59 protein-coding genes and 1 pseudogene (1 of these 60 cut by a window edge) are annotated in these 56,413 nt (G+C 62.2%); 27 read left to right on the plus strand and 33 right to left on the minus strand.

The features are described 5' to 3' along the window. The 3 genes from IPL79_14815 to IPL79_14825 all read left to right on the plus strand — a co-directional run. Positions 1-361 (plus strand): hypothetical protein (locus tag IPL79_14815; GenBank protein ID MBK9072250.1); only part of this gene is annotated, 361 nt, incomplete at its 5' end. A 127-nt stretch (positions 362-488) separates the two neighbouring features. Next, entirely contained in the window at positions 489-1,922 is a 1,434-nt protein-coding gene (locus IPL79_14820) for an MBOAT family protein (protein MBK9072251.1), read from the plus strand. A gap of 16 nt (positions 1,923-1,938) precedes the next feature. Then, entirely contained in the window at positions 1,939-3,816 is a 1,878-nt protein-coding gene (locus IPL79_14825) for a DUF459 domain-containing protein (GenBank protein ID MBK9072252.1), read from the plus strand. Positions 3,817-4,147: 331 nt separating this feature from the next. Here the strand turns inward: IPL79_14825 and IPL79_14830 are convergent, their stop codons facing one another. Together IPL79_14830 and IPL79_14835 are read right to left on the minus strand one after the other, a co-directional pair. Continuing rightward, on the minus strand, positions 4,148-4,804 hold the full coding sequence (locus IPL79_14830) for a hypothetical protein (GenBank protein ID MBK9072253.1): 657 nt from the start codon (positions 4,802-4,804) through the stop codon (positions 4,148-4,150). Between the two features lie 307 nt (positions 4,805-5,111). Further along, complete coding sequence (locus IPL79_14835; GenBank protein MBK9072254.1) at positions 5,112-6,401, minus strand: HD domain-containing protein; 1,290 nt, start codon at positions 6,399-6,401, stop codon at positions 5,112-5,114. A gap of 88 nt (positions 6,402-6,489) precedes the next feature. Between IPL79_14835 and fdhD the strand changes: the two genes are divergently transcribed. After that, on the plus strand, positions 6,490-7,269 hold the full coding sequence (gene fdhD / locus IPL79_14840) for a formate dehydrogenase accessory sulfurtransferase FdhD (protein ID MBK9072255.1): 780 nt from the start codon (positions 6,490-6,492) through the stop codon (positions 7,267-7,269). Next, positions 7,256-7,651: a hypothetical protein gene (locus tag IPL79_14845; GenBank protein MBK9072256.1), complete on the plus strand. Its 396-nt coding sequence runs from the start codon at positions 7,256-7,258 to the stop codon at positions 7,649-7,651. Before fdhD ends, IPL79_14845 begins: the two co-directional genes overlap by 14 nt. 253 nt (positions 7,652-7,904) lie before the next feature. Here IPL79_14845 and IPL79_14850 read toward each other — a convergent pair whose 3' ends face one another. After that, a complete protein-coding gene (locus IPL79_14850; GenBank protein MBK9072257.1) occupies positions 7,905-8,702 on the minus strand; it encodes a trypsin-like serine protease in 798 nt (265 codons plus the stop codon). A gap of 399 nt (positions 8,703-9,101) precedes the next feature. On the opposite strand from IPL79_14850, the gene IPL79_14855 reads away from it, so the two are divergent. Then, a complete protein-coding gene (locus IPL79_14855; protein MBK9072258.1) occupies positions 9,102-9,233 on the plus strand; it encodes an IS3 family transposase in 132 nt (43 codons plus the stop codon). Between the two features lie 54 nt (positions 9,234-9,287). On the opposite strand, the gene IPL79_14860 is transcribed toward IPL79_14855, so the two are convergent. The 3 genes from IPL79_14860 to IPL79_14870 form a co-directional block, all read right to left on the minus strand. Further along, positions 9,288-9,968, minus strand: a complete 681-nt coding sequence (locus IPL79_14860; protein ID MBK9072259.1) for a hypothetical protein — start codon at positions 9,966-9,968, stop codon at positions 9,288-9,290. A 445-nt stretch (positions 9,969-10,413) separates the two neighbouring features. Next, positions 10,414-10,965, minus strand: coding sequence for a hypothetical protein (locus IPL79_14865; protein ID MBK9072260.1), 552 nt, complete (start codon positions 10,963-10,965; stop codon positions 10,414-10,416). A gap of 171 nt (positions 10,966-11,136) precedes the next feature. Continuing rightward, the gene (locus IPL79_14870) at positions 11,137-12,618 is read right to left on the minus strand and encodes a hypothetical protein (GenBank protein MBK9072261.1); all 1,482 of its coding nucleotides are present in this window, start codon (positions 12,616-12,618) and stop codon (positions 11,137-11,139) included. A gap of 342 nt (positions 12,619-12,960) precedes the next feature. Between IPL79_14870 and IPL79_14875 the strand changes: the two genes are divergently transcribed. Continuing rightward, the gene (locus IPL79_14875) at positions 12,961-14,220 is read left to right on the plus strand and encodes a hypothetical protein (protein ID MBK9072262.1); all 1,260 of its coding nucleotides are present in this window, start codon (positions 12,961-12,963) and stop codon (positions 14,218-14,220) included. Between the two features lie 92 nt (positions 14,221-14,312). Next, positions 14,313-14,684, plus strand: coding sequence for a hypothetical protein (locus tag IPL79_14880; protein MBK9072263.1), 372 nt, complete (start codon positions 14,313-14,315; stop codon positions 14,682-14,684). Between the two features lie 39 nt (positions 14,685-14,723). Here IPL79_14880 and IPL79_14885 read toward each other — a convergent pair whose 3' ends face one another. The 3 genes from IPL79_14885 to IPL79_14895 all read right to left on the minus strand — a co-directional run bounded on the left by IPL79_14885 (position 14,724) and on the right by IPL79_14895 (position 15,975). Beyond that, entirely contained in the window at positions 14,724-15,278 is a 555-nt protein-coding gene (locus IPL79_14885) for a hypothetical protein (GenBank protein ID MBK9072264.1), read from the minus strand. Between the two features lie 178 nt (positions 15,279-15,456). Further along, positions 15,457-15,714, minus strand: a complete 258-nt coding sequence (locus IPL79_14890; protein MBK9072265.1) for a hypothetical protein — start codon at positions 15,712-15,714, stop codon at positions 15,457-15,459. A 108-nt stretch (positions 15,715-15,822) separates the two neighbouring features. Beyond that, positions 15,823-15,975 (minus strand): hypothetical protein, encoded by a 153-nt coding sequence (locus tag IPL79_14895; GenBank protein MBK9072266.1) that lies wholly within the window; start codon positions 15,973-15,975, stop codon positions 15,823-15,825. A gap of 623 nt (positions 15,976-16,598) precedes the next feature. Here IPL79_14895 and IPL79_14900 point away from each other — a divergent pair. Then, complete coding sequence (locus IPL79_14900; GenBank protein ID MBK9072267.1) at positions 16,599-18,266, plus strand: hypothetical protein; 1,668 nt, start codon at positions 16,599-16,601, stop codon at positions 18,264-18,266. A 20-nt stretch (positions 18,267-18,286) separates the two neighbouring features. On the opposite strand, the gene IPL79_14905 is transcribed toward IPL79_14900, so the two are convergent. After that, a complete protein-coding gene (locus IPL79_14905; GenBank protein MBK9072268.1) occupies positions 18,287-18,520 on the minus strand; it encodes a hypothetical protein in 234 nt (77 codons plus the stop codon). Positions 18,521-18,730: 210 nt separating this feature from the next. Between IPL79_14905 and IPL79_14910 the strand changes: the two genes are divergently transcribed. After that, positions 18,731-20,149 carry a sigma-70 family RNA polymerase sigma factor gene (locus IPL79_14910; protein MBK9072269.1) on the plus strand — a complete coding sequence of 473 codons (1,419 nt, stop codon included), beginning with the start codon at positions 18,731-18,733 and terminating at the stop codon, positions 20,147-20,149. On the opposite strand, the gene IPL79_14915 is transcribed toward IPL79_14910, so the two are convergent. Beyond that, positions 20,146-20,955 carry a PD-(D/E)XK nuclease family protein gene (locus tag IPL79_14915; GenBank protein ID MBK9072270.1) on the minus strand — a complete coding sequence of 270 codons (810 nt, stop codon included), beginning with the start codon at positions 20,953-20,955 and terminating at the stop codon, positions 20,146-20,148. The two genes, IPL79_14910 and IPL79_14915, sit on opposite strands and share 4 nt — an antisense overlap. 68 nt (positions 20,956-21,023) lie before the next feature. On the opposite strand from IPL79_14915, the gene IPL79_14920 reads away from it, so the two are divergent. From IPL79_14920 to IPL79_14940, 5 genes and pseudogenes are all read left to right on the plus strand, one after another. Then, positions 21,024-21,698 carry a hypothetical protein gene (locus tag IPL79_14920; protein MBK9072271.1) on the plus strand — a complete coding sequence of 225 codons (675 nt, stop codon included), beginning with the start codon at positions 21,024-21,026 and terminating at the stop codon, positions 21,696-21,698. Positions 21,699-21,791: 93 nt separating this feature from the next. Next, the gene (locus IPL79_14925) at positions 21,792-22,142 is read left to right on the plus strand and encodes a winged helix-turn-helix domain-containing protein (GenBank protein ID MBK9072272.1); all 351 of its coding nucleotides are present in this window, start codon (positions 21,792-21,794) and stop codon (positions 22,140-22,142) included. Between the two features lie 68 nt (positions 22,143-22,210). Beyond that, on the plus strand, positions 22,211-22,675 hold the full coding sequence (locus IPL79_14930) for a GNAT family N-acetyltransferase (protein MBK9072273.1): 465 nt from the start codon (positions 22,211-22,213) through the stop codon (positions 22,673-22,675). 231 nt (positions 22,676-22,906) lie between these two features. Continuing rightward, positions 22,907-23,179 (plus strand): transposase, encoded by a 273-nt coding sequence (locus IPL79_14935; GenBank protein ID MBK9072274.1) that lies wholly within the window; start codon positions 22,907-22,909, stop codon positions 23,177-23,179. A gap of 300 nt (positions 23,180-23,479) precedes the next feature. After that, a pseudogene (locus IPL79_14940) lies at positions 23,480-23,650 on the plus strand (transposase). A 311-nt stretch (positions 23,651-23,961) separates the two neighbouring features. Here IPL79_14940 and IPL79_14945 read toward each other — a convergent pair. Beyond that, positions 23,962-25,362, minus strand: coding sequence for an AarF/ABC1/UbiB kinase family protein (locus IPL79_14945; protein MBK9072275.1), 1,401 nt, complete (start codon positions 25,360-25,362; stop codon positions 23,962-23,964). 106 nt (positions 25,363-25,468) lie between these two features. On the opposite strand from IPL79_14945, the gene hemF reads away from it, so the two are divergent. Next, a complete protein-coding gene (hemF, locus tag IPL79_14950; protein MBK9072276.1) occupies positions 25,469-26,419 on the plus strand; it encodes an oxygen-dependent coproporphyrinogen oxidase in 951 nt (316 codons plus the stop codon). Positions 26,420-26,516: 97 nt separating this feature from the next. On the opposite strand, the gene IPL79_14955 is transcribed toward hemF, so the two are convergent. Then, positions 26,517-27,338, minus strand: coding sequence for a hypothetical protein (locus IPL79_14955; protein MBK9072277.1), 822 nt, complete (start codon positions 27,336-27,338; stop codon positions 26,517-26,519). Positions 27,339-27,465: 127 nt separating this feature from the next. On the opposite strand from IPL79_14955, the gene IPL79_14960 reads away from it, so the two are divergent. Then, positions 27,466-29,001 (plus strand): hypothetical protein, encoded by a 1,536-nt coding sequence (locus IPL79_14960; GenBank protein MBK9072278.1) that lies wholly within the window; start codon positions 27,466-27,468, stop codon positions 28,999-29,001. Here the strand turns inward: IPL79_14960 and IPL79_14965 are convergent. From IPL79_14965 to IPL79_14985, 5 genes are all read right to left on the minus strand, one after another. Then, on the minus strand, positions 28,998-30,935 hold the full coding sequence (locus IPL79_14965; protein ID MBK9072279.1) for a HAMP domain-containing histidine kinase: 1,938 nt from the start codon (positions 30,933-30,935) through the stop codon (positions 28,998-29,000). The genes IPL79_14960 and IPL79_14965 overlap by 4 nt on opposite strands. Further along, a complete protein-coding gene (locus IPL79_14970) occupies positions 30,932-31,603 on the minus strand; it encodes a response regulator transcription factor (protein MBK9072280.1) in 672 nt (223 codons plus the stop codon). The genes IPL79_14965 and IPL79_14970 overlap by 4 nt, the downstream gene beginning before the upstream one ends. Before the next feature lie 85 nt (positions 31,604-31,688). Continuing rightward, on the minus strand, positions 31,689-32,033 hold the full coding sequence (locus tag IPL79_14975) for a hypothetical protein (protein MBK9072281.1): 345 nt from the start codon (positions 32,031-32,033) through the stop codon (positions 31,689-31,691). A gap of 149 nt (positions 32,034-32,182) precedes the next feature. Continuing rightward, on the minus strand, positions 32,183-34,270 hold the full coding sequence (locus tag IPL79_14980) for an NAD(P)-binding domain-containing protein (protein MBK9072282.1): 2,088 nt from the start codon (positions 34,268-34,270) through the stop codon (positions 32,183-32,185). A gap of 51 nt (positions 34,271-34,321) precedes the next feature. After that, the gene (locus IPL79_14985) at positions 34,322-34,600 is read right to left on the minus strand and encodes a GlsB/YeaQ/YmgE family stress response membrane protein (GenBank protein MBK9072283.1); all 279 of its coding nucleotides are present in this window, start codon (positions 34,598-34,600) and stop codon (positions 34,322-34,324) included. 100 nt (positions 34,601-34,700) lie between these two features. Between IPL79_14985 and IPL79_14990 the strand changes: the two genes are divergently transcribed. Next, the gene (locus IPL79_14990; GenBank protein MBK9072284.1) at positions 34,701-36,173 is read left to right on the plus strand and encodes an oligosaccharide flippase family protein; all 1,473 of its coding nucleotides are present in this window, start codon (positions 34,701-34,703) and stop codon (positions 36,171-36,173) included. 13 nt (positions 36,174-36,186) lie between these two features. Here IPL79_14990 and IPL79_14995 read toward each other — a convergent pair whose 3' ends face one another. Next, positions 36,187-36,990, minus strand: a complete 804-nt coding sequence (locus IPL79_14995; GenBank protein MBK9072285.1) for a prohibitin family protein — start codon at positions 36,988-36,990, stop codon at positions 36,187-36,189. An 84-nt stretch (positions 36,991-37,074) separates the two neighbouring features. Between IPL79_14995 and IPL79_15000 the strand changes: the two genes are divergently transcribed. Together IPL79_15000 and IPL79_15005 are read left to right on the plus strand one after the other, a co-directional pair. Continuing rightward, entirely contained in the window at positions 37,075-37,335 is a 261-nt protein-coding gene (locus IPL79_15000; protein MBK9072286.1) for a DUF2191 domain-containing protein, read from the plus strand. After that, positions 37,332-37,766: a PIN domain-containing protein gene (locus IPL79_15005; protein ID MBK9072287.1), complete on the plus strand. Its 435-nt coding sequence runs from the start codon at positions 37,332-37,334 to the stop codon at positions 37,764-37,766. Before IPL79_15000 ends, IPL79_15005 begins: the two co-directional genes overlap by 4 nt. 52 nt (positions 37,767-37,818) lie before the next feature. Here IPL79_15005 and IPL79_15010 read toward each other — a convergent pair whose 3' ends face one another. The 6 genes from IPL79_15010 to IPL79_15035 form a co-directional block, all read right to left on the minus strand. Next, positions 37,819-38,427, minus strand: a complete 609-nt coding sequence (locus tag IPL79_15010) for a hypothetical protein (GenBank protein MBK9072288.1) — start codon at positions 38,425-38,427, stop codon at positions 37,819-37,821. Between the two features lie 200 nt (positions 38,428-38,627). Then, on the minus strand, positions 38,628-39,089 hold the full coding sequence (locus IPL79_15015) for a hypothetical protein (protein ID MBK9072289.1): 462 nt from the start codon (positions 39,087-39,089) through the stop codon (positions 38,628-38,630). 154 nt (positions 39,090-39,243) lie between these two features. After that, a complete protein-coding gene (locus IPL79_15020; protein ID MBK9072290.1) occupies positions 39,244-40,665 on the minus strand; it encodes a hypothetical protein in 1,422 nt (473 codons plus the stop codon). A 264-nt stretch (positions 40,666-40,929) separates the two neighbouring features. After that, entirely contained in the window at positions 40,930-41,967 is a 1,038-nt protein-coding gene (locus IPL79_15025; GenBank protein MBK9072291.1) for a methyltransferase domain-containing protein, read from the minus strand. A gap of 57 nt (positions 41,968-42,024) precedes the next feature. After that, a complete protein-coding gene (locus IPL79_15030) occupies positions 42,025-42,825 on the minus strand; it encodes an AraC family transcriptional regulator (protein MBK9072292.1) in 801 nt (266 codons plus the stop codon). Positions 42,826-43,002: 177 nt separating this feature from the next. After that, positions 43,003-43,707: a hypothetical protein gene (locus IPL79_15035; GenBank protein ID MBK9072293.1), complete on the minus strand. Its 705-nt coding sequence runs from the start codon at positions 43,705-43,707 to the stop codon at positions 43,003-43,005. Between the two features lie 358 nt (positions 43,708-44,065). On the opposite strand from IPL79_15035, the gene IPL79_15040 reads away from it, so the two are divergent. From IPL79_15040 to IPL79_15055, 4 genes are all read left to right on the plus strand, one after another. Continuing rightward, the gene (locus IPL79_15040) at positions 44,066-44,467 is read left to right on the plus strand and encodes a hypothetical protein (GenBank protein MBK9072294.1); all 402 of its coding nucleotides are present in this window, start codon (positions 44,066-44,068) and stop codon (positions 44,465-44,467) included. A gap of 75 nt (positions 44,468-44,542) precedes the next feature. Next, complete coding sequence (locus IPL79_15045; GenBank protein ID MBK9072295.1) at positions 44,543-45,469, plus strand: metallo-mystery pair system four-Cys motif protein; 927 nt, start codon at positions 44,543-44,545, stop codon at positions 45,467-45,469. 18 nt (positions 45,470-45,487) lie between these two features. After that, the gene (locus IPL79_15050) at positions 45,488-46,657 is read left to right on the plus strand and encodes a di-heme enzyme (protein ID MBK9072296.1); all 1,170 of its coding nucleotides are present in this window, start codon (positions 45,488-45,490) and stop codon (positions 46,655-46,657) included. Between the two features lie 6 nt (positions 46,658-46,663). After that, a complete protein-coding gene (locus tag IPL79_15055) occupies positions 46,664-47,509 on the plus strand; it encodes a hypothetical protein (protein ID MBK9072297.1) in 846 nt (281 codons plus the stop codon). Positions 47,510-47,536: 27 nt separating this feature from the next. Here the strand turns inward: IPL79_15055 and IPL79_15060 are convergent, their stop codons facing one another. The 8 genes from IPL79_15060 to IPL79_15095 form a co-directional block, all read right to left on the minus strand. After that, complete coding sequence (locus IPL79_15060; GenBank protein MBK9072298.1) at positions 47,537-47,989, minus strand: hypothetical protein; 453 nt, start codon at positions 47,987-47,989, stop codon at positions 47,537-47,539. A 107-nt stretch (positions 47,990-48,096) separates the two neighbouring features. Continuing rightward, positions 48,097-49,116 carry a metal ABC transporter permease gene (locus IPL79_15065; protein MBK9072299.1) on the minus strand — a complete coding sequence of 340 codons (1,020 nt, stop codon included), beginning with the start codon at positions 49,114-49,116 and terminating at the stop codon, positions 48,097-48,099. Then, positions 49,109-49,888, minus strand: coding sequence for an ATP-binding cassette domain-containing protein (locus IPL79_15070; protein MBK9072300.1), 780 nt, complete (start codon positions 49,886-49,888; stop codon positions 49,109-49,111). The genes IPL79_15065 and IPL79_15070 overlap by 8 nt, the downstream gene beginning before the upstream one ends. An 8-nt stretch (positions 49,889-49,896) precedes the next feature. After that, entirely contained in the window at positions 49,897-50,394 is a 498-nt protein-coding gene (locus IPL79_15075; GenBank protein ID MBK9072301.1) for a hypothetical protein, read from the minus strand. Between the two features lie 54 nt (positions 50,395-50,448). Further along, complete coding sequence (locus IPL79_15080) at positions 50,449-50,925, minus strand: hypothetical protein (protein ID MBK9072302.1); 477 nt, start codon at positions 50,923-50,925, stop codon at positions 50,449-50,451. Positions 50,926-50,948: 23 nt separating this feature from the next. Then, positions 50,949-51,776 (minus strand): hypothetical protein, encoded by an 828-nt coding sequence (locus IPL79_15085; protein MBK9072303.1) that lies wholly within the window; start codon positions 51,774-51,776, stop codon positions 50,949-50,951. Then, a complete protein-coding gene (locus IPL79_15090) occupies positions 51,773-52,675 on the minus strand; it encodes a zinc ABC transporter substrate-binding protein (GenBank protein MBK9072304.1) in 903 nt (300 codons plus the stop codon). The genes IPL79_15085 and IPL79_15090 overlap by 4 nt, the downstream gene beginning before the upstream one ends. A 67-nt stretch (positions 52,676-52,742) precedes the next feature. Then, a complete protein-coding gene (locus IPL79_15095; protein ID MBK9072305.1) occupies positions 52,743-54,062 on the minus strand; it encodes a zinc-regulated TonB-dependent outer membrane receptor in 1,320 nt (439 codons plus the stop codon). Positions 54,063-54,299: 237 nt separating this feature from the next. Here IPL79_15095 and IPL79_15100 point away from each other — a divergent pair, with 237 nt between their 5' ends. The 3 genes in view from IPL79_15100 to IPL79_15110 are tightly spaced (at most 45 nt apart) and all read left to right on the plus strand, a layout consistent with a single transcriptional unit that may run on beyond the window. Next, positions 54,300-54,755, plus strand: a complete 456-nt coding sequence (locus IPL79_15100; protein ID MBK9072306.1) for a beta-lactamase family protein — start codon at positions 54,300-54,302, stop codon at positions 54,753-54,755. Further along, positions 54,728-55,696 (plus strand): beta-lactamase family protein, encoded by a 969-nt coding sequence (locus IPL79_15105; GenBank protein ID MBK9072307.1) that lies wholly within the window; start codon positions 54,728-54,730, stop codon positions 55,694-55,696. The genes IPL79_15100 and IPL79_15105 overlap by 28 nt, the downstream gene beginning before the upstream one ends. Before the next feature lie 45 nt (positions 55,697-55,741). Then, a protein-coding gene (locus IPL79_15110) for a beta-lactamase family protein (protein MBK9072308.1) crosses the window boundary here: on the plus strand, positions 55,742-56,413 show its beginning. It continues 762 nt past the right edge of the window; only the first 672 of its 1,434 coding nucleotides appear in the window; it begins with the start codon at positions 55,742-55,744; its stop codon lies off the right edge, out of view.

Here is a 56,413-nt window from a genome sequence, read left to right on the forward strand (position 1 = left end):
CGCGCTGATTGCCCGCGACTCAAGCGGCCGCCTGCGCCCTGAGCCAATCAAGCGCCTGTTGACCAAGCTCGACAGCAATTCGTATTGGTTTAATTCGATGTACGGCATCCACGGCATCGACAACAACCCAACGGTCCATCCGTTCGCCAAGCTGAGCAAGATGTGCGATGCGTGCACCAAGAACTCGGACTGCGGCGACAATGGCAACCTTTGCGTCAAGGTTGGCGACAGCGGCAAGCGCTGCGTCGCGGCCTGCACCGACGACCGCGGCTGTGGCGAAGGTTATGAGTGCGCCGACCTCGCCACCGGCAACACCATCTTCGGTCAGGCCTGCGTGCCCGAGACGCTGAGCTGCGAATAGCGTAGCTGCCACGCCTCCTGGTGCGGGAATAGGCGGCGGGGCTGGTTGTTGACGCGAGGGGCGAGCATGTAGTGTTCGGGGCGGTGGGCCAGGCCACCCGCTTCGTCTGTTCGCCCTGGGGGTCGCTGTGCATTTTCCGACGCTTGAATTCGCGCTGTTCTTTTTGTTGGTGCTGATCGCATTTTGGGCGGTCCGTACCCACCGCGTCGCGCGCAATGCGCTGCTCTTGGCGGCCAGCTGCGCCTTCTACGCCGGGTGGAAGCCCGCGCTGCTGCTGTGGATCTTGTCGACCTCGACGGCGGCCTGGCTGCTCGGCCGCGTCGTCACCGGCAGTGGCTCAGAGCGCGTCAAGCGCGCGGCCATGATCGCCGGCGTCGGCATGTTCCTCGGGTCGCTGGGGTGGTTTAAATACTACGGGTTTTTCCGCGACAATCTCGAGGCCTTGGCGAAAGCGTTTGGCGTCAGCTCGGGGCTGCCGATCTTAGAGATCGCCATGCCGCTGGGGCTATCCTACGTCAGCTTTACGGGCCTCGCGTATCTCATCGATCTGCGCCGCGGCCGCGGCGTGTCGGCGGGGACGCTGCTCGACGCGCTGGTGTTCTTTACGTTTTTCCCCAAGGTCATTATTGGGCCAATCATTCGCAGCACCGATCTAATGGCGCAGCTGCACGCGCCGTCGCCCGCGGGCTTTCCCGATCTGTCGCGCGCGGTGGGCCTGGTCGCCTCTGGGTTATTTAAGAAGGTCGTGCTCGCGGGCTGGCTTTCGACCCACGTGGTCGAAGATATCTTCAATGCGCCCGAGGGCTTTAGCAGCGCCGAGCTATTTGTCGGCGCCTGGGCGTACACGATTGAGATTTGGGCCGATTTCTCCGGCTACACCGACATTGCGATGGGCGTCGCTCTGCTCCTCGGCTTCTATCTCCCCAACAACTTCGACCAACCGTATCGCGCGACCAATATCAGCGAATTTTGGCGGCGTTGGCACATGACGTTTAGCAACTGGCTGCGCGACTACGTCTTTTTGCCCCTGGGCGGCAGCCGGCGCGGTTATGTGCGGACCTACGTGAATTTGGCGGTGGTCATGCTCGTCACAGGGATATGGCACGGCGCCGGCTGGAAGTTCATCGTGTGGGGCGGGCTGCACGCGGTGGCCATCATTGCCTACAAGATGGTGCAGGACTGGCGCGCCGCTCACGGCCACGCCAAAGGCACGCTGGCGTTTTCCTGGCGCTACACCGCGCTGTGCTGGTTTGCGACCATGAACTACGTGGTGCTGGCGCGCATTTTCTTTCGCTCAACCGACGTCGAGGTGGCGTTGCTGTACTTCCGCAATTTGCTCGATTTCTCGTGGCAGGGCCAGGGCCTCGAGTGGTTGGTGCTGCCTTTAATAGCGATTGGCCTGCTGCTCAATTTCTACGGCCAACACCTCAGGCGCGGCTTTGAGCGCTTACACGACGCGACGCCGCCGCTGGCGCGGCCGCTTTTATGGACACTTATTGCGATCCTCGTTATTCTGCTTGCGCCGGCAGATATCTCGCCGGCAATCTACTTTGGCTTCTAAGATGGATGGTGTGTAAATGGCCGCCAAGCTGCCCGTTGTTGACAAATACAAGCCCGTCGTGACGGTGCCGCAAACCATCTCGCCGGTAGGCCCAACCGTGCTCGGCGCGGTGTTCCTCGCCATTGCGGTTGCGCTGTTTTCGCCGCAGACCTTTGTCGAGAAAGCGACGTTTCCTGAATCACCGGCGCGTTGGGCGACGCTGAGTGCGCCGATCGTCGAAGCTGGCGCTAAGGCGACCGGGCTCGGCGCGTTGCGCGTCTACCTCGATGATGCGTTAGCGCCGCTCGACCGAGTTGGAACGATTTTTGGTGCCGCCGCTGCGCCTGTGCCGAGTCCACTCGATGCCGCCGCGCTTGCCGACGCCAACGTGCCCAGCGATGGCCCCGTCGCCGCGCCCGCACTCGCACTTACCGCGGGCCAGCCGCCAGGCGCGAGCTGGACCAAGCTTGGCCACGCTACTAAGACCGTGCGCGTGCTCATCGTCGGCGCGTCGAGCATTCAGCATGCGGTTGGCACCGAGCTTGAGCGCGAGCTGGTAGCTCGTTACGCCAACGTCGTCGTCAAGCGCCGCGGCAAGGCGGCAACGGGCTTGTCGCGGCCAGACGTCTTTGATTGGCCCGCCGAGACGGCGCGCCTCATGCGCGAATTTAAGCCCGACGTAGTGATTGGCCAGTTTGGCGGCAATGACGCGCAGAATATTGTCGATGCCAACGGCAAGCCGCAGACGGTCGGCACCGACGCGTGGAAGGCCGAGTACACGCGGCGTCCGCTCTGGCTGGTCGGCGTGGTGAAAAAGGGCGGCGCCACCTTTTATCTGCTCGGGCTGCCGGCGATGAAGAGCGACAAGTTCAACCGCACCCAGCGCATGCTCGACGAGGTGAGCGAGGCGGCGATGAAAACCAGCGGCGCGCATTTTGTGCCGACCTACGACTTGTCGGTCGACGCCAGCGGCAAGTACCGCGTGTCGGTGAAATACAACGGCGAGTCCGGGCTGATGCGCATGAGCGATGGCATCCACTTTACGCGGCTGGGCGGCCAGTACGTCGCGCATCACCTCGCGACGCGACTCGAGGGCATGCTTGGCCTGATTCCAAAACCCGCGGCGAGTGGTGTCAAGCCGGCGCAGGCGCTGCAATATGTCGTGCCGTCAGCGGCGCGTGGCAACACGCCGTTGCTCGCGTTTGTGCCGGTCGACGTCCCAGCCGAGGGGCTGCCGGTTTGGTATTTGCTGCACGGCGCCGATGCGAGCTACCAGGCGTGGTCGGACAACGCGCATGAAGAGTTGCAACGGCTCGCGGCTGAGCACCAGATGATCATTGTGGCGCCCGATGGCGAGCGCTTTGGCTGGTGGCTCGACGCGACGCAGGTGCCAACGCATCGCCTGCAAACCTGGTTTTTAAGCGATCTGGTGCCGTGGGTTGATACGCATTTGCCGACCACCAAGCGGCGCGCCATCTCGGGTTATTCCATGGGCGGGCACGGCGCATTTACGCTGGCGTTTGCGGCGCCGGAGCGTTTTGTCGCGGTGACGTCGCTGTCGGGCGCGGTGGATTTGCCGCACGCCAAGAGCCGCGAGGCCTTGCAGAAGTTGCTTGGGCCGTATGAAACCAATACCGAGGCCTGGCACGCTCGCTCGACCTTGCATTTGGTGAAGGCCAAGCCGCAGGACTTGCGCCAACTCGCGGTGCTGTTTGGCTGCGGCGAGGGCGATTTGTGGTTCGCCCCCAATCAGGCGCTGCACGCCGCGCTGACCGCCGCGGGCGTAACGCATACGTGGACGCCAACGCCCGGTGGCCACACCTGGGACGTCTGGACTGCCGCCTTGCCAGCACACGCCGCCTTTGTCGCGCAGGCACTGCGCAACGACAAGCCGGCGCCGATCGCCGCGAACTAGCCCGCACTTCGATCATTTCGATCGGGCAGCCTACCGGCAGGTGGCGCACGTTTCTTCAGCGCGCCAACTTACCGGCAGGTGGGCGTACGTTTCTTCAGCGCGCAAACTTACCGGCAGGTGGGCGCACGTTTCTTCCGCGAGCATAAATTGCAGGGCGATGGTACTGGCACCGAGCGTGGTGGATACCACAGCCGTCTCGCCGTGCTCCGGAGGGTCGCTATCTGCGAGCAGGAAGACACGTGCGCCCACCTGCCGTCCCCACACCTATCTGCGAGCAGGAAGACACGTGCGCCCACCTGCCGGTACGCCCACACTATCTGCGAGCAGGAAGTTACGCGCCGCCCTGGGAACTCGCGCGCAGCGTTTTGGGCAAATCCAAGATCGATTGATTCGGCGAGCCGACAAGCATGGCTTGGCTGACGTCCGCGAGGCCCCAGTCTTCGACGCGGCCGACCGTGACGGCAAACGCGCCGCCGTCGATGCGCCCAACCACGCCAAAGCCGCTGCGCATCGGCACGCGCGCCGTTTCAAGCGCGCTCTCGGGCAGCGTGCTGACGTCGATCTCGATGAGGCCGCGCTCGCAGGTGAGCACGAGGCGATAGTTTTGCACCCGGCGCTCGAGCAACAAGATGTTGCCGTACTCGCTGGTGAAGCAGCGCTGCCAGCCGTCGAATTGCGAGCCGTCTTGGGCAAAGGCGCGAAATTCACGATAGTAGAGGTGCGGCTCGCCCATGCGCCGCGCGATGACGCCTGTGGTGGAGACAACGCAGTCGACAAAGCCCGCGGCGTGGAAATCATGCGTCGGCGAACGCTGGTCAATCGTCCACCACGCGCCAGGCTGATGCGGTGTGCAGCCGAGGAACACGTTCTTAGAGCTCGAGCCTTTGAGCCATTCGGAGATCGCGCACGCCACCTCGGATGCGCTGCCGGTGTCAGAAAGCCGGCGGTCACCCGTAAACAGCACCGAATCGCCTGGCAGGCGGTGCACGGCGTCGAAGTGAAAAAGCGTCCCTCCAGCGGACACTCAAGTCCGAGCTTGTCGCCGACTTTTAGATCGGCAACGAGGTCGAGGTTCTCGGGAATCACGATGTGCGTCTCGCCCCGTGGATCGAGGGCGACAAAGCAGAGGCCGCGCGGGGTCAGACCCTTGCGCCGCAGCTCGCGAAGGCCCAGCGCGACCGCGGCGGGGTCGCGGTACCTATAAACGATGCTCGCCATCGGGGTGCCATATCACGCGCTGGCGGCAGTGGAAGCGCCAGCGTGCCAAAATTGCGCAATCCCCACGGGTGCGCAGGCTAAGCGCGGATCATCGCCTGGACGTCGGCGAGTAGTTCCGGCGCGCAGACAATGCGAATCGCCGACAACGGCTGGCCCAGCGGCATGTCCTCGAGCAGCCGGCCTAGGGTGACGGTGCCGTGGCGCGGATGACCAATGACATGAAGTTCATCGACCCCGCCGCGGTAGCCAACTTGGATGGCGTCGTCGACCTCAAGATAGTAGTTGCCGTGCGGACCGAGCTTGGCGACCGCGAGTTCGCGCAGGCGCGGCGCGATCGCGGAAGCGGTTTCCGCGTCGTCGCCAAGGTCGATGGTCTTAAATAGGCGGCGGTCGACGAGGCGCGCCGCGAGGTCGGCAATAACTGGGTCGGCGGCTGCGGGTGCGGCGGTGCGCCCAGCCCAGGTGTCGATCGCATTCACAATTGAAACGTCGTGCAGCTGCATATAGGCGGCAATGTCGATGGGCTCGCCGCGCGCCAAGGCGCTGGCTTGCGGCAACCCAGGCGGCTCATGTCCACTCGTTGCTAACTCGACAAAGCGGCGAAACAACTTGATGAACATCCATTCGGCCGCGCGCACCGTCTTGTGGTGATAGACCTGCGAGTACATGTACGAGCGCGCGAACAAATATTGTTCGACCGCATACATGCCGCGTCGATAGTCGACGACGAGGTCCAGCCGCTCGTCGCCGCTGGCTTCGGGATGCACCTCGGCGACGCGAATCGCATGCAAGATCCATTCGAGGTCGAAGGTCGCGTACCCAGCGCCTGAGTAATGCCCATCGCGCAGGAGATAGTCTAGCCTGTCGACGTCGAGCTGCGACGATACCAGCTTGCGCACATAATGCGGGCGATACGTCTTGCCCCAAAACCGCGCCATGGTGTCGGGTAGCCCCGGCTCAATGGCCTGCAAGGCGGCGACGAGCTCGGCGTCTTCGCGCATGATGCGCATGCCCCACTGCTCGTGCGTTGTTGCCGGAAACACGTGCTCCCACGCGTGCGAGAACGGGCCATGGCCCACGTCGTGTAGCAGCGCGGCAATCATGACGTGCCCGGTGACGTCGGCGGGCAGGCGCAATTGCTTGGCGACGCGGCCGGCGATGTGCATGGCGCCCAAGGCGTGGCCGAAGCGCGAATGCTCGGCACCGGGGTAGACCAGCCACGCAAAGCCCATTTGCTTGATACGACGCAGGCGCTGCATGGCGCGGGTTTGCAGCAGGCCGGCGAATTTGGCGTGCTCGCCGCGCAGCTCGATGAGGCCGTGCACGGGGTCGCGAAATACCCAGTCCTTGGAAGCGGCGCCAGTCATCGCGTCAGTCTAGCATCGCTGGTTCTAGGCACCGCTTGGCGGCCCCCTAAACCCGCAAAAAACCGCCGTCATGGTATGACTAGGCTCGATGTCAAGCGAACGCCAGGTGACCCGGATCCGCTATGAGGCGACGTGTGTAGAGGCGGATATGGTGGCGCAAGAGGCGCCGCTGGTCCTGCGCGCGCGCGGCACGCAGGTGCTAACCATGCTGCGCACGCCTGGCGGCGACGCCGAATTAGTGGCGGGGCTGCTGCACGGCGAGGGCTTGCCGCTGGCCCCGTACGTGGCGCTTGGCGACGATGTCGTAGATCTAGATATCGATCCGTCGCGCTTCAGCGCTCGCCCGCTGGTGGCCACGGGCGCGTGCGGCGCCTGCAGCAAGGCGATGATCGCCGATTTGCAACTGCTCCGCGCGGGCCTGCCACCACGCGGCAATGCGGACGTGTTCGTGGTGGGGCGGGACGTCATAAATGGTTTGCCAGACAAGCTGGCGGCGGCGCAAGTTGGCTTCGCCGCAAGTGGCGGCCTTCATGCCGCGGCGCTGTTCGATGAAACGGGTGCGCTCTTGGTGCTGCGCGAAGACATCGGCCGCCACAACGCGGTCGATAAGGTGATTGGTTGGGCTGTGCTCGCGGACCGGCTGCCCCTGCGGCGCACCATCTTGATGCTATCGGGGCGGGTTGGCTTTGAGCTCGTGGCCAAGGCCGCGGCCGCCGGCATCGAAGTGGTTGCGGCCATCTCGGCACCGACGACGCTGGCCATTGATGCGGCGGAGCGCTGCGGCATCGCGCTGTGCGGCTTCGTCCGCGGCAGCCGTTTTAATGTCTATGCCCACGCCGGGCGCATCGCGGCCTATGAGCGCGCCTGAGCTACGCGATCCGGTGGTGCGCATCAGCGATGCCCTGATCTATGATTTGCGGCCGCAGGCCGGCGCGCGCTTTGTCTTGCTGCGCGGCGCTAGCGACGCGGACCGCGCCGACTACGCCGCCGCGATCATTTCGCCGGACGCCGCATGGCACTTCCGCGTCGAGTTGGCCGCCGGCACGGCGCAGCCGCCGGTGATCACCGCGGACACCGATGACGTCGAAACGGTGCGCGCGCATGCCTCGCCACCAGCCTCCTCCGACGTCGACATGCTCACCATGGTAGCTCGCCTCACCGCGCGCGCGGCACCCACGCGCGCCACCGATGGCCTCACGCCTTGGCCGCCGCGCATCGTGCGCTGGCGAGGCCCCGGCCGCGGCGGGTGAGGGCGCAACGGAGGAGTTAGCGCTCATTGTAATGACCTAGCCATACCGCGAGCGTCACTTCCGTCTCCCAGTGGCAAGTGGCGATGTGGAATCGTTGTAAATGGTGGGGGGGAGGAAATTTCAGGCGGAACTTTCGGTGGGTGACAAGAGCCGTAGAGGGCTGGCTAGGTTGCAACGTACCGGACCACGGGTGATGTAAAGCCTTCAGAACACTGAGATACGAAACTGTTGCATGATCACGGGACCTTCATCGCTAGCGGGCCAGCTGCGCATCGATCCATGCGCGATAGGGAAGAATATCGATCGCATGCACCGTGCGCCACAATGAGAAGGCGACGGAGCTAATCCGGATCGCGACGGCACCAACGACTTGAGGTCCGCCGCTCTGCGGATTCATGAGAATGGGGGCGCCCGAATCGCCGGCTCCAAAAATTACGCCGCCGTCATCGTCTTCAAAACAAAACGTCTCGTTGAGATGTAGTAAGCACCACTCGGTTTCCATGTCTCCGTAGCGGCGCTCTGGCGGTGTGTTGCCCCACGCGTTGGGAATGTCGAACCCGACGGTCGTCCAGTTGGATTTTGGAATCGAGGTTGCATCCGCCAGTCCAATCTTGTTGCTGGCAAAGAATGCCTTAATTTTGTCCGTCTGGTAGTCGGGAGCAAGAGTAACAATCGCGATATCGTTTGGTGTCCGAGCATTAGCGTCGTATTCGGGGTGCGGCTCGATGGTTCCGCGCAATAGAACCATGTGGCCATTGCCAACAACCTTTATGGTTACATCCATGTCGTTCATCGCGCAGTGTGCGGCGGTAAGGACATGTCGATCAGAGATGATCGTGCCGGTACAAATTTGCTGGTAGTCGTCGTCGCCGGTTTGGACAAGCACTACCCCAACATATTTGTCCTGCACGTCGCGATGAAAGATGCCACCAAGCTTATTCCCGCCGGCTCCTTGCTCGGCCTCGGCCGGGTCAGACACACCGTCGAGGCACGCAGAGACAATGGTGGCGAGACATAACGTCGTTGCGGCGAAAACTGTGGAAGTCCTCATTACTGTGAAAGTATGCAAAGGCTATGCCGCCGTGCGTGCCTTACGGGCGCGCTACGGCGTAGAGTTCCTCACGTACACGCCACAATCGAGTGGTGTCCAAAGACCCCAAAGAGACAATGACGCTGTCCGCCATTGCCATATCCCTATCTTAATCTGGACCCAGGTTGGATTTGATCCAGTGAAGAACGTGTCACGGGCGCGGGGATAGGAAATTTTAGGCGGAAATTGCGGAGGGTGGCAGGGGCCGAGGAGGGCTGGAGGGTTGCAACGTGCCGGATCACGGGTGATTTGAAGCCTTCAGATCACTGATATTGGCGGCACTGGCAACTGCTACGACAACGCCGCCATGGAGAGCTGGTTCTCAACTCTCAAGACCGAACACGGCGATACGTTTCGTCAATGCCAGCGGCGCATGCGGCACTATCCGACTACATCGAAGTGTACTACAATCAGCAACGTCTTCATTCCACGCTGGACTATGTTAGCCCAGTAACGTATGAGCGAGCCGCCGCGAGGCTTCTCGCTGCTTAACAACCTGGCTACGAAACTGGATCAAGCCTAGACATCTTGGCGTGGCAGGTTCGCTTATTCGGCGAGAGGCGGGGCATCGGTGATTTTTTCGTAGGCTTGGTGCACCGTCACGATGCAGTAGCCACTCGCGTGCTCGGCGGTGACGCTGGTGAGGAAGGTGCTGGGCGGCTCGGCGGCGTCAAATGCCGCCTGTGCTTCGCTCCAGCCATAGACAAACACCGCGGGGATTGGCAGGTTGGGCAGGGCCTTGCAGCCGTATGTCGTCCCATCCAATTGGAACCCCGTGTCAATGCGCATGCCTACGCCGTGCGAACCGCCGGTCCATGATGATTCGGGGTTGGCGAGTAGGCCGCGAAACGCCTCGGTCAGCACCACGGACGGAAATTTTGGTTCAAGCACGCCACCCGAGGAGGTCAAGCCACTCGTGACCACGGCGTCAAAGACGATGGTCTTGGCCTCGATACGCCGCAAGATCTCGGTGAGATAGGGCGCAAGCTGTGCCTCTAACTCAATTTCGCCAACCCGGCAGGAGGTCGTTTGTCCGACTCCCGGACAATCAAAGGAGACCCGCGAACGCAGCAAGTAAGCGTGCGCCGACGCATCAATCTCGAGCCATACGCGCGCGGCCCCGGATTTGTCGACGGTGCCTTCATGGATGGAGAGTCCGGGAGGTAGTTCGGACTCGTTGGTCCCACCGCCCGCGGCCAGACAACCCACGGTTGATGAAATGATCAAGGCGAGAGTCAGGATTGCTCGAGGGCGGATAAGGGAAAGCTGCATGACAGCCTGTCATGCAGAACTAATGCCAATGGCTTGGCTTTGGTAGTTGTGAGGCATTGCAGCCAGTTGCGGATTTGGTGGCCTTACATGTAAGGCGCCCTTGGTACGGTGTGGGGGTGCTACCCTGGGAGACGAGTCCCCAGTTAGCGAATGAATATGTTTACACCACCTTAGTCACTGCGTTAGGCCAATCTCTGTGATCTGAAGGCTCTAAATCACCCCGGATCCGCAACCTGGCACCCTGCCAGCCCTGCTCGGCCCCTCCCACCAGCCGCAATTTCGGCCAGAAATTTCCTCTCCTCATTTCCACCGTTGGCTCAACCAGGGTCCGGAATTTCAGGGGTCCACTTCTAGCCTCAGATCACTGAGATTGATGTTGCACATTAATTCTTACTACGACTTACCTAGACAAGATGGTTGGCGGCGAGAGCTTCAAATAGGGGACGCCCCACAGATTGTGACCCACACTGGCGGCGCCCAGATCATAGCCGAGCGCCTTAAGCGCCTTGGCCTCAGGCAGCATAGAGAACACTCGCTGACTATCAAGCGTCGGCGTGCGAACCGAGGCCAGCGGGGCGGGAAAGTCCGCCGACAACGCGTGCACCATCGCGGTCGTTAAGGAAATTACAATCACGGGTCGCCCAGACGAAACCGCCTTATATTTCGTCATTGAGATTTCCAGTGCCAATTCAGAATACGACTTGCCGTCATAGCTAGGCGTGATCCGTTGATCGTTCTCCGTCAGTAACTCGTCAACATGGTGAACGATTTCAACCGTGCGAGGCTCCGCGCCCGTGGGCGGCTCGACATCATAGCTCGCAATCGTAACCTCCTGCGTCGACACCTTAGCATTGAGGTAGCCCACCAGCGCTTCCCCTTCGTACATGGTCATTTGCCGCGGCTTGGTCACAAAGGGCTTCGCGGCGCCCGGCACCGCCATTCGCTGCCCCACGGGTTGATCCAGCCGAGGGGATAGGAAATTTTAGGCGGAAATTGCGGAGGGTGGCAGGGGCCGAGGAGGGCTGGAGGGTTGCAACGTGCCGGATCTGAGTTGATTTAAAGCTTCAGATCACAGAGATTGGCTTGAGATCACTGCTGTTGGTCTTCAGCTCGCTGAACTTGATTACGGCGCTAAGACAAGCGCGGCCGCCGCCTCGAGCTGGGTATCGACGCCGTTGGCAACGTCGTTGGCGTTCAACTCGACCGCGACGTCAACGCTTGACACGCCCTCGAGTGGCATACCTGCGCCATCCAAGCAGCGCGCGCCCGAGATGTAGTTGTAGATGCCAGGCGTGTTGGCATTCACCGGCGCAATGTCCTTGACCACGAACGAGCTGTTGACCCTATAGCCGTAGGAGCCCGACGCAGGACGCCCAATCACTGGGATGTCATGCATCTGAGCATAGTGCGCCATCCAGTCGGTCGCGCTCGCAGAAAATCCATCGGTAACGACGGCCTGGCGAATGTTGCCAAGCGCGGTAATAGGCGGCGGAGGCAATACGTCGCCGGCAAGAAAGTCATATGGGAATGGGTACTCCGCCTCATCGGAGAACGTCGGTGGCGACGACATCGGAACCCGCGCGTAGCAGTTGCCAATCGCCCCTTCCGTGGCGGGCAATTGCGCCAGCAGCGCCATGGCGTATTCCTGCGCACCGCCGCGATTGCCGCGCACGTCGTAGACCAACCCAGTGACATCCTCAAACGCAGTGATCGCCGCGGTCACCAACTCAATGCTCTCCGTGATCCATTGGGTATAGGCCGCCACATTGAGCGGGCTTGGGAAGGGATGATCTGGATGGCTGCCGAACGTTGACATCACGACGATGACAACTCCGTCGGGGCGTTGATACGCCTTAAACATCTCGTCGTTAAACTCAGGGCGCGATGCGCCATCATAACATCCGATCCAATCGCTGCGCGCCGGCACGGTGATATCGCGCGTATCGCCGGAAGGAGACACAACCGAAATTACTTCACCGGGCTCTAGCACCGCAAAGAGGTTGGCCGCCGCGGTATCAAGCCGCGCGCTGTCATTGGGCACCGACCATTGGCATAGCGGCGTTGCCGCGAGTCGGTCGAGCAACGCTTGGCCGGTCAAGTTCTCGCTGCCAAGGGTTTTCAAGGCGACGATGCGATCGCGCTTGCCGAGCGCCATCCTGTTCACCTCTGGGTCCGGGGCGACATACGTGACCACGATGTCGTCGCCGGCAATGCGGGTACACGCGCCAAAGTAGGAATCGAGCGAAAAAGCAAACGGGCTGCCAGCATTGCGGTTACAGTCGCCGTTCCCGGGGGTGTCAAAGCCAATCAACGTGTGGCCCTGATAGGACGCATTGAAGATGGCCATCACGGCGGTCGCGAACGCAAACGCCGAACCATCGGAGATATAGTATTGGTTCTGCGCGGCGAGCAAGGGTCCACTTATATCGAGCGTCATCTGCGCGGTGTAATCTTCGATCGCTTGCGCGTATTGCGCCAAGGCATTGCCGCTATCGAGCATCTCGGCGGAAATCGGTTCGCACGCCGTGCCGCGGCAGATATTGCCGGTTTCGCATGCGGTCGCTGGGGCAAGTTCGCCGGTTGCCTCGTCACATGAAAGCAGCATGCCGTTTTCGCACTGCGACTCGACGTCCTGGCAGCGCGGCCCAGCATCCGAATCACAACCAGCAAACGCCAATAAACTCGCTAGACAAAACCAAGCCATATGCTTCATAGGAATGCGGTTTCATCCCACCATCCGTGAACAACTTCAATACTGATTTTTCTTGCCGCCTAAGGCTCTATGTTTACTTTTGCTTACATCACACCAACTACCGTGTTTCGGACTCATCTGGTGGTAAATCGAGGTGCCGGCAAGCGCGGTGAACGCGTCGATGCTGGGGTGTTGCCCATGTACGTGTAAACCAATCTTGATTTACTGTAATAAGACAGCTTCACAAGCATTGGCATGTCGAAGGCGCTGGCACGCTTTCTGCTTGGCATGTCCGCCATGAACCCGCCCAAGCCCACCTGGCTCATTTCCCTCACGTTTAGCTGGCTACTGGTGTTGCTCACTAGCACCTTAGGCTGTGGCGACGAAGACGACGGCACGCCCACAACCCCGGTTCCCACGAACCCAGCGATCGCGCTCGCCGACGTTTCGGTGTTGCTGCCACTGCCCAGCAGTCGCGACGACGAGTCATGGTTGCGCCTCGATGCCACGGCCAAAGGTGGCGTGCTCTTGCCAACCGAACACCTTGCGACGGCTATCGCAGATTTCCAGATCGGTGCCAGCGATGAGCTCGCCTATGAGCATTGGCGCATCGTCGCGGCGCGCCTCGATCCCTGCTTTCCCGATGGGGCGCTGCTGCAAACAAATCCTGCGGCCTGTCGCCGGCAAATCCGCTTGGTCGCTCAGCCTGTGGCAAGCGATCCCAACGGCGTTGAGGATTTTGTTCTCACCGATAACGCCATCCACTTGCTCTACGACCTAGAAGAGGCGCAATTTGCGACCGCGTCGGCGCAGTGGAAGGCGTGGGCCGCAGAAACGCCGGTGGGCGCCGACGCGCCGCTGGGAATCCATCCTGATCTATCCCGCGACGGGCTCGGCTCGCCGCTTGGCGCCACCTTCATCGCCATGCTGACGGCCAATGTCGGTGAGGCAAACCTCTCGCAGGTTACCTTCATGTTCGTCATCGGGCGCAGCAGTGGCTGGCGCTTTGGTGGCTACAAGGTCGAGGAGGGCGCCCTGGTGCCGTTTAACGCCCACAACACCGGCAGCTACACGCAAGAACTCGTGGGCGTGTTTGGCACGCCACTCGAAATTTCGCCGAGCTCGCCGCTTGCGACGACCCTGTTGGCCTTGGCAGAGGCCCTACCAGGGGAGCTTGCCGGTACGCCCACTGAGGTCGACGCCGCGATTGCCCTCGCCCAGCAAATCGATAACCCAACAACGATGCACAATCCCGACACCGTCGACTGCGTGTCGTGCCACGTCGCGGGCCGGCTGCGGCGGCGTGGGCTGGCGCTCGGGGCCCCCGACGCCCCCCAACTTGCCTATGCCAATGACACCTTTGACCTAACCAACACCACCAACCCTAGCTTGGTGGGCGACGCCACCATGGTGCGCAGCTTTGGCTATCTCGGAACCACCATGTTGCTCAGCGACCGGGTGATCCATGAGAGCGCCGAGGTGGCGACGTGGCTCGCGGCGCCGCCGAGCGAATAAACGGTGCGGCGGTGCCGCGGCTCGCACAACGATAAGCCGCGCCTATGCGATTGGCACCTGACGTTGGGCGGCTTATGTGCCAGCGTGCGCGCATGACTGCCACGAGCCCCGATTCGGACAGCGCTGCCGGCGCGAGCCAAGGCCACGTCGAGCTGGCGCGCAACGCGCTCACCCGCCACGACCTGGGCGTCGATGGCGCGGCGTGGCGCACGTGGTGGGCGCAAAACGAGCGCCGCCATCGCATCGAATGGCTGATTGACATCATCGACAGCCCCAACCTGCCACTGTACAACGCCGCCGCCCTAGACCTCACCAAGCTCGCGACCGGCTATCCCGCGCTGGCGCCGCCTGAGGCCAGCTTTCTCTATTCGCCCCTGACGTGGAAGATGTGGTGGGCCACGGTCTGGGGCCAGGGCTCGCGCATTCGCATCGCCACCGCGCCGCCGGCAACCAAGGCTAGTTGAGCCGCGCTGCCGGTCGCCGCGCATCCGCGCTTGCCAACCTCAGCCGGGCAGCCAGCCGTAGGTCTCGATCCCTAGGTCGACTGTGACCGGCGCGGTGTCCTCGGAGAACCGCACGTCGACCAGCGAGACCTGTGCGCGGTATTGTGAAGAGACATTGGTCTGCTCGGTCACCTCAATCACGAGCGTGCCCGAGATGGGCAGAAATTCATCCTGGATGACGGGCTGTTGGGCTGGATCATCGGTGTCGTCGCATACATCAACGGTGAGGTTGCTGCCATATTGCACGCGCAACGCATCTGGCGTCTCACTCAGATCGATCTCAAAGGTCTCGCCGATCATCGGCGGCGTATCTTCAAGGGGGCCAAACAACGCCACGTTGATGAAGACGGCCTCGGTATCCGGCGCATTGGCCAGCGCGAGATTGATGTTGGCACAGGCAACGCGTTGAGCGCCTTCGTCGTCGGCCAGGGTGCCGAGCGAGTGCGCGGCGGTGTCGGCATTTGGCTCCTCGAGCGACGGCGGTTCGATGGGCGGCCCGGAGACTGGCTGCGGGCTGTTGGCGCCGCAGCCCATGGCCAGGCCCAAGAACGTCATAGGAAAAAGGCATGATAGAAGCAGGTTTGATTTTTTCAGCATGGCCAGCACTTCATCAACATTTGTGCCATTACGGCGCGCGTGATTTTACGCATTTGGCGAGCGGTAGGCGACGAATTACTGAGTCTTGCCCGCCGGGGGCATCAGTTTTTGAGATGGCGCCTGCGCCAGCCGGTGATTATCTGAGCTGTTCCATGATCCAAGGGACATACCGGTCAACCGAGAGATTCGCCGCGCCATAGGCAGAACCAACGCAACGTTCTCGAACCATGAGGCGAGAGGTAACCGTCGCCTGGACGCGCTGCCCTTGGCCATCGATGACGAAGCCTGGGCCCCCGCTATCGCCATAATAAATCGTCGTACGTCCTGGCGTGAAACACGTGGTGGATTCTTCGGCGGCATACAGGCCATCGCACCGCGACGAAGGCAAGGTCATGGTGCGCAGGGTGCCGGGGGCGGGCCTAGCCTCGATCGGTTGAGGGATCGAGGTGTCTAGCCCATAGTCCGCGAACGTATGCGCAATGCCCGGATCGTTTAACGCCGGCTACGTGTTTAGTGGCACCGTGGCGATATGGTCCACCGGTGGCGAAAACTTGACGACCGCCACGTCTTCCGTGGGACCTAGGTCGCAGGTGGTAGGCCGGCCGTCGTTGTCGAAATACGTCGGATACGCGATCGCATCGGTCACCTCCCGCACCACCCCAACATGCCCCCCGTTGATATCGGAGGGTAGGAAATTTTAGGCGGAAATTGGGGAGGGTGGCAGGGGCCGAGCAGGGCCGTCGTGGGTGCAAGCAGCCGGATCGGGTGATTTGAAGCTCAGATCACTGATAGTGGATTGGGGTGTCAACGGAGCGGGAGCGCTTCTGATTGGGCAATAAAGTCTTGGATTTGACAGGCATGATCGATGTCCAACTTCGATTGCACCTTAACTGTGTGAATGTTGCTCATTAGTTGCCTGCTTGCACTGTGACTGTGAGGGGTATTAGCTCGTAGGATACATGTTGTTGTTTAAATACAGGCATTTAGCTGGACGAGAGTTTGAGGGAAAGGCAAAAAGAATTTGATTGACTAGATTAGGCAGTGTCGATATAGAACATTTCAGATGAACAAATTAAGGTTAATTCTTCAAAATATAAGGTCGAGATTTTCAAATTAGTGCTTGAGGTCGCCGAATTGGCATCGCAGGCGTTGTCCGGCGTTAGTGCGACGTCTTGACCGATTTAGTTTATCGCGCCCCTTACCCGGGATTGTAGTGGGCGCTCAGATGCGCGGGACACCGCGAGCCGTTCGAATCCACGTCTCAAGAAAGGAATAGTTATGAAACATTCAAATTTCAGCAGCAGAAAGCAGGGCACGCAACGCCCGACGATCGCAATGAGGTCACTGCATCTCAGACAGGTTGTCTGTGTCGGCGTCGCGGGTCTTGGATTCGCAGGGGGGGTGGCTTCTTGCGTCGAACAGCAATCCGACGTTGTTGCGACGTCGGCAACGTCCGCTGCACTGACGGTCGCAGGCGACTACCCGATTTACACCTCGCCATATGACAAGCAATGGATTGGCGGTGCGGCAGATGCCCACGAAACGCTCGCCTACGCCTTGTCAATTGCCATCGAAGAAAGCGATCAGTTTAAAAATTTGCTGATTCAAGCCATGGATCAAGATGACATCCGCTTTCGCGAGGTAGACCTGTTTAGTATTCTCGAGGAACCCATTGGACTGGGCACCGTTCGTTCGTATTTAAATGGTTTGCTTCATCAGTTAACGGCGTATAGGGGCGTTGGCGACCCCGTGGGGTTTATCCTCGCGCTAGATCCGCTGGCTAGTTTCAAAATACCAGACAAATTCCTACGTTCGGCAGAGGATGACTTGGATGCGGCGCTCCCCGTGTTGGTTCAGCAGGCCAGCGGCGAAGGGGCTTGGTTATTTTCCAGCGGAAGAGTGCTGGACGTGGCCGAGTTTGGCGCAACGGACATCTTGGGGTATGCGATTCGAACCAATCCATTTGAATATTTGGTCGATCCAGCCACAGGAATTGACACGTACGGTGTTTCATTTAAGACGCGTTTTGGCCTCGAATTTGACGAGTGCGCACCGCTGCAGCAGTGGATTGGGGCCAAGTCTCCAATGCCAGGTATGCCCGGTGTCGTCCTGGTTCATACAATTGAAGATATTCGCGACGTCTACACGGCTGAATGTGCTCCCACTGATCCGCCATCGCCACCGTCACCGCCGCCACCACCGCCTGAGCCCGACTGTCCGATGGGACAGCTGTATGCCGCCCAAGACAAAAAAAGCGCAACCAGACTAGCCTCTCTAAGTCTGGAGTCCGAGGCAGTGTTCGGCTTTATCGATAACCAGCCGTGTCCAGGTGGTGAGCCGGATTTTGCGTTCTCACTCCATTGGATACACGCGCTTGATGGTGCGGTGGCGCCAGTTCAAAGCAAGCTGTTTGTGTTTTTGCGGAACGAAATGCATACCCCGGGCGTTCCCAAGTATAAGACAAAGACCATCTATACCGGCTGGGGTCTTTGGCCGTTTAAGAAGGTTCAATTACTAGACGGTTGGATCGAGCCGCCCCAACTAAGGATACTTTCTCTCCCGGGCTACCCTGTGTTCTCGCAAACGATTGATGGCAATAACTGGATTCCGGAAAACCAAGGGCGAACCTATGCGATCGATATTTCTGAAATTGATTCAAAGACGTGCACGCAAAGTGCGACTTCATCTTTCACAGCAAGTGTTTCATTTTCATTCTCCTTGGGATCCCTCGTAAAAACCCCATTTAGTGTCAATTGGGGTGTATCTGAGACGCATGCCAAATCGTTCACAGTTGGAGGCATCTCTAAGGTTGACCTTGGGAACGCCATTTTTGAATACTGTCAGCCTCTAACGCAGTGTTATGCTCTCCCTGGGATGCCTACCCGTTGCTCCATGAGTCGAAGTACTGGATCGGCGACAATTGGCAACGCAATCATTGGAATCTGATCGAGGAATTGCCATCGTGGTCAGTCGTCTTGACTACGCTCCTGGCGGCCGCTCTTGACGCCGACGCGCGATTTTTTGGCAGTCAGCCGGCGCTCGTTGGAACCGCGCGTCGGCTTGGTGGCCTTGCGCCGCTTGGGGCGCACGAGGGCAGCGCGCAGCCTGGCGGCGAGTCGGCGCAAAAAGACCGCAGGCGGCAACACGACATGGGTTTGGCCAGTGTGAAAGACGCAACGTGTCGTGCCACCTTCTTCCATTTTCCGGACCCTGGTTGCCAATTTCCGGCCCCTGGTTGAGTTTCTGCTGACCGTTTTGGTCGCTTGTCTTTGCGCCGGCCGAGACTCCATGAAAAGGCCTGCGGCCCGGCGCGACATGGTAACTCTTTGAATTGTTGCAGAATCTGCAAGTCGGGCCGCAGGGGGAATTATTGTTGGTCACGTTTTGGGGGGCTGGCGACATTGCCGTATATGAACCAACAAGCGGCGGTCGAAATGAGTGATTCCAGTGAACAAATGGTTTCCGGTGCGTCGGAGGCTCGTGTTTTCGAGGCGCTGGTAACCGCAGAGTATCGTCGGCTGCTGAAGATCGCGTACGCTGTGGTGCGCGATGCCGCCGCGGCGCAAGACCTTGCGCAAGATGCATGCGCGCTGTTGTGGCAGCAGCGCGCGGCCGTGTTTGCGCTGCCTGCGCCAGAGAGGTGGTTGCTGAAAACCTGTTGGCTGATGGCGCAAAACCAACGGCGGCGCCAACGCCGCCAAGGAGTTCGTAGCAACATTCTGCGAGCCGAAGGCAGCGATGACCGCGACCTGGCGTTGACCGCGGCGTCGACAAACGATCCGGTCGTGGAGCTAACCGCGCGTCGCTTATGGCAAGCGCTGCCCGAGGAAGAACGAGAATTGCTGTGGCTGCATGCCGTTGCGGGGTGCAGCGCCAGCGAGCTGGGCGACGTCCTAGGCATTTCTGACGTTGCCGTGCGCAAGCGGCTGCAACGGGTGCGCGCATCGGCGGTCCGAGCATCCGGCGACGTTGCGTTCGCGGGCGTAGCTTTGCCCGCGATGGCAACGTTACAACGCAAGGCCGTCACCAACGTCGCCGCGCCGATGGCCTCGCTGGTGTGGAAGCTCGCGCTCGCGGCGGCGCTCATCGCGGTGCCAATCACTGCCTATGTGGTTACCTCGGCTGACGGCAATGCTTGCGATGACATGGTGGCGGCGTCGGACCAGAGCGAAGTCCGGGGTACTTCGCCGGCAAGCCCGGAAGCGGCGGGTGGCCAGAAACGCACGGGAGCGCCGTTTTTGGGCGCAGGGCGCGCATTTGACGACGTTGCCGCCGACGAACCCACCGCCGCGGCCGAAGTGGCGCATGGCGAGCGTGGAGCGTCGCCTCAGCCACGCGCCGCGGCCACCGTCGACCTTAACTTCCAGGATGCGCCGGTTGAAGACATCATCCAGCTTCTCGCCGACGTCATAGGCCCAACCTTGGTCAATGCGGACATGTCGGGCACCATTTCCGTGAACTTTCGAAACGTCATCGCGCTCGACGCGCTCGACTACGTGCTGGACGCCATAGGCGCAACCCGCTCGGATACCCTGCAGTATGCGTTGGTTGAGGATGCGGCGGTCTTCGAATGTTTGCTTGCAGGGCCGCCAAGGACTATAGCTTTCGCAGATGCCGCGTTTGATTCGCTGATTAAGTTGCTCACCAATGGGGCGCTGGTTATGACCGCACAGCCCACGGAGCTCGCGGGCCTTCGTTTCACCGGTAATTTCGTAAACACCTCTCCCAGCGACGTGTTGCGCGCCACGCTACGCCAGGCAGGCGTCGGTTGCCGCGCCGAACATGCGTATCTCATCGTTGCGCGCACACCCGAGGGCACACGCCCTTAATCCTCGTCGGCGTCGTATTCCTCGTGGAACGCGGTTTCCTGGCCGGCGGGGCAGATGGCGCGGTAGCTACACCGGTCGCACCAGCTACTCGGATTGGTGCGCGGACCGTCGTCGACGGCGAGCGCGGCGGCCTCGATGTTGTCGAGCAGCAGCGGCACCAGGCGTTGCTGCACCTCGGCGGCGGTAACCGGCTGGGACCACTCGACGGCGCGCGAGGTCAGCCAATGCACGCCAAGCCAAAACGTGCTGGCCTGGGTGAACGTGGCCGCGCTGAGCACGGCGTAGCCTTCCATTTGATCGTTTAGCGTCGAGCCAATCGGACGCACGCCGGTCTTGTGATCGACCAGCGCGACGGTGGTTTCGCTGCCGCTGGTGGCAAAGATAAAGCCCGCGTCGAGGATGCCGCGATAAAAGGCGTCGCCGCTGTAGAACTTGGTCGCGCTGCCGTCCTCGCGAATCGCCAGCGCATATTCCACGAGTTGGCGCTGCACGCGGCGCTGCTGGCGAAAGGTCGCGATGCGCTCGACAAACGGCTGCACCCCGGCACAGAGTTCGTCGAAACGGCGGCGCTCGGCCTCGGCCTCCAGCACGGCCCCGGCCTCGCTGATGGCCGCTGCCGTCGGCACGCCTTGCAAGGCGTTTTCAAGCGCCGCATGTACCGCCTTGCCGATGCGGGCCTCGGGCATTACCTCGAGCTCTTTGACTTTTTCGACGTACTTAAAGTGAAACAGCCGCGGGCAGCGCAGGGCCATGGCCACCTTGGAGGCGGACCATGGGGCACGCGACAGGGCGCGCATTGACGGCATCAGAAAAATTCTACTGCACCAAATGCCAAAAAGTTGCGCCCGGCGCCACCTAAGGCCAGTTTTGTACCATGGCGGACGATTTCATTCATTCCTCGAACCCACAGCCATACTACAAGCCCGCGGCGGCGGCCGGCCCGCAGCCGTGCGAGGTTTGTGGGGGCAAGGTCAATGAGCTGCGGCGGGGGCGGTGCTTTTCTTGCTACGAAAAATGGGCGGATTCGCGGCCCGTGGGCTATGGCGCGCGCTGCGTCTGCTGCAACGAGCGCCGGCGTCAGGTCCTGCGCATGGTCGAATTCCACACCGCCTGGCGGCCGATGTGCTTTAACTGCGCCGGCCAGATGTACGCGCTGCTGGAGATGCCGGCGAACATCGAGGCGCTGCGCGAGGCGCTTGGCCGCGAGCGTCGGGCTAAGGACCGCCGCGCCGAACGCCCCGACACGCGGGTTTTCCGCTTTGAGCGGCGAGTTGGCGAGCGGCGCGACGTGCGCGCCGAGAGCTACGAACTCATCGACGACGAGCTGGTCATCGAGGTGATTACGGACCTAGAGGGCGATGCCGGCGATATGGATTTTGAGGAACATACGCGGATTCACCGCGTGCTGGCCGCCGGCAGCGAGACGGCGATGCCGGGCGCCAGCGCTGGAGATGACCAGCGCGCTAGCCACTTCCACGGCGTGACGGCTAAGGATGGCGGAGAAAGCCGGCATCCGTTTGAACCGACCATTATAGTTTCATTGCAATAATCGCCGCGCCGTCGCATCGCGCAAATTTGCGCGCTCAAGCGGTGAAATCGGTTGCAAACCGCGGCTCGACATTGCATATGTACAACTTCAAGCATGAGCACCTTGGCGATTGTCGAAGTTGTGTTGCGCGAGGCAGGCGTCCCGCTGACCGCGCGCGATATCGTGGCGCTTGCAGGCTCGCGCTTGCCGTCGCGATCTAAGACACCGGATACCGTGGTCGCACGGGATTTGTCGGTGCACATTAAGCGCCTCGGCGACGCCTCGCTATTTGTGCGGACGGCGCCAGGCTTGTTCACGTTGCGCGAATTGCAGCACGCGCCGGTGGACGCTTCGCTGCTCGAGCTCCGCGATTATCTCGGCAATGGCGCGCCTAAACCGACGGCGCGCGCGACATCTACATCGGTGCCTGCGGTAGGTCAAAGTGTCATGCTCGGCTCGGCGTAGGGCAACCATCGCCGCAAGTAGCGAAGCAATCAGTAAAAATGCAAGCGTGGTTGCGGTAAGCTGCCGATGTGATTCGCCGGGCCGAGCCCACTGACCGTGCGTGGATGATCGCCGCTGGCGAGCTGGTCTTCCGCGATTTGGGCGACTATCACGCGGTCTTGGCGTCCTGGCTCGATGCGCCTGGCATCCTGGCATGGGTCGATTTTGACGAGGCCGACGAGGAACGGCGAGGTTTCGCGATGCTGGGTTTTTACCTCGAGGCCGAGACGCCTGTGGCGGATTTGCTCGCGCTGGTGGTGCTGCCGGAGTTTCAGAAAAAGGGCATCGGGACGGATTTATTGAACTATGTGGTGCGCATGGCCGGGGTGGTGGGGCCCAAACGCGGGATTTCGGAGCTGCGCCTTACCGTCGCTGAATCCAACACGGCGGGGCATCGCCTATATTTGCGGCACCGTTTTGATTTTGCCCGGGTGGACGCCGACCAATACAGCAGCGGCGAGCGCGCCCTGCGCATGGTGCGCGGGCTGCCGTAGCCGCTAAACAGACCGCATTGAGTGGGGACCTTTCGGTGTACGGCTTCGCGAGCCTCGTCCATGGGATAGCGCGACCTTGCGCTGACGAAACACAATCGTACGCTTCCAGCATTCGGACACTAGGGGGCGTCCCTAGTTTTTGCATGCGGAAACCTCGATCATTTCGATCGGTTACGTGAAAGCATGTGGCGCGGCTTGTCCGCGCTACCGAGCATGTGATCCAACCAAGGCATGCGACGGCATGCTTTAACAGACGAGCAGTGGGCGCGCTTGGTCGCGGTCATACCCAAGCAGCAGCGTGGGCCAAGCGCCAAAATCGGCGACCGACAGTTCGTAGATGCGGTGCTCTTTCGCGCCAAGACAGGCCTGCCGTGGCGTGATCTGCCCGAGCGCTTCGGGCCGTGGAAAAGCGTCTACAATCGCTTCAACAACTGGTCTAAGCGCGGTTATTGGAAACTCATCTTTAAGGCGCTGCAGGTTCGTGTCGATAAATCCCGGATCTGATTGTTGGCGGTAACGTCCGCGCCCACCAAGATGCCGGGTGGAAAAGGGGGCCGGAATTCAACTGTTTGGGTCGTAGTCGAGGCGGCTTCTCCACCAAGATCCACGCGATCACCGACGGCGGGGGCCGGCCGCTCCACGTCACGCTCCGCCCGGCCAGCGCCACGAAATGACCGCCGCCATGGAGCTGCTCGACTATGCTCAGGGCGCAGCGCTCCTCGGCGACACGGGCTACGACTCCGACGCGTTCGTCGCTGAAGTCAGAGCGCAGGACATGCGGCCCGTGATTGCCGCGCCCCGGTACGCACGCGGCGGCGTCGACTTGATCGCCACGCCTACGCCAGTCGGTACCTCGTCGAATGCCGTTTTCACGGCCTTAAGCGGTTTCGTGCCGTCGCCAGCCGCTACGAGAAATCCGCCCGTAACTACCTCGCGCTGGTCGAACTCGCCTGTGCCTGGAGGTGGCTAACCTAGGCCGCGCATCGCCTGCGTGGGCCACCTACCGGCAGGTGGCGCACGTTTCTTCCGCGAGCATAGATTGCAGGGCGGTGGACTAGCACCGAGGGATGTGGATACCACAGCGGTCTCGCAGCGCCCGGGAGGGGTGCTATCTGCGAGCAGGAAGACATGTGCGCTCACCTGCCGGTCCGCTTGCGCGGCCCACATATCGGACAAGCACTTCGCGCCATGGCAAATCACGCATGGGCCACGCTCAAAAACTAGGGACACCCCCTAGCGTGTCCGCCTCCACCCACTGCGTTCTGTTTTATGAATTTTGGGAGCTTTTATTTTGCGGCCGGCGGGGCTTCGTTTGTGGCGATGAGGGCGGCGGCGGCCTCGGCGGCCTCAGCGGCGCGCTTGACCCGCTGCTCGGCGATAAATTTCATGATGTAAGGCAGCCCGGCCTGCACCATGTTGAGCTTGGGCGCAAGCTGCGAGCAAAGGCCGAACATGATGACCACGGCGCGCTCGATGTAGAACCACCCCACAGGGTATTGGATCGACTGCATGAGCTCGCGCAGCTCGTCGCGCTTCATCTCAAAGCCCTGCAGCTTGCCGCTCATCTGTGGCCGAATGTTGCCAAAGTCCGTGATGTTGAGATTGAGCAGCTTTTCGAAATACTTCTTGACCGTGCGCTCCAGCAGCTCGCGATCGCCGTTTTCGGCGACAAAGCCCATCTTGTCGATGCCACGGACAATGAGCGCATCGGTGCGCGTCATGATGCCTTGCAAGATGTCGAGCATGCCTTCGGCGAGCTCTTCGTGGACGTCGCTCGCCGAGCCGAGGTCGAGGATGACGATGCGGACCTGGCCGTCCGGGCCGCGCTGCACGAAAAAATTCCCCGGATGGGGGTCGGCATGAAAAAAGCGATCGGCGAAGACCTGCTTGTAGAACAGCTGGGTCAGCTTGGTGGCGACCGCGCTGTTGTCGAGCTGCAGGCCCAGCAAGGCCTCTTTCTTGCTGATCTTGACGCCATCCATGAAGCTCATGGTGAGGATGGTGGGGCAGGTCCACTCCTGCACCACCTCGGGAAAGAGGACGTCGGGGTCGTCGGCAAAATTTGCGGCCATCCGCGCGATACACTTGGCCTCATGCGCCAAGTTGGTTTCGCGGCCGAGCATGTCGGTTAGCTGTTCGTGAACGCGCTCGATTTGCTGCAGCTGCACGAACGAGCCGTAGACTTCGAGCGCCCACCCAAGGACCTTAAGGTCGATTTTGATGATGGTGGCGACGTTAGGATAGAGCACCTTGACCGCGAGCCGCCGGCCTTCATGATCGGTGGCCTCGTGGACCTGTCCCAGCGAGGCTGCGGCGATCGGCGTTTCCTTAAACGTCGCGAATACCTCAAGCGGTTTCTTGCCAAAGGCTCGGACGAAGGCGCCCTCGATCTCGTGATACGGGCGGTGCGGCACCTCGTCTTGCAAGCCCTCGAGCTCCTCGGTGTACGCCTTGGGCAAGAACGTGCCCATGATCGACAAGATCTGTCCGAGCTTGATGTAGACGCCGCGCAGGCTGACAAAGCCATGGTACATGCGCTTGGCGTTGCGGCGATGCACGCCGTTCCAGCGCGCCTCGGTCGCAAAACGCGTTGGATGCAGTCTCGCCCACGATGCTTGCCACAGATAACTGAGGAAAATCACCGAGAACACGCGCATCGCGCGAATGAGTCGAACCGCTGCCCACATAAGATCTAAACGCTTGATAATGTTACACGGAAACGGTGGAGCTGGCCCGCGCGCGTCGCGCTTGTTTGTGATGATTGCGAGAGGCTTATGTGGCAGCGGTGGTAGCATGGCGGCCATGTCGGAAACGCCCACATCGCCCTTGCCCACACATGTCGAGGCGGCGTCTGGTGGCGACATGTTTGATCGCGCCGCCGCGTGGTTTCGCGCCCTGCAGGGCGAGATTTGCAGCGCGCTCGAGGCGCTAGACGGCGGGGCAAAATTTATCGAGGACGCGTGGCAACGCCCGGGCGGTGGTGGAGGCTATTCGCGCATCCTCTCGGGCGGCGCCATGTTCGAGAAGGCGGGTGTGGGCTGGTCGAGCGTTGCGGGCGAGCTGCCCGCGGACTACGCCGCCAAGCTGCCGGGCGACGGCACGTCGTTTCGGGCGACGGGGGTGTCGTTGGTTTTGCACCCGCATTCGCCGATGGTGCCAACGACCCATGCCAATTTTCGCCTGTTGCAAAAGGGGGCGCGCATGTGGTTTGGCGGTGGTGCCGACCTTACGCCGTCGTACTTGTTTGACGAGGACGTTCGGCATTTTCACCAAACCCTTAAGGACGCCTGCGATGGGCACCCGGGCATTGGCGACTATGAGCGCTTTAAGACCTGGTGCGACGAGTATTTCTACATTCCTCATCGCGGCGAAATGCGCGGCGTCGGTGGCATATTCTTTGACTACCTGGAGGAGCCCGACCTGGCGCAAGTCTTTGCCTTCGTGCAGACAGCCGGCCGCGCCTTCGTGCCGGCCTACGCGCCCATCGCCCTGCGTCGTCGCGACGAGCCGTGGGGCGAGCCGGAGCGCCATTGGCAACTGCTGCGCCGCGGCCGCTATGCCGAGTTTAACCTTGTCTACGACCGCGGCACCGTGTTTGGCCTCAAGACCAACGGCCGCACCGAATCGATTTTGATGTCGATGCCGCCGCTGGCGCGATGGGACTACAACGCCGCGCCCGCCCCTGGCTCGCGCGAGGCCGCGATGGTCGCCGCCTTGCAGCCTGGCGTCGGATACTGCGCCTGAGCGGCGAGCCTCCTAGTTCGGGTGGGGCAAGGCGTCAAATGCGCCCAAGGCACCCATGTTGAGCCACGGGTCGTCGCCGCGGGTGAGAAAGACGTTGTCATAGATTTCGCGATTGAGGGCCGCCATGTCGCCAACGACGCGTGGGATCGGCAAACGTAAAGCGCGGCAAGATCTGACGGGTCACGCTGAACTCGCTAGCCACCTTAGAAATTGCGAGCCCCTGCGCATCGATTTGTTCTTTAAGCAGCTGTAACTCACTGAACCGCTGCGCGTCGGCGCGCGCAGCGCGCAGGCCGTCGTGAAATGCCAGCAGCGCGGCCGTACGCGCTGCCTCGGGCTTGCCGGCCACGCCTTGCCACGCCGCCTTGGCCGCGCGCACTTGCGCCAAAAATCGCATCGGCGCCTGCAGGCTGGGCAGGTAATCGACGACGCGCCCCTGCTCGTCGAGCACATAGTGAATGCTGTTGCCGGTGACGGTGGTTTTGATCACGCGGCCATCGCCAAAATCGATGGTCACCTTGGGCACGGGGCGCTCGCTAGACCAATGCAGGACGTAGTTGTCGCGCAGGTAAGCGCTAATTTCTGCGTTGGCATAATACATCACGCGGAAAAAGCGGCTGTTGGCGCAGGTTAGCTCCTCGGTGAGGTTGCCGAGCAGCCGCACGCTGAGAATGGGTTTGCGCTGGGCCGTGGCGGCCGCCTGCGCCTCGGCAAGGTCGGTGTACCAATAGAGCGCCGAGATATATCCATAGCGCTGGCCGCCGGCCGCATCGATGCTGGCTTCGAGCAGCGAGCGCGCGAGCGAGTTTGTTTCTGTCTCATACGCCGCCACCAGCGTGGCGTGCAATTGCGGCGTTCGGGCCTGCGCTGGCGTCTTTGTCGGTGTCATGGCGATCGGCGGCGTTGAGGCTATGGCCATCGTAGCTAGTAGAATAAAGGCAAGTGGAGTGTATCGCATGTCTTCATGCTACGGCCTTGCGGGGCGCGCGCGTGTAAGGCCTCTGTAAGGCTTGCGCGCTAGCCAACGCCTGCCCCATCATCGGGCCATGAGTATGACTTTGTCTCAGTGGCGCGCGCTAGCAGTTGTGGCGAGTTGCGCCGCCATCGTCAGCGGCGCCCTGGCCGTGGCGCTACATCAGGGTTGGATCGGAGGCCCAACCGGCGACAGTGGCTCGCCGCAAAATTCACGGGTAGCCGCAGGCCCACCGGCGACCGAGCACGCGGCAACTAAAGATGCAACCACGACGCCTGCAGGTCCACAAGTAATGATCATGCCGTATGAGCCGCCACCCGCACAGTTGTTGGCACCGACTCAACACGACGAGATGCGAGGTTGTCGCGACCAGCTCGCCGGAGTCCTCTTTGAGGTGGTTCGCGGCACGTACACGACCTATCTCGACGTCCCGGCCTTTTGGGCAGCGGCAGGCGTGCCACCCAACGAGCAGACGAGCGCGTACCTTGGCAGCTATCTCTATGCCGAAGATGGTGGGGCGACTAGCAGCCTCGCAACCGGTGCCGATCAACCGGTTAAGCCTATTCGAACCGGCTTTGAAGTCGGCCTCTATCGCCTGATTAAAGAACATATTGTTCGCGGCGGCGCGCCGCTGACCCCCGCGCAAATTCTCCATTATTCGCTGGCCTCCGTGCGCGAACCTAATGGACGCGCAAATATTGCGACGGCCATTGTGACGGCGCATAACGTGGTCCGCGCAATGGCACGGCCAGACAAGTGGGTCGGCGATTTGGTGGATGTGCGCGGGCAGCCATGTCCAGACGTAAATCCAAATTGTGGCTACGATGCGGCGACGGCTGGACATTACGGACATCCGCCGACGGATGTCATGATGCCGGTGTTTCGCGATCTAATCGGCGCATCATCGGTCGATGCGGGCGTATCGTTTTATCAGCTGCGAGGTGGGCGCGCCGGGCTTGTCGATCAGGCGGTGCTCCTCGCCGCGTTTGCGCCCGGATCGAGTGCCTTCGCACAGCTGCCCGCTGCGAGCACGGCGCTGCATAACGGTGGCTCGCATTACTACTACTGGATCGGCGCCGTGGGGCAGATTTTTCTTGGTGCTTCGGTGACCGAAATGGGAAATCTTGTTGAGCGCGTAATAACCAAGCTGCCAAGCGACCCGTGGGCTGGCTACGTTCAGGGCGAGCACCTGCTCGACGGCAAGCATGTCGCTGGATGTCTGCAACAAATGGGCAACGCGCCGCTGCCCGCGTCGGGCACGCTGCCGGTAACGATAGGCGTGCCACATACCGCTACGGTGTCGCCGGCGACCACGGTGGGCAGTAGCGGCAATGGGCTGCGGGCCTGCCCTCCGGCTGCCACGACGCGCGAGCGATGCCCATGGACACCGGCCGACGCCTCCGTCAGCGAGTGTCCAGCGGGATGGTGTTGGGATGGCGGTTTTGTTGGCTCATTGGCGTGCAAGCAGCCAGAGACGCCCATTGGCGCCAGCCGCAATGATCTAAACGATGTGAAGTGCCCGGCTGGTACGACGTCGCGCAGCGATCCGTGCAGCCGCGTGGTTGTCGCCTGCGATCCGGTTTCGGTCGGCGCGTCGCCTACTAATTAACGTCGCGTACGAATTGGCGATAGTGACGCCAGCGAAACCGTAAACTGTGCACCGGTCGGTACGGCCTTGCTGTACGCAAGCTCGCCATTCATGTCGCGGCATAGCGCGCGTGAAAGCGCCAGGCCCAGCCCAAGGCCAGCGGGCCCATCGTTGGTGCCGCGCAAGAATGGCTTAAACAGCCGCGCAAGATAGCTCTGCGGCATGCCCGGACCGTTGTCGCGAACGGCAATTTGTGCGTTGCTTGTGTCGCCGGTGACATCGATCCAGACCGCGCGATCGGCGGTATTGCGGGTGTATTTCTCGGCATTGTCGATGAGATTAGTCAGCACGCGATCGAGCGCATCGCGGTCAAACCACGCCGTTAGGTTTGGTGGAGCCGTTAGATGCAAGGCCATGCCGCTGTGCGCGAGCATTTCGCGTTGGCGGTCGGCCACCAGTGATACCGCCAGCGCAATGTCATCCAGTCGCGGCTTTGTCGCCAGCGAATTTTTTTCGAGTTGCGCGTAGCCGAGCACATTGGCTACCACGCGCCCTAAGCGGCTGGCTTCCTCCGAGACCCGCTGCGCATAAAGCGCGGCCTTCTGCGGATTGCCTAGGCCCTGCGCCAGCAAATCGCCATGGAGCTGCAAGCTCGCCAAGGGCGTCCGCAATTCATGCGCCGCGGTGGCCGCGAACTGAGACCGTTGCTGCGCCAGTCGCTCGGACTGCCAAACAAAAAAGCCAGCAAGCAAGGCTGCAGCCGCCGCGAGCAAGGCGACGGCAAGCACTTGCCAGCCCATCGCGCGCAGCCGACCCGCGTGGCCAGCCGCAACGCCTGCCACGCCAGGCACTAGCGGTAGTCCTAGGCCCCACCCCGCGAGCTCGGGGCGCGCATTGCCGAGGTCGAGTTGCTGCGACACCGCCGCCTGCGAGGACGCGGCATCCACGTCCAGGGTTGGCGAGAATGGCTCGCTGGCGAGAAACGCCGCGATGGTTGCCTGGTTCACCACAAACCCTTGACGCAGGTTGCCGCTTGGGATGGTTACCGATCGCACCGCGACCAAGGATGGCAACGCTTTCCCGTCAAGCGATACCGCGGTCCATTCGAAAGGGTCGACGATAACCGTTACGGTTGAAGGCTGGTCACGGGGTGGAGGTGACTTTCGTTGCTCCAGATAGACATCGGTGGCGTTCGCGGTGTTGTCTACGGTTTCGACCGGCAGTTGATATTGTTGTTGTCGTTGCTGCGGCTCAAATAGCCTCGCCAAAAATTCTTCATCGCTCGGCGAGTTGTTGACCTTGGTCGGGAGCGCATTCTGAGCGACCAGCGCCGACGCCATGTATGAATTTGTGGTCGGCGCATTCGCGATAGCCGGTTGGATTGCGGGGGGGGCTGCGGCTGGGGCCTCGACCGGCGCAGGCGGGACGATACGTCGCCGATTCGGTCGCGCGCGCACGGCGATTTTCGTCGACGGCGGCGGCACCCCTAAGGTCTTTACGTGCGGTCTCAATTGCTCGCGCAAGGCGATATGTGCGCTAGCCAAAAGCGGGTTGCTCAGCGATGCCTCCTTGCTATTTAGCGTCGGCATCGAGATGTCACCGGCCTCGTCGATTTGAAAGTGGGCGACGACAAATGCCGAGGTGGGACCTTGCGCCAGCGGCGATGGCGTTACGCTGGAGGCGACGCTGCTCTGCGGGTCGGCATACAAATTGTTGTATTGGTAAAATGGAACGGCGCCTTGCTCCAGCACCAGTTCATCGAGCAAGCGCCGCAGCGAGGTCGCGGACTCGCGGAGCGAGGCATTGGCCTCAGCGACCAAGGCGTCCAAGTTGCGTTGCCGTTGCGCGCGCAGCGAGGCGTATTCTGACCTCGCCCACCACGTGACCATGCACGCGAGCAAGCCGCCGACCGCGAGCACGGTGAGCAGAGTCTTGTGGCCGGCGCGCCGGTTCACCCCGCACCCCAGCGATACCCAGCGCCCTTGACGGATACGATAATGGCAGGCTGCTTGGGATCGGCTTCGAGCTTTTTGCGGAGCTGCGAAATTGCCATGTCGATGGCCCGCGTGTCTAAATCGCCTGGTAGCGCCCACACCTGCTCAAGCAGCTCCGCGCGCGAGACCACGCGCTCGCGATGCCGATGAAGGAGGCGAATCACGCCCACCTCTTTTGGCGTGAGCTGTACCGTGCGCGCGCCTTGCCTGGCCACGAGCGCACCTAAATCAAATTCCCAGGTGCCACACATTATGCGGGCATCATCGTGAGTGACGCGGCGGCCGAGCGCACGCACGCGAAACACCAGCTCGCGGGCCGAAAAGGGCTTGGTCACATAGTCGTCGGCGCCATCGCCAAACCCCCTCGCCTTGTCGTCGTCGGCGCCGCGGGCCGTCAGCATCAAGATGGGTAGCCCGGGCTTGGCGGCGCGCAGCGCCCGGCAGATGGCAAAGCCGTCCATCCCCGGCAACATGACATCGAGCACCACGACATCAAACGCGCCGCTAAGCGCGGTCTGCAAGCCTGCGGTGCCGTTGGCCTCGGCGACTACCGAATGACCATCGCCGGCCAACAAGTCGACGATGCCCTCGCGTAAGTTTTTCTCGTCTTCGACAACCAGCAGATGCACGGCTTAAGTTTGCCACACTCAGCCTCGCCGCGGTTGTAAGGTAACGGTAAGGACTCGCACCTAGGCGTAAAGCCAGGCAACTTAACTAGAACGTAAAGATTTCGCGCGCCGTCGGCTCTTTAGGTGCCTTGGGCGGCTCGGCTTCGTACTTTGGTTTGATGATGGGCAGCGGCGGATCGACCGCATAGCGCGCAGCCGCCGAGGTCATTGGTGCGGCCTGGCGCGGTGCTGGCGCCTCTTGCATTTTTTCGACCACGGGCTTGACCGCCACGACCGGCATTTCGCTGCCATCGCTGGCGCCGAGGTAGTCGCCGACGCGTGTTTCCACGAATTGGCTCATGGAGATGCCGCTGGTTTCACAGAAGCTTTTTAGGCGCTCGTAGGTGGAACGGCTAACACTAATGCTGCGACGGGTTTGTTTCTTTGCCATGGATATTTCCTTAGTCGGAAGGTGTCGATCTCCCTTCCTGGCTATCAGACCCCTCTGACAGCGAACGCAACCCGTAGTGTCGGGTTCGGTGCAAAAACGCTATCCAGGGCGCAGGCTAGACAAGATGGTCGGCCTTCCAACCATCTTGTCTAGTCGAGGTCGAAATCGACGTCGTCGATGCTCTTGCCCGGCGGATTTTGCGAGTTGGCGCGATCGGGTGGCGCCGCTGGCATAGCGGCCGATGGGCGTGGCGCTGGGCGCAGGCCACCGCTGCGGCTGGCTTCGGTTGGCAGCCCCTCACCGAGCATGGCAATTGCCTGCTCGCGCGATTTCGCAGTCGGCGATTGTGGCGGTTGCGTGCGCCGAGGCGGCGGCGGCGGGCCTTTGGCCGCCGGCGGGGCGGGGGGCGGTGCGACCACGCTTGGGTCGTCGTTTGGATCCGGGCCGCGCCGCAAGTTGGCGCGACCAAGGCCAACCACGATCGCCCCGTCGTCGTGGCGTTCATCTTCGGTCGTGTTGCGCTCCCATGCCGGCAACTCGATAAGCTTCGAGTCCTCGTCGGCCAGCCTGGCGCCCTCGTCGCGCAGCGAGCGCAGCTGGCGCGCGCGCTCCTTGGCCGGCAGCTCGTCGCGCCGGCCTCGACCCGAATGCGGCCCGCGTTTTTGCTGCGCGGCAAATTCAGACAGCGTCATGGCGCGCCGTGACGCTGGCACGGCGGGCAGCGGCGCGCTGAACATGGACGTCGCGCGGCGCCACGCATGCTTGGCGCCGGTTTGCGGCGGCAAGGGCGCGACAAAACTTACCTCGGTGCGCGACCTCTGGCTGACGATGGCGGCGGCCGCCTCGCTGGCCGCTTCGGCGCATGCCGAGGCGGTTGGCAGGACGCGCAGGACAAACTCATCAGTCTTGCCGAGCGTAAATTGGTGAGGCTTCTCGACAAACCGCACGCCAAATTTTTCGAGCCAGGCTATGGGCGGATCGCTGCCGATCAACACGAACGCGGCGTCGTTGCGATAGCGTTTTTGCGCGCCATCGGCGAGCTGCAGCGTAACGCTGTCGTCGGCGAATTCGACGACGTTGCTGCCAAAGCGCACCTTGAGCTTGGCCTGCGCCGCATAGCTTTCGATGCTCTGGCGGTTCTTGGCCTGGGCGCGATTAAACGACTTGCCGCGGTAGGAGATGTTGACCACGGCACCGGCGTCGGCCAGCGCCATGGCCGCCTCGACCGCGCTATCGCCGCCGCCCACGACTAGGACCGCGCGGCCGCGGAAGGCGTCTGGGTCATCGAGCAGGGTATGAATCTTGGGCAGGCTCTCGCCCGGTACGCCCAACGTTCGCGGCTTGCCGCGCGTGCCCGAGGCGATCACGACGCGTTGCGCGCGATACGCCGCGGCACCGCTCTTAACGTCGAAATGGCCGTCGCTGCGCCGTGCGATCGTTTCGACCGATTCGCTGAGGTTTACGCGCAGGCCGACCGTGCGAATGAGCTCTCGCCATGTGGCAATGAGCTGCTCCTTGCTAGAATCAAACACCGGCAATAGCGAGAGGTTGACCAGGTCATACGGCTCCGCCATCACGAATTTCCCCTTGGGGTAGCGCGCGATCGTGCTCGCGAGGCCATGCTCCTTGTCGAGCAGCACGTACGATAGGCCGCGCTGCAGGCAGGTGAGCGCCGCGGAGAGGCCGCCTGGGCCTGCGCCAACAATGGCGACGTCGACGTGTGTGGCGCTTGGGTTGCGCAGCGGCACCAGCCCATTGCCGAGGGCGTGTTCGATCACGCCGCGCCCCAGATTGGCCGCGCTCTTTACCAGCGGCTTGCCGGCAACTTCGCCGATGAGATACTGCCCGGGTACGCGGGTCTGAAAATTTTGATCGATATCAGGCACCTTAAGCGGTGGCGGCTGGCTGCCTTCGGGGTGCATGACCAAGGCGTCGGTGGGGCAGGCCCACATGCAAGCCTCGCATTGGATGCAATCGGCAAAGCGCAAGACGCGGCTCTTGTTGTTGATGAGGTCGAGCACGTTGGTCGGGCATACCGCGACGCAGGCGTCGCAGCCGGTGCAGCGGTCATCGTTGATGTCGTGAACGAGGATGGCCGGCGCAGGCTTTTGGCCGGGTGCCGCGGCGCGACCTGCCGCACGCGCCTTGGAGGCGCTAGCCGTGGCGTGGCGTTTGCCAAAAAACGCCATCACCGCGATGGCGACGCCGAACATGGAGAGCGGCACGATCCATTCCACGCAAACTAAGGATACGCCCCGTGCCGCGGCGACGTAAACCTCTACTTGTATTTAGTTTTTTGCCCGTTTGCCTTCAAAGAGCCGACGCAGCCAGATCACCAGACAGGCGCCCAGCGTCGCGACGGCGGTGCTGGCGATGAAGCCGTTGTTGGACGGTGAGTCGCCTAACAGCGAGCGGGCGATGAACCCACCGAGGATGGCGCCGACAATGCCGAGCGCGATGTTGCCCAGGGTGGAGTGCTCTTTGGCGGTGCCCATGAAACGCCCTGCCAGCCATCCGCCGAGGCCGCCGACGATGATCCACATGATAATGCCGTAGTTGGGGTTCATGTAGGCCACTGTAAAGCACTGTGGTAAAGGCGCAAGTCACATTTTGCCGCCCGTGGCGATAGCGCCGCCTTGGCGCAGGCGCTATCCACCATATTTCCGCATGCTCGACGGCACCCTGCGCAAGAAGATCAATCGCGGCGTCGCGTGGACCGGGGCGGCGCAGGCGATCATCGGCATCGCCGATTTTATCTCGATCTTGGTGACGTTGGCGCTGTTTGTGTCGGCCGAGCATTGGGGCATCGCGATGAGCGCGATGCTGTTTTACCCCGTGCTCGATGCGCTCGCTGACAGTGGCGTCGCCAGCGCCGTGATCCAACGCGACGACCACACGCCGGAAAAACTCTCGACCGTATTTTGGTTTAACGTCATGGTTTCGCTCGGGCTCTTTGGCGTCACGCTGGTTGGCGGTCCGCTGTATGCCCGCGCCTTTGGTGAGCCGGTGCTCGCGGGGCTCATCATCGCCTATGGGGGCAAGCTCGTGCTGCAAAATGCCTATCAAATGCCGATCGCGCTGCTGCGCAAAGAGATGCGGTTTAACGACGTCGCGCGGATGCGCATTGTGGCGCATCTGGCGGAGTCAATTTCGCGGCCCATCTTCGCCGCGTTCGGCGCGACCATTTGGTGTGCAACGCTGGCGGCGCTCGTGCGCGTCGTCGTCATATCGGTGCATGCACAGGTGATGCATCCATTTCGCCCCTTGCGCGTGTTTCGCCCGCGGCTGGTCGCCGACTACATTCGCTTTGGCCTGCGCAACACCGGCAGCCAGGTGCTGTACTACACCTACACCAATCTCGATTATCTCGTGGTCAAGGCGTATTTTGGCAATGCGGCGCTCGGCATGTATCAGCTCGCGTACACGATGGTGCTCGAGCCGGTGCGCAGCCTGGCAAACGTGGTGTCAGATGTGGCGCTGCCGACGTTCGCGCGCTTGCGACGCCACCCCGAGTCGGTCTCGGCGCAGCTCGGGCATTTTGTCAGGCTCAATCTCATCACCGTGCTGCCATTTCTCGTGGTGCTATTTTGCATCGCCGAGGATTTCTTGCTGCTCACCAACGACAAGTGGACGGCCGCGCAGCTGCACATCGTGGCTGAGGCGGTGAAAATTCTATGCATCGTGGGGCTCATGCGTGCGGTAGCGTTCTTGGGGCCGCCGGTGCTCGATGGGCTGGGGCGCCCCGGCCTGACGTTGACGTATATGGTAACGGCTGCGGTGCTGCTGACGAGCGGCTTTGTCGGGTTTGCACAGTTGCTTAGCCACGCTGGGCCTGATGACTTCCTCGTGGTCGCGTGGGCGTGGGTCGCGTGCTATCCGCTGGCGTTTTTGCTCCTGGGCGTCATCTTGTCGAGGGTGGCCAACATCTCGTGGCGCGTGGTGTTCTGGCGCAACGCCGGCATCTTGCTGTCTTGTGGCGTTGGCGTCGCGGCTGGGCTTGGCGCGCACTATTTGCTTGCCGACGCGGCCTTGCCGCTGCGCCTTGGAGCGACGTTTGCGGCGGCCGTCATCGGCATGGGCGTGCCGCTGGTGAAATGGCAAGGCGTCACCGTGGCCAACATCAAGGCCGCGCTGCGGTAGGTAGCTTTTGGGGTTACTTTGCGCCGCGCGCGCCGCCGTCGATCGGCAGCAAAATATTCGCGCCTTGGCCGCCGCCGCCCACCACGAGCGGCGAGACGCCGTTCCATTTCTCGACGATTTGCAGCTGCACCAGGCCTGGACTGCGCTCGAGCGCCTCGCCGCGGACGCGAATCGCTTCCGCCTCGCCCTTGGCTCTAACTACCGCGGTATCGGCTTCAATTTGCGCCTTCTGTTGCGTAAACTTGGCCTTGGCGGCCTCTTGCTCTTGCACCATTTTTGACTCGATGGCGCTCTCGAGCTCGTTCGACAACGCCACGTCCTGGATGACAATATCTTCGATAAAGAGGATGTCGCCGATCTTGCTCTTGGCCGAGGCGAGCACACGGCTCTTGATTTCCTCGCGCTTCTTGACGATGGTTTCGGCGGACTGTTCGGCCGTCACTTCCTTGAGCGCTTCGCTGATTCGCGGATAGATCAGCGATTCAAACGGATCGCCGGCAAAATCCTTAAACACACGGATCACGCTGCCCTCGGGCAGGCGATACAGCACGCGCAACTCGACATTGATTTGCTGCAGGTCGCTGCTGTAGCAGTCGGCCTTCATTTCTTTGGTCTGCTGGCGCACCGAGACCTGCTTGACCGTGGTGATGAACGGCAGCTTAAAGCCAACCCCCTCGCCCGCGGCGGCCGGCGCCACCGTACCCAGCGTGACGAGAATGCCGCGATGGCCAGGCTGGACGACATAAAAGCTGCCGTAGATGATGGCCGCTAGGAGCAAGGCCCCTATGGCCGCGATGGAGATCTTGATTTCGCTCATGCGGCGCACTCTCTCACGGGCCGTGCTCGGGCTGCCAGGTCAGGGCCAAAAATGTTCGCTTGCCATACACCCATATTAAAAGATATAGTTAGACGTATGAAGACCACGGTCGAGCTTTCCCCGGCCCTGCTGAGGCGCGCCAAGGCCGAGGCCGCCAAGCGCAATACCACCCTGCGCGAGCTCATCGAGGCCGGCCTGGCCAAGGAATTGGCGGCGCGGGCGAGCAAGCCTACGGCCTTTGTCCTGCGTGATTGCTCGGTGGGCGGCGATGGCCTGACCGCCGAGGCCCAAAGCTGGAGCGACGTGCGCGACTTGTTGTACGCCGGGCGCGGGGGCACCAAATGATCGCGGTTGATACCAACATCTTGGTCTACGCCCACAGGCGCGACTCGCCGTGGCACCCGCAAGCCAGCACCGTCGTACGCGACCTCGCCAGCGGCGCGTCGCCGTGGGGCATTGCGCTGCATTGCTTAATCGAGTTCTACGGGGTTGTGACCCACCCGAAAATCTATAGAACGCCTTCCACTCCGGACAAAGCCGCCGATCAAGTCCGCGCATGGTTGGCATCACCATCGCTGCAAATTTTACTTGAGAGCGGCGAGAGCGTGGTGTCGATTCTCGAGCTCTGCGTCAAGACCAAGACCGTCGGCAGCATGGTGCACGATGCACGCGTCGCCGCGCTCTGCCACGATCACGGCATCGATTGCCTACTTACCGCCGACCGCGATTTCAGCCGCTTTGCGGGCGTCAAAACCAAGAATCCATTGCTTGGGTAGCTCGCGTGGCGATGAATCATTTTGGTTTTTTTGGCAGTGAGTATCCCAGCACCTAGAAATACAAGTGCAGTTGCAGCCGCACCTGTGGATTCCAGGCCAAGCTGAGCTGTGACGTCTCGCCGGAAAATATTCCTCCTTGACCGTCTTGGGTTGCCCGCCAGCTCGTCAGCACCGTGGTTTCGGCGCTTAGGCTGATGGCGATGCGTCTGCCGATCCATCGTTGCACTTCAACGCCGTAGCCCAAGCTATACGCCGTCGATTTGCTCGACGGGTCCGTTCCCGGATAGTCGGCATGCGCGCGATCGTGCGCGAAGCCTGCAACGCCTACAAGATGCAAATCCGTCTCGCCGCGGCGAGCCACTCGAAACAAGGCCCGGGCGTTGAGTCCGAAATGCCCGAAGCGTTCGATGGACTCGCCAGCCGGATTACCGAATTTCTCAGTGCGCGTTTCTAGGCGCAACCCGCCCTCGAACGCGAGCCGTGGCGACACCACGAGGCGCACGCTCGCCGCATTTGGTGGCGAGATAGCCGTGTCTGACGTGAAATCATAGCCAATTCCTATACCGAGCGTTGGCGCCGCTGGTGGCGCTGGATCGGCGACTGCGGTTCGGGAAACAGCCGCGACGGCAATGAACAAGAACATTGAGATTGATTTTGACATGGCCGTCGCTTTTGCAAGCAACGGGCCAGCTCGCGCCGCTCGCTGGGATGGGCGAATGCTTGGATTTTTCGCCCGCTGCGCGCGATCTGCGCGTCGGTGAAGCCAGCGGTTTTGTCAGCGTGGCAAACCCAGTGCTTAGCCGCTGCCTGCGTGGCAATCACGTAAGGTTGTAAATTTAAGCCGAGGTTTGCGACGATGGGTTACGGCGAAACGGAAACCGGCGTACAAATCGCGCGCTTGGGTTGGTAGCAATCTTTGCGCGCACACGCCGCATGGCGCGCTCGCTGCTGCGCGATCGTTTCTTCGATGCGGTCCTCTTTGCAATTTGAAGGCGCGCAACATTTGTCTTCATAGCTCACCACGCAATCGCGGCAGGTTGAAGCCGTTTGAGTTGCGCCGGCACCGGCATCGGGAAACACAACGCCGCACGCGCCCGCAAGGCAGGCGCATGTGGCGCCGCGATCAAACGGCGTCGTGGCATCGCGCGCGGCGGCGGTTTTTGCCACGCAGCGGTGCGGCTCGCCAACCGTTGGATCTGGCTGGCAGTCGGCGTCGCGGTTGCATGCAAGTGCTGGCGCAGCCGCGGGTGGGGGCGGCACCGTTGGCTGCTCGGGCACCGGCGCCGCCGTCCGCCCTTGGCAACTCATTGCGAGCGCCAGCATGCACATCCATAGCGGGTCAGTCACCTGGCAAAATTTATCAATAGTTTCGGAGAATACCAACCAAACTGCGTAACTTCCAAGACTTCCGAAATCACGCAGTTTGCTTCGCAACTAATTGGTATTGTTTTGGATTTTGAGGCCGTGAGTGACCCTCTTAGTTAAGCACGCAGCCGGCGACAAAGGTCTTGAGGTTGTCGGTCTCGGTTTCTTCGCGCTCGATGACCAAGATGAGATGGTGATCGGTTTCATCGCATTGCACGGCGTCGGTTTCGAGCTTCCAGCAATTGGTGGTGATGCTCGGCGAGCACTCGGGCAAGATCTCTTCGGACTGATCGGGTTCGCCGTCGTTGGTTATGATGGAAACCTGGCAGTCGGGTTGAAGGCCGGCGGTGTTTGGGTCGGCGTCTTTGAGATCGCCGAGAATACACGGATTGCCGACCACCTCCTTGAGCAGGTTGGCGATTTGCGTCAGCGCTGGCGTTAGGTCGCCCGCGCAAATGCTCTGCGATGAGCTGCGGTTTGGATAGGTATCGAGCAAGGCCTTCAGCCGAACGGCAGGCCGCGCAATAAAATCTTGGCCGCCGGCGTCGGCATAGACATCCGGTGCGCCAGGCTGCACGCAGGAAGGCGCCATCGTAACTGGCGAGGACTCGGGTGGGTTTTCTGGCGTACCGGGCGGGCCCCACGCCGCGGGGGTTTGAATAATACTGACGTTATCGACATCGGTGTCGCCTTGGATCGACGCGATAATGAGCTGGCGCTTGCGCTTGGCGGTTTCGAGCGCGTCGATGACGGTGTCGAGGCCCATGGTGTAAGGGCTGTCGGCGTCGAGCTCGCAATTGCGCCTAACGCCGGGCAGCCGTTCGTTGTCCGCCGCATCCCCTTCACAATGCACCCCATACTGCCAGCAGCGATACGACGAGCGCGGCCCCAAGGGCCCTGGGGCTTGCGGTGTGCCGCCATACAGGTCGTTGTTGCCAAGCGCGGCCGAACAATCATCTTCGTCGGTTAAGAAGATCACCGCCAAAAACGCATCCTCGCGGATGAAGCCAGGATTTGCCGCTGGGGCCACCGCGTCGATGACCGATTGGAAATGTTGTTCGAAGCCGCAGCCGCTCGTGCCTATGTTGGTAGCATAAGCGGAGAACGCCGCGGCGAGGCTGGCGTAGCCATCGGCCTCCCAGCTATTGCTCCGCGCGGGCGCGCCTTCGGGCAAAATGTCGGTAATGAAGGGCGACTTGCCTGCGGGCGCTTTGAGCGTGCCACCGCCCCCACCACAGTTGCCGCCACCGCCGCCAATGTCGCGACCATCGGTCGAGATTACGCCCATCTGCACGTTCGGCAGGCCACCTTTGATGGATTCGAGCACGCCAATGAACGCGGGGAAGTTGGCGATGAGCGCCGCCTGTTCACCGTCCATGGACTTTGAACTATCGACTACCCACAAGATGTCGATGTTGCGATTTATCTTTACCGGGATGCGCTTGACCTCCACTTTGTCCTGCTTGGGCGGCACCTTGGCGATGTCGCGGTTGATACATGCGCCGGTGCAGATCAAGAGGGGCAGAACGAGCAACGTATGTGTATGCAATAGGCCTCCGTGTGGTGCCAAATGTCACCTGGCGGTCAGGCCTTCCAAAGACAATCAAGCTAACAGCCGCTGACACAGCGATTTCGCGGAGGCAGTGGCGGTGGAATTGTCCTTGCCCAGTCGATCTCCACGTCTCCTGAGCCACCAAGTGAGGTCATTGCCCCTTCATGTCAACTGAGTGCCTGGCATGTCGAAGCAAGCCTTTGAATTCTTAAGGAACAGTCGGCGAAACACACCGGCGAGGGCCCGTTACTTGCTGCAGTTCACCACGCCGAAGCCTGGCGAGTTCAGCTTGCGCAGGCGCGAGGCCGTAAAGCCCGCCACCCGCGCAAACTCGCCCAATTCGGCTGCGGTATAGGTACGGCCGCCGGCTTGGTGCAGGAGGTTTAGCGCCATGTATGACGTGGTTGCCTTGGCGAGTTGGGTGCTGCCGCCGGTGCCCTTGATCTGGTCTAGCACCGCCAACGTCCCCCCTGGGCGCAAGGCGCGGAACGCCTTGGCAAACAGCGATTGACAACCCGCCTCATCGAGGCCGTGCACGATGTTGAAGGCGAGAATGACGTCGTGCGTGCCCGGCAAATCGTCTAACTCAAAATTCCCTTCGACAAAGGCGACGCGCGCGGTCATGCCATCGCGCTTGATGCACTCATCGGCATACCGCCGAACTGGTGGCAAGTCTAAGACCGTCGCGGACGCATTAGGGTGCCGCCTGCAAAGCTCCATGCTGTATTGCCCATGTGAGCCACCAACATCTAAGATCGATTTTGCGCCGCTTGGGACGGCAACCAGGCCCGCGACCTCTTTGAGATTGGTGCGCGAAATTTCGATCATTGCCCGCGAGAAGAGCTCCCACCCGGCTTCATCCATTTCATCTAACATGCTGCCTTGGCGGCGCTTGCCGAGCCTGATGGTTTCGTCGAGTTGGCCGTAGCCTTTGTACAAGTAGTCGCAAAACAAGATGAAATAGCGAAAGCTCTCGGGCGCATCCTTGGCCAAGTGCTTGAGGCCGCGCTTGCTAAAGGCATAGCCCGCCGCCGACTGGGTCACGTAGCCAAGCGCATCAAGGCAATCTAACGCCAGCCGTGTGCCAACCGCGCTGGTCCCTGCCGCCAGCGCAATGTCTTCGGCCGCGCGCGGCGCCGAGCCGACATGATCAACTATGCCAAGCTTGACGGCGGCGGCGAGCGCATAGCCCAGGCCAACCGAGCTAGCCGCATCGACGAAGGGGTGGGGGATGACATCAAATTTCAGCAGCGCGCGTTCGATGAGCGAAAATTGGTGCAGCATGGGGAGACGCTGCCATGGCTGGCCGCCGCAAACTTGTACGTTTCGGCCATTGCCGCCCTATAGAACCAGCTGGCCCGGCGGGTCTGTGGGCCGAGCGTGACGCCTGTAGTCCGAGGGCGAGATGCCAAAGACCTTGCGAAAGTGACGAATAAAATGGGCCTGATCCCAATAGCCAAAATCGGCGGCGATGTCGGTTAGCTTGCGCCGGCTGCCATGCACGGCCCCAAGCGCCGCCACGCAGCGCTCGATCTGCGTAAAGGCCTCGGGCGAGATGCCATGCCACTGCTGCCATAGCCGGCGAAACTGTCGTTCCGACAGGCCTACGCCCGCGGCCGCGCCGGCGACGCCGCCACGCGCGCCAAGCAGGGTTGCGTCAGCCATTCGCCATGGCGAGGCGTGGGCATGGTCGAGTTGCGTAAGCAGATAGCGCTCGATGACCACCACCCGCGCGGCAAACGTCGCGGCCTGCATCAAGGCCGCATGAACCTCCGCCAACCCCGGATGGAGATCGTGCCCGCCTACGATTTTGTCGGTCAATTCGCTGGCCGCAATGCCGAAGAGCAGTCGCGGCGCGTAGGAGGCCAGCTGCACGCCAAAAAAATCTTGCTGACCCGCGAGGTGGAGGTCGACCGCGGTCGACTTGAAGCCATTGACCACACAGGTCGGCGTGAGCCGCAGCGTGCGCCGCTCAGGGCACCTAAATTTTTGTGGGTCGGCCAGGCTAAAGATCAACTCGACGACGCCCGTCGGCATGATGCGTTGATGGGTCTGCGCGCCGCGATCGCCTCGCACCATCCAGATCTGTTTGACCAAGTCTGCCAACCGAGCGTGGCGGGGCAGACAGGCGGCGACTTGCATCGATGGTAGGCATGCTACGGCCATCGCAGGCGTTGCCTGAACTGAGGTTGAATCCTTGCCGTACATTGAGGTCCCGGGGCAGCTAGGACCAGTCTATGCTAGGTCGCTTGGCGTAGGGCCAGGTGCGGTTGCAAAGTTCGTGAGGGCGGTGGCCGGGACGAAGGCTGGCGATGGTTTTTAGTCTTCAACGTGCGCGAGAATGCCGCGAGGCGGTGGATTGGCGACGCGTTCTGCGGTCATAGGTGTGGTGACATTCGGCCTAACGAACGTCTTGACGGGCTCAAGCAGCAGCAGCTGGTTCAGGTCGTAGCTCGCGACGTAGCGATCGGTCGCGACGTATCGCGGACGGCGGTAGTGATGGTTGAGCGACCGGCTTGCGGACTTTTTGAAATCGTAGCCGGCGGAACCTAAGTCGGGAAATTCGCGCGCGAGCGCGGTCGATAAAGCCTCGGTCGCGGCTTCCATCTTGGTCGGGTCGACGACGCCGGTGTCGTAGTTCCAACCCGAAGCTCGCCGCGCGTCGTCGTAGGCTTGCTTGAGATCGTCGCTTACAAGCACGGTTGAAATTAGCAACGGGAGTTTTTTGCCCGAGCGCAGCGTCATCTTGGAGGCAACAATTGTCGCCAAGGCTGCTGCCGAGCCGGCGGCTGGGGCACGGCGACCCTTCCCCTTTAAATCGAGATGAATGACGGGCGTGTCGCCAAGCATACGCGCTTGCGCGAAGGCGACGCTAGCGCCGTCTTTGGTTCGAATTGTCATCGCGTCACCGGTAACTTTGCCGGCATAGGGCGCACTTCGTGCCGCTTGGGCGGTTGCAAGCGATTTCGGCCGCGGCGCCGACGATACGTCGCGGGCGCGGCTCTGGGCTGAGGACTTGGTCACAATCCGGGCCTTTGACGGATTGCCGGCGTCGGCTAGCGAAGCGTCAAGGGCCGTGCCACAGAGCAGCAAACAGGCAGTTCCAAGAGATATAAACGTTAGTCGGTTTGGCATCATGCCGCCTATCCTAAGCAATTCGTATGCCATGAACCGCAGGCCATGCCTCGGCGAGAGCGTAATGTAGTTTCATGGTGTTGCGTCGTGTCCGGGTCGTCGCATACCTCCGCTTAAGGAGGATCTTGACCCCATAATTGCGGCATTTCGGGGGGGGGGAATCGCCGCCTCGATGCGAAAATATTGCGCACCTCCGAGTGCGCGTAGTTTCGGCGGGCAAGCGCGCGTGTGCGCTAGCCTAATGGCCATGAATACCTCACCTCGCTTGGTCCAAATTTCAACTGCCCTTTTGCTCGTCGCGAGCGCCAGCCTGATGGCTTGCGGCGATGAGCACGCCCACGGCGGCGCCGAAATCGCCTTTGCCGCGCCGCTCGATGGCGCCGTCGTTGCGGTCGGGGCCGAGGTGATGATCGAGGCCACCGTGACCGCTGAGGAGTCCATGCACGGCTGGATGGTCGAGGTCCGCAACCACGCCGATGACACCGTGCTCGCCACGTTCGATGCGCATGATCATACAGCGGCGTACGATATCGCCGAGGTGTGGACCGCTGACGTCGCCAGCGGCACCGAGGTCGACATCGAGGTGATCGTGACCGTCGATCACGACGGCGCGCTTGAGACAAAGCTCGTCACCATTACGGTCGAATAGGCGCCGCGCCAACTCGGCGCGTCTGCGAAAATATTTCGCGTTGTGTCCGCGCGGCGGAGGTCTAAGGTTGTGGGCATGACGCAATTACCTCGAACCTGGCGACACGCTGCGCTCGCTACCACATCTGTCCTTGCCTTGTCGGTCGCGGCCTGCGGCGACAACGCGCATCATCATGATCACGACGAGCCAACGCCTGACGCACCGCCAGCGGGGCCGCAAGCGGTGTCGCTTCGGTTTGCCGCGGCGGTCGGCGACGAGCCTGCGACCTGCGATCAGGTCTTTACCGGCTTTGGCCCAAACGCCGACATCTCGCTGCAGTTTCAGGACCTGCGTTTTTACGTGCATGACATCGAATTTATAGATGCGCAGGGCGGCAGCGAGCCGCTGGCGATGGATACGGTTTCGCCGTGGCAAAACGAGGGTGTCGCCTTGCTCGATTTTGAAGATCAAAGCGGGCTTTGCGCCAACGGCACCACCGACCTGCGCAGCATTGTCACCGGCACGCGCGCCGCGGGCACGTACACCGGGCTACGCTTCACCTTGGGCGTGCCATTTGAGCAGAATCATCAAGACGCGTCGCTCGCCGCGGCGCCGCTTAACCTAACCAGCCTATTTTGGAACTGGCAGGGCGGCTACAAGTTCGCCCGCATCGACACCTCGGTCGAGCCGGTCAACCCAGGCGATCCACGGCCGGTGTTTAACTTCCACCTCGGCAGCACCGGCTGTGATGGCTCGCCGGCTGGCGGCGTCACCGCCTGTACGGCGGACAATCTCGCGGTCATCGAGTTGACCAATTTCGATGTCGAGGCAGATCAAGTCGTTATCGATTATCGCGAGCTGGTTGGGGCCATCGACCTCGCCGTCAATGGCGGCGGCCCACCTGGCTGCATGTCAGGCACCACAGATCCGGAATGCCCCGCGCCGTTTGCCAACCTCGGCCTCGCTATGGGCGACAATTCGCCCGCGATGACGGCCTTTGTCGCCGCCCCAGTTTCGCCATAAGTTGGCGTAGGATGGCTTATGTCGCGCCTTGCAAGCCTTTTGCCAACCAAGCCGGTTTGCCTGTTCGCGACCGCGGCGTGGCTGCTAGCGTGCGACGGCCCCGCGCCCACCGAGCCGGTGAACCCGACCGCCGACGCCTATTTCGATCGCGTGCTGCCGCCAAATTTTCCGCGGCCCTATGTGCCCGAGAGCGAGCCGATGACCGACGAGCGTATCGCGCTTGGCAAGCACCTTTTTTACGACACGCGCCTCAGCGGCAACGGCACGCAGTCGTGTGAGAGTTGCCATCAGCAGCAGCTCGCGTTTACCGATGGGCTCGCGCTGGCGATCGGCAGCACGGGCGAGTCGCATTTTCGCAGCTCGATGGCGCTGACCAACGTGGCCTACAATGCCACGCTGACGTGGGCCAGCCCCTTTCTCAGCGAATTGCCTGAGCAGGCCCTGCTGCCGATGTTTGGCGAGGCGCCGGTTGAGCTCGGCATGGCAGGGCAAGAGGCCGAGCTACTGCAGCGCCTCGGCGACGACGCCACTTATCAGGCGCTGTTCGCGGCGGCGTTTCCCGATGAGGCCATTTCGGTGCGCGCCGTCGTGCTGGCGCTCGGCGCGTTTCAGCGCACGATTTTGTCGTATCGCTCGCCCTACGATCGCCTGGCCTACCTTGGCGACGAGGCCGCGCTTAGCGAAGGCGCGCGCCGCGGCATGGACCTCTTCTTTGGCGAGAAATACGAATGCTTTCACTGCCACGGCACCGTCAATTTTTCCGATGCCACCAAGACGGCCAATTCCACCTTCGACGAGGTCTTGTTTCACAACACCGGCCTTTATAACCTCGATGGCCTCGGCGCCTATCCCGCCAGCGATCAAGGCCTCATGCGCGTGACCGCCAAGCCTGGCGACATGGGGCGGTTTCGCGCGCCGACGCTGCGCAACGTTGCGCTGACGGCGCCCTATTTTCACGACGGCAGCGCGGCGACGCTCGACGACGTGCTCGATCATTACATCCGCGGTGGCCGCCTGATCGAAGGTGGGCCCAACGCCGGCGATGGCGCGCTAAGCCCGCTGCGCAGCGGCTTTATCAAGCCCATCGACGCCACGCCGCAAGAGCGCGCCGACCTCCTCGAATTTCTCCACGCGCTCACCGACGAGGCGATGCTTGACGATCCGGCGCTCGCCAATCCCTGGGACTAAACCATCATGAATCGTCGGCTCGTTTATCGTGCGGCCATCGCGGCTGCCATGGCGCTTGCATCCAGCAAATCGACGCCGGTCGAGGCGCAGGCCTGCCACGGCACCAGCGCGGCAACCATGGCGCAGCGACAGCTGGACGCGGCGCCGGGAAAACACCAATACCCACTGCGCGTGGGGCTCGCCTGGCAGACGCAATACACGTCGTTTCATCGCGATGGCAGCGCCGGCGACGCGCTCGCGCATCATCTCACGCTGGGCGCTGAGCAGCCGTGGTGGCGCGTCGCGGTGTCGGCGAGCTATGCCACCGCCTGGCCGCATGGTGACGCCGTCGCAACCGGGCTCGCTGATCCGACGGGCACGCTGGCGTTGCGCGTGCTGCGCGCGGCGCGTGGCGCCCAAGCGTACCAGCTGTGGGCCAGCGCGACCGCGGTGGTGGGCCTTGGCGACAGCGCGTTGCTCGGCGAAAGCCACACCATGCTGGTACCTGCGCTCGCCCTCGACGCCGCCGGGGCGCACTGGTTTGGCGAGGTGAGCGCGATGTACCACGTCGGCCTCGGCGGCAGCGACCACGTGCATATGCACGCGCACACGGGCACGCTAAACGTGGTGAGGCCTATGGCTGGCGATGGGCTTGGCTTCTCGGTGCGCGCCGGGCGAGTGGTCTCGCGGTCACTCGCACTTGAGGCCAGCCTGGTAAGTCAGCTGGGTGAGTCGACCCGCGTCCACCAAGTCGTCATCGATCTCGCCAAACAAGTGTCGCCGCGCTTGCTCGCCAGCCTCGGCGTCGGGGTCACGTCCGTCGCGCAATCGATCGAGCCGATGGTGACGCTCGGCGTGCGCACGTCATGGTAGCTGGCGCGCCCGCGATCGCCGCGGCGCTTACTCGACGGTCAGGCTGCCCGTGATGTTGTGCCGCAAGCCGACGTTGTGGGTCGTCGAGTGAAAGGCATAGCTGCCAACCTCGTTAAAGGTGAAGCAGGCGGTTGCATCAGGCGCGACGTAAAATAGCTCGGTCGGGGCGGCGGGCGTGCCGGCTTGGACCTCAAGGCCATCGGCCATGGCAAAACGCACCGTCGCCCCCAGCGCGATGGTGGTGGCTGCGGGAACGTATTCGCCGCCCAGGCCCTCAATCGTCGCCGCCACCACGCCGGCGTTGCAATCGACCACGGCCACCTCGGCCAGTGGTGCATCGGTGCCGCCATCCGGCGCATCTGGGGCGTCAGGCTCTGGAGTGCACGAGGCCTCGGCACAACGCGCTGGGTCGGCATCGTCGCAGGCCGACGCGGTCAAGGCGAGGCCGAGGTACAGGGCAGACGCGGCGAAGTGCTTCATCGGGCGGATGTATGGCACACGCTGGCAAGCCCGCCTAGCGCCACGCTCTCGCCGCCCTGCGCAAAAATTTCGCAGGTCGCTCACAGGTCGCAGGCTTTGACGCGGGGCTAGGCGGCGACGCGTGTGCGATGCCATCGCGTCGTGAATGCAGCGAGCACCGTGCGCAGCAGCACGGCAACGACGACGAGGGCGCCGGCGAGCACCGCCTGCGTCGCGCCGACTGGGAATTCGTAGAGGAACGCGATGAGATAGCCGCCCACGCCGGCGACGGCGCCGAGCAGGGAGGCGACGACAAAGGTGACGAAAAACGGCCCGCGCGCCAGCACCACCGCTGCCATGCCGGGCAGGGTCGAGAGCGCAAAGGTTGGCATGGCGCCTATGGCGCGCGCCGACTGCGCGATCACCACTGCGATCGATATTGCCATGATCAAATCGAGCAAGGCCACCGGCACACGCTGCACGCGCGCCGCCACAGGGTCAAAGCTCGCAAAGACAAAGCCGCGAAACCACCACAGCTGCAGCAGCATCACCGCGGCACCAGCGATCTCAAGGCCGTGCAAATCCTCGTGGGCCACCACCACCGCGGTGCCAAACAAGATCGCCGTGATGTCATGTGCCTCTTGCGTGATCTTGGCGCCGACCAAGACCGCCGCGCCTGAGGCCAACGCAAACAGCAGGCCCAGCATCATCTCACGGCTAATCCCGAGTTTTTGCCAATCGCGCGTCAGCACGGCCGCGGCGCCCAGCGAGAGCACGATCGCGCCCAGCGACGGCGAGATGCTCCACCCCAAATAGATCGAAACAAAAAACGACAGCGCGACGCCGAGGCCCGCGCTCTGCGTCACCGCGGCGCTGAAAAATACCATGCGGCGAAGCACGATGTAGACCGACAAAAACCCCAGCACGATGCCCGCGATGGCGCCCGCGACCACGGCATCTTGGAATAGATCCCAGCTGCCGACAAAATCTTGCCAGCTTGGGCCAGGCTGTTCGACATGGGCGTGTGGCTCGGTCGTTGCATGGCCGGTGCCATCCGCGGCGGTGGCAGGCGCGTCCCCGGCGAGCGCCGCCTCGATCGCCGCCAGGTCGATATCGTCGCCCGGCGGGCGTGGGGCAGCGTCATTCATGGGGTGCCTCTTCGCTAACAATGCGGCCAAATTGCGCCATAAACCGCGGCCTCGCCGCAATGTCGGCAACCCGACCAACCGCAATTTTCTCGCCGCCAGGCGCGTCCGGATCAAAGAACACGATCAAATCGGCGAAATGCGCCGCGACCGCGACGGCATGACTAATTACGACGGTACCGAGGCTGCGTTCGCGCGCCAATTCGCGAATACGCGCAAACGCCGCGCGTTCGGCCACCGCGTCCATCGACGCGGTGGGTTCATCGAGCACCGCAAGCTCGGCGCCGCTGGCGAGCATGCGCGCGAGCAACACCCGCTGTTGCTGCCCGCCCGACAATTCACCGAAGCGGCGGCCACCCAGCTCGGCAGCGCCTACCTCGGCCAGGCCCTCCTCGACGCGACCGCGTTGCGCCTTGGTCGTCCATGGCCGCAAAAAATCCCACCCCCACTGCGTACCCCACCGCGCGACATCGCGCACGCGTAGCGGCGCGACGTCGAGAGTCACCACTTGCGGCACGTAGGTTGCGCGCACGCCGCTGCGCCACGCGGCTTCGCCGCTGACCGGCGGCAAGAGCCCAAGCAAGGTGCGGGCAAACGTCGTCTTGCCTGAGCCGTTGCGTCCGACGACCAACACCACTTGCCCAGGTTCGATGGTTAGATCAACCGGCGGCGCGAGCGCGGTGCCGACATACCCAACGACAAGTCGCCTGCACTGGACAAGCGCGGTCTCGGTGGAGGTCGGAGGACGCGCGATAGAGGCAGGTGTGTTTTTCACAATACTTGTTACGGCTTGGCGGCTTCCATCGCGGCGTGAAACGCATCGTGGACCGCGGTAAACGTTACTTCAAAGTCGGCATCGGTGACGGTTGCCGAGGCGCACGTTGTTTGCAGCGCGTCGGTCTTGGCTTGCAGCGCCGCGCCGGCCATTTCGTTTTGGTTGGCGGTGCCAGCCGGGAACAACTTGGCGGCGGCTACGAGCTCTCCAACCTTGCTGCAGGCGGTGGTGCGGCGCGCGGTCGTGCCGTGCCAGATCGGCGACAACACGGCGTGGTAATTCTTGACGTGGTCCGGCATCGCACCGTGGTGCTTTTCGCCGTCGCCGTGTGCATGGCCTGCGCCGTGCTTGCCACACGCATGGCCTTCGCCTGGCGCGTGCTCAGTACTTTGGGCGGTCGCCTTGTCGGCAGTGGTGGTCGCGGTTTCACCGGCCTTGGGGCGCGAGCAACTCACGACGGTGGCAAGGGCGGCGGAAACTGCGATGAGCTTGAACGTGTTCGACATGGGACGGTGATGCCATGGCCGACCAACGCGGTCAATGGAATGGGCGCACTTGCGCTACTCGTGCACGTGGCCGGCGGCCTCTTCGATCACCAGGTTTAGCTCGCCAGTGACCGGCCCTAGCTCAAGCACGGCCGTGCCGACCGGCAGCTCGACGACGTGGCGGCCCTTGATCGTCGTGCACGCCTCCGAGCTGGTCGTGGACGCCTCGATGGGGAGCGGGTCGCCATCGGCGGTTGTCAGCGCCAGGTCGACGTCTTGGTTAAAGAAGAAGATGTAGTCGGTGGCCTCGGCCGCGGCGAAGCTTACGTAGCCAGGGGCGCCGTCGGGGAGCAAGATCGCATAGGCCGTGTGGTCATTGCTGACGGCCGGGGGCGCATCGGCGTCGGCGGTGGCGAACACATCTTCAAACGGACCTTCCGCGAGGTGCTCGCAGGCCTCGACGTCGGCGGCATTGGTATTATCGTGATCGTCACCACCGCAGGCAATAAATGAAAGCGCGATGGCGAAAGTTGCAAAGGTTTGTTTTTTCATATGAACTCCGGAGGGCAATAGCACTAGTTGGTACGGATCGAAGTGAAGACGAGAGGTGTGGCGCTGAGGCCCTCGGCAAGCGCGGCGGCGCCGTTTGGATCGCTCGCTAGATCGAGCGGCTCGCCGGTAAGCGCCAGCCAGTTGATGTCGTCGAGCAGCGCGGCGGTCGGGGCGAGGCTGGCGAGAAACGCGATCTGCGGCGCATTGGCGCGGTCGATGGGCAAGCCGCCGTCGACCGTCGTCTTGCTGCCACCGTCGGGGAGTTCGAGCGTAACCACAAACGCTTGCTCGGCGAGGCGCGCCGGTTCGCGGCCATCGCGCACGCGGCCGGCAAGCGCAAGGCCGTTCGTCGTCAGCGTCACTTTGCCAAGGCTGCCCAGCGGCAGATCGCATGGTGCACCGTCGCAGGCCAAGACAAACGATTCGCCGGCGAGCGCATCGACTGGCGCGAGCGGCCACGTCACCAAGGGCTTTGCCGGCGCGCCGCCGGTGAGCTCGGCCGAAATGTCTTCGTAGGAGACCAGCCGGCCATCGGCGGCATGGCAGTGGCCGTTGTGGCAAAGCGAATAACCCGGAGGTGGTGCCGCAGGATCAAACGCGAGCGCGGCCTCGGCGCCGGGCAACAGCGCGAGCGCTTGCAGGGTGAGCCCCACGTCGTCGAGCTTGACCTCGAAATCGCTGGCGAGCCGTTGCCAGCCGTCGCCTTCATCTCGCTCGGGCAGCATTTGCCACTGCGCGTGGAATTGCCCCTCAATGGCGCCAAATGGCTCTCCTGGGCCATTGGTGCACCCTGCAGCCATGGTGAAAATGGCCGCGATTGCGCTCCACGTGGCTAGATAGGAGGTCCTCATCGCAGCGCCTTTTCCAGCGACGTGATGGTCTCCTCGACGTGCTGAAGATAGGTTTCGCCGGCTGCCAAGTCGGTGCCGGGAATGGCGACCACCGTGCCGCCCATCTTTTCGGCGACCATGCGGCCGGTCTTGTCGGGGTAAAAGGCTTCTTGAATGAGCACCTTGGCGCCCTTGCTTCGCGCCAAGCGAATCACCGAGGCGACGTGGCTTGGCGTTGGCGGGATGCCCGGCTTGGGCTCGAGCTCGGCGATCTCGACCAGGCCCAGCCATGAGGTGAGATACGTCCACGAGCGGTGATAGGTAACAACCGGCTTGCCGGCAAACGGCTTCATGCGCGCGTTCCAGCCGATCACGGCGCGGCCGAGCTCAAGGCGAAACGCGGCGAGATTGGCGCGATACGTCGCCGCATTCTTTGGATCGGCGGCCGCGAGCTTATCGGCGATGGCGGTGGCGCACGCCAGGCCCTGCCGCGGATCGACCAGATAGTGCGGGTTGCCACCGGGATGCACGTCGCCCATCGAGCGATCGATGGCGCCGGCGGGGCGGTCTTGAATTTTCACCACGGTCGAGCAGTCGAGAAAGCCGCTGCCCGAGCTCAAGATCTTGGGATTGCGCGCCGAGGTCTGCAGGGTTGGCAGCCAGCCAATTTCCAGCTCTAGCCCGACCGCTATCAGCACGTCGGCGCGGTTGAGCTTCACCAACAGGCTGGGCTTGGCGTCTACAAAGTGCGGATCTTGGGTTGGCAGCGACAAGGAAATAACGTCGACGTGCTTGCCGCCGACTGCCTTGGCGAGCGCCGCCAAATCCGGCACCGTGGCGACCACGTTTACGCCCGCTTGCGCCGTCCCCGCAAAGGTCAACGCGAGCAAGACACATGTCGGAGCGAGTCGTTTAAGCATGGAACCTCTGTGAGTTATGACGAAGCGAGGAGGGGTCAAATTCATGGGGGGCCTTGCGCCGGGGTGGCTAAAACTTGTGTGCACCATGCGCCCCCACAACCACCTCAAGCGCGACAAAGCTGGCGAAGATTGGCTGCGCAAGCCACGCCGGCCGGTCGACCGACACTTGCCAGCGCATACGCGAAAACTCGGTGGCCCAAAACGTCAGCGCGCCGCTATAGCGCGCGCGGCCCTTGGTCCACGCTGGGTCAAGGTCGTCGCTGCCAACGCCGTCGATGGCGGTGCTCGTCGAGCCATACTCATAGCGCGCCCCGGCGCCCCATCGCTTGGCAAACCGCCACGTCGCTTGCGCATAGCCTGAAATGTCGGACAGCAAGGCATGCGGCACCTGGCGGCGACGCAGCAGCCATTCGGTCTGCAAGGTCACCTGGGTGGTGCTCGCCTCGGTAATGGGACGGTACTTGAGGAAGGCGTCGACGCCCCACACATCGGTGCGATTGTCGTGGCCGGTGCCATTTGGGCCCGTCGCGAACGAGACGCCGCCGAGCAGCGACCAGTTTGCTGAAATATCGGCAAACTGCTTGAGCGCGATAGTCGCCTGCACATCGAGCGGCGACTCAACCGGCAAATCATTCGCTCCAAAAAAGCTGCGCGCCGTGGACTCTCCGCTGGCGTCGGTCGCCGAGGCTACGAGCTCGGCGTACCACGACGTCGGCAACAGCCACGACGCCTCGACGCCAAGCCCGCGATTACCCTCGCCACCAAACACGCGGCCGATGGCAAAGGGTTGGTCGACAAAGTCCCAGCTATGAGGATGGGTGGCATTGCCGCGGCCAAAGCGAGTGAGAAATTGCCCGGCGCGCACCTGCAAGCGATGTGGCAGCACCAGCGTCGTGGCGTAGGCCTCTTCGATCTCGACGCCAAACTGGCTAAACACCAGATTGCCGTCGAAGCGAAAATACGGATCGACCGCCTTGCCGATTGAAAGCTCAAGTTGTTGCAGCACGAACCCCGCCTCGGTCGGATCGTGGCCGCCGGTCTGTAAGTTATCCTTTTCGCTAAACCACGCCGCCGCGACATCGAGAATAAACGCCATGTCGGGGTTCATCGACACGCCTGCGCCCGCCGCCGCACCGCCGCTTCCGCGCGCGCTGCTGGCTGACGCAGGCCCCGCCGCCGCGTCGGTGGCAAGCGCCGCCGCCAGCTCGGCCTCGAGGTCCTCGTCGCTAGGTGTTGGGGCTTCCGCTGTCGTCTCGATCGGGGGCGCTTGCGCTGGTGTTGGCGGCGGCTCAATCGGTTGCGCGAGTGCAGAAGTTGCGGCGAGCAGCGCTACGAGCGTAACTACCCTTCGGCACGACCGGCGCGGCGAGCAACGTTGGTGGACCACAAGAGTTGTTTGGCATGTAGCGTAGAAGGCGACAAGGTCCGCCGCGCTAAAGTGCCGGGTTGCCGGGCGATTGCGGTCACTTGCGGCGTCGCGCGGCCATGTCCATCGTGGTATTTACGAGAGATGGAACGAACCATTTTCGCCCGTCGGGTTTGCCTAATTAGCGTGTTCGCCACATTGCTGCTCGGTTGTTCGCCCAAAGACGCAAAGGTGTCCTCCCCGGTAGATTCCGCGGCTGTGCCAGCCGGTGCCGCAGCCACGGGGGACGCCGCCGCGTCGTCGCCCACGCCTGTCGCCGGCGTGTTTCAGAGCGCGGCGATGGACGCGTTTCTCGAAAGTTATGGCCGCTACAATGGCGAGGCGGCGAGGTTCTCGGGCTACGTGCTGGTGACCAAAAACGGCAAGCCGATTTATGAGAAGGCGACGTGTTGCCTCGATCATGGCAAGACGGCCAAGCCCGATCACCACACCAACGTTCGCCTCGGCTCCATCAGCAAGCAGTTCGCCGCGACGGCGATCATGTTGCTGGTGCAAGACGGCAAGCTTGCGGTGACCGATACCATCGGCAAGCACTTGCCAAAATATCCCAAGGTCGGGCGCGACCTCACCATTCACCAATTGCTGACCCACACCTCGGTATTCCGAGCTACACCGCGATGCCCGAGGTGTTCGACCTCCGCGCCAAACCCTTGACGCCGGCCGCGCTGCTTAAGACGTTTTGGGACAAGCCGCTCGAATTTGCCCCCGGGAGCAAATTTTCCTACTCCAACTCGGGCTATGCGGTGCTCGCGGCCATCGTCGAGGCAGTTAGCAAACAGCCCTACGCTGAATTTGCCCTTGAGCGGATGTTTAGGCCCGCAGGGCTTGTGCGCACCGTTGTCGGCGATGCGGCTGGCCTGCCCAACCGCGCCGATGGCTTTACGGTCAACGACGACGGCGCGTTGGTCCCCGCCAAGGCGATCGACATGTCGGTGCCGCTTGGCGCTGGCGACGTGCGCTCGACCGCACATGAATTGATGACGTGGTTTGAGTACGTTACCTCGGGCAAGCTAATTACCGCGGACACCTGGAAACGCATGACCACCGTCGAAAAAGATCAATATGCCTATGGTTGGATCGTTGCGCCCCTCGACGGAAAGGTCCTCATCACGCACGGCGGCGGCATCGACGGCTTCTCGACCGCGTTTTGGGCGATACCTGAGGAGCAGCTGATGATCTTTGCGTGGTCCAACAACGATACGTTCGCCACCGAACCGATCGCGAAGATGGCGTACAAAGCGTACAGCGGCAAAAAAGTCGAGCTCGCCAAGGAGACCAAGCCTGCCGACGTGCCGCCGGCGACGTTGGCGCGCTATCAAGGCACGTATGAACTCACCGCGGCGTCGCGCGAGGCGGCGATTAAGCTCGGCGTGCCCGCCTCGGTCATGGACTCCGTTGCCACCATGCAAATGAAAGTGGTCGGCAAATTTGTGCGTTGCGAGCCCAAGGAGCAAGGCTCATTCTTTTTGACGCCGACAAGCCCAACGGAATTTGTGTTTGAGCGCGCGAACATCACCGCCAAATTTAGCGCTGACGGTGGGTCGTTCACCTTGGAACAGGGTGGGCTCTCGATGGTTTACGAGCGCAAGCCGTAGCGCGGCTCGGTCGAGATGCGGCGAGCTGCTCATGTCAATAGTTGCATGGCCATCGCCGCATTTGCGGCGGCCTGGGCGTGTGGCAACGACAAGCCGAGCGTGCCATCGACGTCGCCGCGAGCGGCCGAGGTTGCCGGCGCGAGCTTACCTGCCGCGAGGTTTCCCGCCGCGGCCATGGACGCGCATCTCGCCAGTCACGGGCGCCACCACGGCGAGGGCTTTACATTTTCTGGTTACGTCGTCGTCGAACACATGGGCAAGGTCATTTATGAACGTGGCCTGGGCATTACCGATGAAGCGTCGCGCGCGGTGCCTGACCGCGACACCAACATGGCGCTTGCATCGCTTAGCAAACAGTTTGCCGCCACCGCGATCTTGTTGCTAGAGCAAGACGGCCGATTGGCGGTCACGGACGTCCTTGGCAAGCATCTGCCGCAGTACCCAAAGGTTGGCCGCGGCCTTACGATCGCGCAGCTACTCACTCACAGTTCCGGCTTGATCAACCACGCCGCGTTGCCGCAGATATTTGATCATCGCGGCGAAGCGATTGAAGTTGACGCGTTGCTCGCAACGTTTGACCACAAGCCCTTGGAGTTTGCGCCAGGCACCAAGGAGGCCTACTCGAATGCGGGCTACGCCGTGTTGGCGGCCATCGTAGCCGCGGCCAGCCAGCAACCGTATGCCGAGTTTCTCGCGCAGCGGCTATTTGCGCCCGCG

The sequence above is a fragment of the Myxococcales bacterium genome, from assembly GCA_016716835.1.
Classification (GTDB): domain Bacteria; phylum Myxococcota_A; class Polyangia; order Haliangiales; family Haliangiaceae; genus JADJUW01.

Excerpts from the sequence above, each read along its gene's own strand:
- IPL79_14825 (MBK9072252.1), top strand. The coding sequence starts at position 1,939 with ATGGCCGCCAAGCTGCCCGTTGTTGACAAATACAAGCCCGTCGTGACG.
- IPL79_14835 (MBK9072254.1), bottom strand. The coding sequence starts at position 6,401 with ATGACTGGCGCCGCTTCCAAGGACTGGGTATTTCGCGACCCCGTGCAC.
- fdhD (MBK9072255.1), top strand. The coding sequence starts at position 6,490 with ATGTCAAGCGAACGCCAGGTGACCCGGATCCGCTATGAGGCGACGTGT.
- IPL79_14845 (MBK9072256.1), top strand. The coding sequence starts at position 7,256 with ATGAGCGCGCCTGAGCTACGCGATCCGGTGGTGCGCATCAGCGATGCC.
- IPL79_14850 (MBK9072257.1), bottom strand. The coding sequence starts at position 8,702 with ATGAGGACTTCCACAGTTTTCGCCGCAACGACGTTATGTCTCGCCACC.
- IPL79_14855 (MBK9072258.1), top strand. The coding sequence starts at position 9,102 with ATGCCAGCGGCGCATGCGGCACTATCCGACTACATCGAAGTGTACTAC.
- IPL79_14870 (MBK9072261.1), bottom strand. The coding sequence starts at position 12,618 with ATGCTGCTTTCATGTGACGAGGCAACCGGCGAACTTGCCCCAGCGACC.
- IPL79_14875 (MBK9072262.1), top strand. The coding sequence starts at position 12,961 with ATGTCGAAGGCGCTGGCACGCTTTCTGCTTGGCATGTCCGCCATGAAC.
- IPL79_14880 (MBK9072263.1), top strand. The coding sequence starts at position 14,313 with ATGACTGCCACGAGCCCCGATTCGGACAGCGCTGCCGGCGCGAGCCAA.
- IPL79_14885 (MBK9072264.1), bottom strand. The coding sequence starts at position 15,278 with ATGACGTTCTTGGGCCTGGCCATGGGCTGCGGCGCCAACAGCCCGCAG.
- IPL79_14890 (MBK9072265.1), bottom strand. The coding sequence starts at position 15,714 with ATGACCTTGCCTTCGTCGCGGTGCGATGGCCTGTATGCCGCCGAAGAA.
- IPL79_14900 (MBK9072267.1), top strand. The coding sequence starts at position 16,599 with ATGAAACATTCAAATTTCAGCAGCAGAAAGCAGGGCACGCAACGCCCG.
- IPL79_14905 (MBK9072268.1), bottom strand. The coding sequence starts at position 18,520 with ATGGAAGAAGGTGGCACGACACGTTGCGTCTTTCACACTGGCCAAACC.
- IPL79_14910 (MBK9072269.1), top strand. The coding sequence starts at position 18,731 with ATGAACCAACAAGCGGCGGTCGAAATGAGTGATTCCAGTGAACAAATG.
- IPL79_14915 (MBK9072270.1), bottom strand. The coding sequence starts at position 20,955 with ATGCCGTCAATGCGCGCCCTGTCGCGTGCCCCATGGTCCGCCTCCAAG.
- IPL79_14920 (MBK9072271.1), top strand. The coding sequence starts at position 21,024 with ATGGCGGACGATTTCATTCATTCCTCGAACCCACAGCCATACTACAAG.
- IPL79_14925 (MBK9072272.1), top strand. The coding sequence starts at position 21,792 with ATGAGCACCTTGGCGATTGTCGAAGTTGTGTTGCGCGAGGCAGGCGTC.
- IPL79_14935 (MBK9072274.1), top strand. The coding sequence starts at position 22,907 with ATGCGACGGCATGCTTTAACAGACGAGCAGTGGGCGCGCTTGGTCGCG.
- IPL79_14945 (MBK9072275.1), bottom strand. The coding sequence starts at position 25,362 with ATGTGGGCAGCGGTTCGACTCATTCGCGCGATGCGCGTGTTCTCGGTG.
- hemF (MBK9072276.1), top strand. The coding sequence starts at position 25,469 with ATGGCGGCCATGTCGGAAACGCCCACATCGCCCTTGCCCACACATGTC.
- IPL79_14955 (MBK9072277.1), bottom strand. The coding sequence starts at position 27,338 with ATGGCCATAGCCTCAACGCCGCCGATCGCCATGACACCGACAAAGACG.
- IPL79_14960 (MBK9072278.1), top strand. The coding sequence starts at position 27,466 with ATGAGTATGACTTTGTCTCAGTGGCGCGCGCTAGCAGTTGTGGCGAGT.
- IPL79_14975 (MBK9072281.1), bottom strand. The coding sequence starts at position 32,033 with ATGGCAAAGAAACAAACCCGTCGCAGCATTAGTGTTAGCCGTTCCACC.
- IPL79_14985 (MBK9072283.1), bottom strand. The coding sequence starts at position 34,600 with ATGAACCCCAACTACGGCATTATCATGTGGATCATCGTCGGCGGCCTC.
- IPL79_14990 (MBK9072284.1), top strand. The coding sequence starts at position 34,701 with ATGCTCGACGGCACCCTGCGCAAGAAGATCAATCGCGGCGTCGCGTGG.
- IPL79_14995 (MBK9072285.1), bottom strand. The coding sequence starts at position 36,990 with ATGAGCGAAATCAAGATCTCCATCGCGGCCATAGGGGCCTTGCTCCTA.
- IPL79_15005 (MBK9072287.1), top strand. The coding sequence starts at position 37,332 with ATGATCGCGGTTGATACCAACATCTTGGTCTACGCCCACAGGCGCGAC.
- IPL79_15010 (MBK9072288.1), bottom strand. The coding sequence starts at position 38,427 with ATGTCAAAATCAATCTCAATGTTCTTGTTCATTGCCGTCGCGGCTGTT.
- IPL79_15015 (MBK9072289.1), bottom strand. The coding sequence starts at position 39,089 with ATGCTGGCGCTCGCAATGAGTTGCCAAGGGCGGACGGCGGCGCCGGTG.
- IPL79_15025 (MBK9072291.1), bottom strand. The coding sequence starts at position 41,967 with ATGCTGCACCAATTTTCGCTCATCGAACGCGCGCTGCTGAAATTTGAT.
- IPL79_15030 (MBK9072292.1), bottom strand. The coding sequence starts at position 42,825 with ATGCAAGTCGCCGCCTGTCTGCCCCGCCACGCTCGGTTGGCAGACTTG.
- IPL79_15040 (MBK9072294.1), top strand. The coding sequence starts at position 44,066 with ATGAATACCTCACCTCGCTTGGTCCAAATTTCAACTGCCCTTTTGCTC.
- IPL79_15045 (MBK9072295.1), top strand. The coding sequence starts at position 44,543 with ATGACGCAATTACCTCGAACCTGGCGACACGCTGCGCTCGCTACCACA.
- IPL79_15050 (MBK9072296.1), top strand. The coding sequence starts at position 45,488 with ATGTCGCGCCTTGCAAGCCTTTTGCCAACCAAGCCGGTTTGCCTGTTC.
- IPL79_15055 (MBK9072297.1), top strand. The coding sequence starts at position 46,664 with ATGAATCGTCGGCTCGTTTATCGTGCGGCCATCGCGGCTGCCATGGCG.
- IPL79_15060 (MBK9072298.1), bottom strand. The coding sequence starts at position 47,989 with ATGAAGCACTTCGCCGCGTCTGCCCTGTACCTCGGCCTCGCCTTGACC.
- IPL79_15065 (MBK9072299.1), bottom strand. The coding sequence starts at position 49,116 with ATGAATGACGCTGCCCCACGCCCGCCGGGCGACGATATCGACCTGGCG.
- IPL79_15075 (MBK9072301.1), bottom strand. The coding sequence starts at position 50,394 with ATGTCGAACACGTTCAAGCTCATCGCAGTTTCCGCCGCCCTTGCCACC.
- IPL79_15080 (MBK9072302.1), bottom strand. The coding sequence starts at position 50,925 with ATGAAAAAACAAACCTTTGCAACTTTCGCCATCGCGCTTTCATTTATT.
- IPL79_15085 (MBK9072303.1), bottom strand. The coding sequence starts at position 51,776 with ATGAGGACCTCCTATCTAGCCACGTGGAGCGCAATCGCGGCCATTTTC.
- IPL79_15090 (MBK9072304.1), bottom strand. The coding sequence starts at position 52,675 with ATGCTTAAACGACTCGCTCCGACATGTGTCTTGCTCGCGTTGACCTTT.